44 protein-coding genes and 1 pseudogene (1 of these 45 running past the window's edge) are annotated in these 46,102 nt (G+C 66.5%); 32 read left to right on the top strand and 13 right to left on the bottom strand.

The window, feature by feature from the left end; all coding sequences use genetic code 11:
- A pseudogene (locus tag IEY31_RS11090) lies at positions 1-153 on the top strand (IS5/IS1182 family transposase); the annotation flags it as partial.
- Between the two features lie 92 nt (positions 154-245).
- Here the strand turns inward: IEY31_RS11090 and IEY31_RS11085 are convergent.
- Positions 246-1,229: an alpha/beta fold hydrolase gene (locus tag IEY31_RS11085; protein WP_188971894.1), complete on the bottom strand. Its 984-nt coding sequence runs from the start codon at positions 1,227-1,229 to the stop codon at positions 246-248.
- A gap of 114 nt (positions 1,230-1,343) precedes the next feature.
- Here IEY31_RS11085 and IEY31_RS11080 point away from each other — a divergent pair, with 114 nt between their 5' ends.
- From IEY31_RS11080 to paaD, 5 genes are all read left to right on the top strand, one after another.
- Entirely contained in the window at positions 1,344-2,333 is a 990-nt protein-coding gene (locus IEY31_RS11080; protein ID WP_188971892.1) for a polyprenyl synthetase family protein, read from the top strand.
- Positions 2,334-2,521: 188 nt separating this feature from the next.
- Entirely contained in the window at positions 2,522-3,487 is a 966-nt protein-coding gene (paaA, locus tag IEY31_RS11075; protein ID WP_188971890.1) for a 1,2-phenylacetyl-CoA epoxidase subunit PaaA, read from the top strand.
- Between the two features lie 137 nt (positions 3,488-3,624).
- The gene (locus IEY31_RS11070; protein ID WP_188971888.1) at positions 3,625-4,293 is read left to right on the top strand and encodes a phenylacetic acid degradation protein; all 669 of its coding nucleotides are present in this window, start codon (positions 3,625-3,627) and stop codon (positions 4,291-4,293) included.
- Positions 4,290-5,069, top strand: a complete 780-nt coding sequence (paaC, locus tag IEY31_RS11065; RefSeq protein ID WP_188971886.1) for a 1,2-phenylacetyl-CoA epoxidase subunit PaaC — start codon at positions 4,290-4,292, stop codon at positions 5,067-5,069. Before IEY31_RS11070 ends, paaC begins: the two co-directional genes overlap by 4 nt.
- Before the next feature lie 34 nt (positions 5,070-5,103).
- The gene (paaD, locus tag IEY31_RS11060; protein WP_188971884.1) at positions 5,104-5,604 is read left to right on the top strand and encodes a 1,2-phenylacetyl-CoA epoxidase subunit PaaD; all 501 of its coding nucleotides are present in this window, start codon (positions 5,104-5,106) and stop codon (positions 5,602-5,604) included.
- Positions 5,605-5,672: 68 nt separating this feature from the next.
- Here the strand turns inward: paaD and IEY31_RS11055 are convergent, their stop codons facing one another.
- On the bottom strand, positions 5,673-6,050 hold the full coding sequence (locus IEY31_RS11055) for an NADH-quinone oxidoreductase subunit 15 (protein ID WP_188971883.1): 378 nt from the start codon (positions 6,048-6,050) through the stop codon (positions 5,673-5,675).
- 100 nt (positions 6,051-6,150) lie between these two features.
- On the opposite strand from IEY31_RS11055, the gene IEY31_RS11050 reads away from it, so the two are divergent.
- A complete protein-coding gene (locus IEY31_RS11050; protein ID WP_188971881.1) occupies positions 6,151-6,702 on the top strand; it encodes a P-loop NTPase family protein in 552 nt (183 codons plus the stop codon).
- Here the strand turns inward: IEY31_RS11050 and IEY31_RS11045 are convergent.
- Positions 6,659-8,464, bottom strand: a complete 1,806-nt coding sequence (locus IEY31_RS11045; protein WP_188971878.1) for an alpha-amylase family glycosyl hydrolase — start codon at positions 8,462-8,464, stop codon at positions 6,659-6,661. The two genes, IEY31_RS11050 and IEY31_RS11045, sit on opposite strands and share 44 nt — an antisense overlap.
- A gap of 266 nt (positions 8,465-8,730) precedes the next feature.
- On the opposite strand from IEY31_RS11045, the gene IEY31_RS11040 reads away from it, so the two are divergent.
- From IEY31_RS11040 to IEY31_RS11000, 9 genes are all read left to right on the top strand, one after another.
- Positions 8,731-9,390 (top strand): GntR family transcriptional regulator, encoded by a 660-nt coding sequence (locus tag IEY31_RS11040; RefSeq protein ID WP_229723502.1) that lies wholly within the window; start codon positions 8,731-8,733, stop codon positions 9,388-9,390.
- Positions 9,391-9,444: 54 nt separating this feature from the next.
- A complete protein-coding gene (locus tag IEY31_RS11035; RefSeq protein ID WP_188971876.1) occupies positions 9,445-10,614 on the top strand; it encodes an ABC transporter substrate-binding protein in 1,170 nt (389 codons plus the stop codon).
- A 158-nt stretch (positions 10,615-10,772) separates the two neighbouring features.
- Positions 10,773-11,486 carry an ABC transporter substrate-binding protein gene (locus IEY31_RS11030; RefSeq protein WP_188971874.1) on the top strand — a complete coding sequence of 238 codons (714 nt, stop codon included), beginning with the start codon at positions 10,773-10,775 and terminating at the stop codon, positions 11,484-11,486.
- 76 nt (positions 11,487-11,562) lie between these two features.
- A complete protein-coding gene (locus tag IEY31_RS11025; protein WP_188971872.1) occupies positions 11,563-12,450 on the top strand; it encodes a branched-chain amino acid ABC transporter permease in 888 nt (295 codons plus the stop codon).
- Between the two features lie 37 nt (positions 12,451-12,487).
- Entirely contained in the window at positions 12,488-13,492 is a 1,005-nt protein-coding gene (locus IEY31_RS11020) for a branched-chain amino acid ABC transporter permease (protein ID WP_188971870.1), read from the top strand.
- Positions 13,489-14,262, top strand: a complete 774-nt coding sequence (locus IEY31_RS11015) for an ABC transporter ATP-binding protein (protein WP_188971868.1) — start codon at positions 13,489-13,491, stop codon at positions 14,260-14,262. Before IEY31_RS11020 ends, IEY31_RS11015 begins: the two co-directional genes overlap by 4 nt.
- Positions 14,263-14,295: 33 nt before the next feature.
- A complete protein-coding gene (locus IEY31_RS11010; protein WP_188971866.1) occupies positions 14,296-15,054 on the top strand; it encodes an ABC transporter ATP-binding protein in 759 nt (252 codons plus the stop codon).
- A 134-nt stretch (positions 15,055-15,188) separates the two neighbouring features.
- Positions 15,189-16,415: a flavodoxin-dependent (E)-4-hydroxy-3-methylbut-2-enyl-diphosphate synthase gene (gene ispG / locus IEY31_RS11005; RefSeq protein WP_188971864.1), complete on the top strand. Its 1,227-nt coding sequence runs from the start codon at positions 15,189-15,191 to the stop codon at positions 16,413-16,415.
- 164 nt (positions 16,416-16,579) lie between these two features.
- Positions 16,580-17,035 carry a DUF4259 domain-containing protein gene (locus tag IEY31_RS11000; RefSeq protein WP_456236830.1) on the top strand — a complete coding sequence of 152 codons (456 nt, stop codon included), beginning with the start codon at positions 16,580-16,582 and terminating at the stop codon, positions 17,033-17,035.
- On the opposite strand, the gene IEY31_RS10995 is transcribed toward IEY31_RS11000, so the two are convergent.
- Positions 17,032-18,678 (bottom strand): methylmalonyl-CoA mutase family protein, encoded by a 1,647-nt coding sequence (locus tag IEY31_RS10995; RefSeq protein ID WP_188971862.1) that lies wholly within the window; start codon positions 18,676-18,678, stop codon positions 17,032-17,034. The genes IEY31_RS11000 and IEY31_RS10995 overlap by 4 nt on opposite strands.
- Before the next feature lie 128 nt (positions 18,679-18,806).
- Here IEY31_RS10995 and IEY31_RS10990 point away from each other — a divergent pair, with 128 nt between their 5' ends.
- The 3 genes from IEY31_RS10990 to IEY31_RS10980 all read left to right on the top strand — a co-directional run bounded on the left by IEY31_RS10990 (position 18,807) and on the right by IEY31_RS10980 (position 21,613).
- Positions 18,807-19,739: a hypothetical protein gene (locus IEY31_RS10990; protein WP_229723499.1), complete on the top strand. Its 933-nt coding sequence runs from the start codon at positions 18,807-18,809 to the stop codon at positions 19,737-19,739.
- A 46-nt stretch (positions 19,740-19,785) separates the two neighbouring features.
- Entirely contained in the window at positions 19,786-20,703 is a 918-nt protein-coding gene (locus IEY31_RS10985) for an aldo/keto reductase (RefSeq protein ID WP_188971860.1), read from the top strand.
- 145 nt (positions 20,704-20,848) lie between these two features.
- Complete coding sequence (locus tag IEY31_RS10980; protein ID WP_188971858.1) at positions 20,849-21,613, top strand: SDR family NAD(P)-dependent oxidoreductase; 765 nt, start codon at positions 20,849-20,851, stop codon at positions 21,611-21,613.
- 3 nt (positions 21,614-21,616) lie between these two features.
- On the opposite strand, the gene crtI is transcribed toward IEY31_RS10980, so the two are convergent.
- Positions 21,617-23,350 (bottom strand): phytoene desaturase family protein, encoded by a 1,734-nt coding sequence (crtI, locus tag IEY31_RS10975; RefSeq protein ID WP_188971856.1) that lies wholly within the window; start codon positions 23,348-23,350, stop codon positions 21,617-21,619.
- A gap of 109 nt (positions 23,351-23,459) precedes the next feature.
- Positions 23,460-24,032 carry a flagellar hook assembly protein FlgD gene (locus tag IEY31_RS10970; protein WP_188971854.1) on the bottom strand — a complete coding sequence of 191 codons (573 nt, stop codon included), beginning with the start codon at positions 24,030-24,032 and terminating at the stop codon, positions 23,460-23,462.
- Positions 24,033-24,394: 362 nt separating this feature from the next.
- Here IEY31_RS10970 and leuS point away from each other — a divergent pair, with 362 nt between their 5' ends.
- Positions 24,395-26,887, top strand: a complete 2,493-nt coding sequence (gene leuS / locus IEY31_RS10965) for a leucine--tRNA ligase (RefSeq protein ID WP_188971852.1) — start codon at positions 24,395-24,397, stop codon at positions 26,885-26,887.
- An 83-nt stretch (positions 26,888-26,970) separates the two neighbouring features.
- On the opposite strand, the gene IEY31_RS10960 is transcribed toward leuS, so the two are convergent.
- Entirely contained in the window at positions 26,971-27,933 is a 963-nt protein-coding gene (locus tag IEY31_RS10960) for a TolB-like translocation protein (RefSeq protein WP_229723498.1), read from the bottom strand.
- Complete coding sequence (locus IEY31_RS10955; protein ID WP_188971850.1) at positions 27,930-28,685, bottom strand: M23 family metallopeptidase; 756 nt, start codon at positions 28,683-28,685, stop codon at positions 27,930-27,932. The genes IEY31_RS10960 and IEY31_RS10955 overlap by 4 nt, the downstream gene beginning before the upstream one ends.
- A 138-nt stretch (positions 28,686-28,823) precedes the next feature.
- On the opposite strand from IEY31_RS10955, the gene IEY31_RS10950 reads away from it, so the two are divergent.
- Entirely contained in the window at positions 28,824-29,993 is a 1,170-nt protein-coding gene (locus tag IEY31_RS10950; RefSeq protein ID WP_188971848.1) for an aminotransferase class V-fold PLP-dependent enzyme, read from the top strand.
- Between the two features lie 72 nt (positions 29,994-30,065).
- On the opposite strand, the gene IEY31_RS10945 is transcribed toward IEY31_RS10950, so the two are convergent.
- The gene (locus IEY31_RS10945) at positions 30,066-30,689 is read right to left on the bottom strand and encodes a CBS and ACT domain-containing protein (RefSeq protein ID WP_188971846.1); all 624 of its coding nucleotides are present in this window, start codon (positions 30,687-30,689) and stop codon (positions 30,066-30,068) included.
- A gap of 139 nt (positions 30,690-30,828) precedes the next feature.
- Between IEY31_RS10945 and IEY31_RS10940 the strand changes: the two genes are divergently transcribed.
- Together IEY31_RS10940 and IEY31_RS10935 are read left to right on the top strand one after the other, a co-directional pair.
- A complete protein-coding gene (locus tag IEY31_RS10940; protein WP_188971844.1) occupies positions 30,829-31,317 on the top strand; it encodes an OmpH family outer membrane protein in 489 nt (162 codons plus the stop codon).
- 124 nt (positions 31,318-31,441) lie between these two features.
- Positions 31,442-31,900: an OmpH family outer membrane protein gene (locus IEY31_RS10935; protein WP_229723497.1), complete on the top strand. Its 459-nt coding sequence runs from the start codon at positions 31,442-31,444 to the stop codon at positions 31,898-31,900.
- 97 nt (positions 31,901-31,997) lie between these two features.
- On the opposite strand, the gene IEY31_RS10930 is transcribed toward IEY31_RS10935, so the two are convergent.
- Positions 31,998-32,207 carry a hypothetical protein gene (locus IEY31_RS10930; RefSeq protein WP_188971840.1) on the bottom strand — a complete coding sequence of 70 codons (210 nt, stop codon included), beginning with the start codon at positions 32,205-32,207 and terminating at the stop codon, positions 31,998-32,000.
- A 115-nt stretch (positions 32,208-32,322) separates the two neighbouring features.
- Positions 32,323-33,063, bottom strand: a complete 741-nt coding sequence (locus tag IEY31_RS10925) for an alpha/beta hydrolase family protein (RefSeq protein ID WP_188971838.1) — start codon at positions 33,061-33,063, stop codon at positions 32,323-32,325.
- 122 nt (positions 33,064-33,185) lie between these two features.
- Here IEY31_RS10925 and IEY31_RS10920 point away from each other — a divergent pair, with 122 nt between their 5' ends.
- From IEY31_RS10920 to IEY31_RS10895, 6 genes are all read left to right on the top strand, one after another.
- The gene (locus IEY31_RS10920; RefSeq protein ID WP_188971836.1) at positions 33,186-34,346 is read left to right on the top strand and encodes an ABC transporter substrate-binding protein; all 1,161 of its coding nucleotides are present in this window, start codon (positions 33,186-33,188) and stop codon (positions 34,344-34,346) included.
- Positions 34,347-34,487: 141 nt separating this feature from the next.
- Positions 34,488-35,552, top strand: coding sequence for an alpha/beta fold hydrolase (locus tag IEY31_RS10915; protein WP_188971834.1), 1,065 nt, complete (start codon positions 34,488-34,490; stop codon positions 35,550-35,552).
- Between the two features lie 74 nt (positions 35,553-35,626).
- Positions 35,627-36,487, top strand: a complete 861-nt coding sequence (locus tag IEY31_RS10910) for a branched-chain amino acid ABC transporter permease (RefSeq protein WP_188971832.1) — start codon at positions 35,627-35,629, stop codon at positions 36,485-36,487.
- The gene (locus IEY31_RS10905) at positions 36,484-37,476 is read left to right on the top strand and encodes a branched-chain amino acid ABC transporter permease (protein ID WP_188971830.1); all 993 of its coding nucleotides are present in this window, start codon (positions 36,484-36,486) and stop codon (positions 37,474-37,476) included. Before IEY31_RS10910 ends, IEY31_RS10905 begins: the two co-directional genes overlap by 4 nt.
- Positions 37,473-38,222 (top strand): ABC transporter ATP-binding protein, encoded by a 750-nt coding sequence (locus IEY31_RS10900; protein WP_188971828.1) that lies wholly within the window; start codon positions 37,473-37,475, stop codon positions 38,220-38,222. The genes IEY31_RS10905 and IEY31_RS10900 overlap by 4 nt, the downstream gene beginning before the upstream one ends.
- 61 nt (positions 38,223-38,283) lie before the next feature.
- Complete coding sequence (locus tag IEY31_RS10895; RefSeq protein WP_188971826.1) at positions 38,284-39,012, top strand: ABC transporter ATP-binding protein; 729 nt, start codon at positions 38,284-38,286, stop codon at positions 39,010-39,012.
- Positions 39,013-39,237: 225 nt separating this feature from the next.
- Here the strand turns inward: IEY31_RS10895 and glgP are convergent, their stop codons facing one another.
- Positions 39,238-41,763 (bottom strand): alpha-glucan family phosphorylase, encoded by a 2,526-nt coding sequence (gene glgP / locus IEY31_RS10890; RefSeq protein ID WP_188971824.1) that lies wholly within the window; start codon positions 41,761-41,763, stop codon positions 39,238-39,240.
- A gap of 188 nt (positions 41,764-41,951) precedes the next feature.
- Between glgP and IEY31_RS10885 the strand changes: the two genes are divergently transcribed.
- The 3 genes from IEY31_RS10885 (at position 41,952) to IEY31_RS10875 (ending at position 45,685) form a co-directional block, all read left to right on the top strand.
- Positions 41,952-42,443 carry a hypothetical protein gene (locus tag IEY31_RS10885; RefSeq protein ID WP_229723495.1) on the top strand — a complete coding sequence of 164 codons (492 nt, stop codon included), beginning with the start codon at positions 41,952-41,954 and terminating at the stop codon, positions 42,441-42,443.
- 52 nt (positions 42,444-42,495) lie between these two features.
- Positions 42,496-45,279, top strand: coding sequence for a DNA polymerase I (polA, locus tag IEY31_RS10880; RefSeq protein WP_188971822.1), 2,784 nt, complete (start codon positions 42,496-42,498; stop codon positions 45,277-45,279).
- A 67-nt stretch (positions 45,280-45,346) separates the two neighbouring features.
- Positions 45,347-45,685 carry a hypothetical protein gene (locus IEY31_RS10875; RefSeq protein WP_188971820.1) on the top strand — a complete coding sequence of 113 codons (339 nt, stop codon included), beginning with the start codon at positions 45,347-45,349 and terminating at the stop codon, positions 45,683-45,685.
- 20 nt (positions 45,686-45,705) lie between these two features.
- Here IEY31_RS10875 and IEY31_RS10870 read toward each other — a convergent pair whose 3' ends face one another.
- Positions 45,706-46,102 carry the end of an Nramp family divalent metal transporter gene (locus IEY31_RS10870; protein WP_229723494.1) on the bottom strand. 926 nt of this gene lie beyond the right edge of the window, so the window shows 397 of its 1,323 coding nt (coding positions 927-1,323); the start codon falls outside the window, past its right edge; its stop codon occupies positions 45,706-45,708.

The following is a 46,102-nucleotide window of genomic DNA, read 5'->3' as shown; positions in this document are numbered from 1 at the left end:
AGGCGCTGGGTGGTCGAGCGTTCCCTGGCGTGGTTATCACGCTTTCGTCGCCTGGGACGAGATTTGGGACGCCTTTCTTCCACTCTTATCGGCTTTCATTTCGTCGCCGATTGCGTTCTCATGTTGGCGAAAATCAGGCCCTTTCTTGGGTAGGGTTCTTGGCAGCCTCTAGGCCTGTGCGAAAGACGGTGGCCTCCTCTCCCACGTTGAGGGGGAGAGGAGGCCAGCTTTTCAATGCCCTGGTGTTACTGCTGCCCAGCCCAGAAAGCGTCCAGCGTTGCCTTCACTTCCGGCATCTTCTCGAACTGGGGCAGGCCGTCCGTTCCCTCGATGCGCACCGCCTGCACGCCGCTCTGCTGGGTGAACTGTGGCAGGCGCTCAAAGCTGACGAAGCCGTCCTGGTCGTACAGAACAATCACGGGAATGGTCAGCTTGCTGTACAGCTCGGCGTAGGCGTCGTGGGTGAACAGCTGCCCGCTGATGAAGTACACCGGGGCGTACTTCGCGCCCGGCTGGCGGCTGGTCTCCATGCCGTAGTCCACCAGTCCGCTGTCCACCGGCCCCCGGAACGAGCGGCTCAGGAAGTACTCGATGCTGGGGCGGATGCGCAGGGCGGCGTACAGCGGGGTACTGACCGCGTTCAGGCGGTTATAGAGCTTCCTGCCGCCGTCTTCCGCGTTGGCCTCCTGCGTGCCGCCGCGCGGCGCTCCGAGGCCACTGGGGCTGATCAGCGCAAGGCTGCGGATACGCGGCTCGCCCAGGGCGGCGCGGGCGGTGAACTCGCTGCCCAGGCTCAGGCCCACCACGTCCACGTCCGTGCCGACCCGTTGCACCAGGGCGGTCAGGGAGCGGGTCATGAGTTCCCTGGTGTATTGCGTGTCCGGCCGCGCGCTGCTGCCAAAGCCGGGCCACTCCAGCGCGTAGACCGGGCGGGTGCCCACATAGGCGTCCCACACCGGCTTCATCTCGTAGGCGCTGGCGGCGGCGTTCACGCTGGGGGTCAGCACCAGTGGGCGGCCCTCGCCTCGCGTGTCCTCGTAGTACGCCACCTGGCCGAAGCCGGGCAGGTCAAGGTACTTGCGCTCCCCCCCCACGGCGGGCCGCAGATCGGTGGTGGCCTTCGCATCCGGCACGGGCACGGTGGTGGCGGTGGGGGCACAGGCGGCCAGACCCACGGCCAGGGCTCCGGCCAGCAGGATCAGGGCGACAGTCTTGCGCGAGACGTTCATCTCTCTATCGTGCCGCGTGCGGCCGGGTATTGGCTCTTGCTGGCGGTGCTGTTCTCTTCATGCTGGCCTCTTGAAGTTCGCCGCACGGGTCGGCGGCGGCTAAACTACGGCCCAATGCGTCCTGATCTGCTGTCCCGCGTGCTGTCGCTGCTGCCCGAATCCGGGACCCGCCCCGAATACCAGCAGTATTACGACATGCTGCGCGACTATCCCCGGCGCGGCGGCAAGGGCATTCGCAGCGAACTGCTGCTGGCCAGCGCCCGCGCCCACGGCGTGACCGTGGACACCCCGCAGTGGGAGGCGGCGCTGTGGCTGGCCGCCGCGCTGGAACTATTCCAGAACTGGGTGCTGATCCACGACGACATCGAGGACGACTCGGAGGAGCGGCGCGGCAAACCGGCCCTGCACCGCCTGCACGGCGTGCCACTGGCGATCAACGCGGGTGACGCCCTGCACGCCTACATGTGGGCTGCCGTCCACCGTGCGGCCGTGCCTAACACCATGCCCGAGTTCCTGAACATGATCCACCACACCGCACAGGGCCAGCACCTGGACCTGTGCTGGGTGGAGGACCGCCGCTGGGATCTGGTGGAGGAGGATTACCTGGAGATGGTTCGCCAGAAGACCGCGTACTACACGGTGGTCATTCCGCTGCGGCTGGGGGCGCTGGCGGCGGGCGTCACGCCCTCTGGGCAGTTCACCCCGGCGGGGCTGGCGCTGGGCGCGGCCTTTCAGATCCGCGACGACGTGCTGAATCTGGCGGGCGACGCGGTCAAGTACGGCAAGGAAATCGGCGGCGACCTGCTGGAGGGCAAGCGCACCCTGATCGTGCTGCACTGGCTCAGAACCGCGCCTGCGCCCCAGCGTCAGGCCTTCCTGACACAGATGGGCCTGAACCGTCCCGACAAGGACCCCCAGACGATTGCCGACATCCACCGCGGGCTGTTGGACAGCGGCAGCGTGACCTACGCCCAGGCCTACGCGCACGCCCAGGCTGAGGAGGGTCTGGCGCTGCTGTCGGAGGCGTTTCGCGACGCGCCGGACCAGCAGGCGGCGGGCGAGCTGCTGGCCGCCATGCGTGAACTGGCCACGCGCGAGGCCTGAAAGGTAGAAAGATAAAGGCGGGTGCCTGGAGGAGGCACGTCGAGGATACCGGAAATCGTGGGCTGCGACGGCAGTTCTGGCTGTTCCCAGGATGGGGCGGCAAGGGCCTGAACGTCCAGCATTCATGGACCTCACCACCAACCTAACGCTCGTTAGGTAGACTGGGGCCATCTCAGGAGGTTCTTCCCATGACCCAGCCCAACAGCCACATTGCGCCGAACGAAACTGCCGAGCAGCACGCCGCCTTCGAGGCCCGGATCGAGCGGGGTGAGAAGATCGAGGCCGGCGACTGGATGCCTGCCGAGTACCGCCGTCAGTTGATCCGCATGATCTCGCAGCACGCGCACAGTGAAGTGGTGGGCATGTTGCCCGAGGGCGAGTGGATTGCCAGCGCCCCCACCCTGAAGCGCAAGACCATTCTGATGGCCAAGGTGCAGGACGAGGCCGGGCATGGGCAGTACCTCTACCACGCCGCCGAGACGCTGGGCGCCACCCGCGAGGGCATGATCGACGCCCTGCTGACGCGCCGCGCCAAGTACAGCAGCATCTTCAACTACCCCACCATGAGCTGGGCCGATGTGGGCATGATCGGCTGGCTGGTGGACGGCGCGGCCATCAAGAACCAGACCATGCTGGCGGGCGCCAGTTATGGCCCTTACAGCCGCGCGATGGTGCGCATCTGCTCCGAGGAAACGTTCCACCACAAGCAGGGCAAGGAAATGATTGTCGCCTACGCCCAGGGCACCCCCGCCCAGCGCGAGATGGCGCAGGACGCCCTGAACCGCTGGTGGTGGCCCGCCCTGATGATGCTGGGGCCGCATGATGCCGACAGCCCCAACACCGGCATCATGAGCAAGTGGGGCGTGAAGCTCAAGACCAACGACGAGGTGCGCCAGGAGTTCATCAACGAGCACGCCCCCGAACTGCTGGAAGCCGGCCTGACCATTCCTGACCCCGATCTGCACCAGGACGAGAAGGGCAATTGGAAGCATGGCCCGATCAACTGGGACGAGTTCTGGTCCGTCATCAAGGGCGAACGCGGGCTGGGCCAGGAACGCCTCGCCACCCGTCAGGCGGCCCACGACGACGGCGCCTGGGTGCGTGAGGCGCTGCAGGCCTACACCGACCGTCAGCGTGCCGTCGCGGCCGACTGACCAGCCCAGGACTGAACGAGCTAGGTCCTGGCCCCCTGCTCTTTCCTTGAAGCGGCTGCGCGGCCGCTTTTCATGGAGAGCGGCCGCGAAAGATGCCGCCAACTTGCACGTTCCCCAGCCCCGCCACGAGGAATCCCATGACCCAACCCCCATCCGAGCCGTCCTCGCACGACACCCAGTGGCCCCGCTGGGAAGTCTTCAAGCAGGACTCTGAAAAACGTCCGTACCAGAGTGTAGGCAGCGTTCACGCGGGCGATCCGGGCCACGCGTTGTTGACCGCCCGCAACGTGTTTGTGCGCCGCCCCGCCGCCGTCAACCTGTGGGCCGTGCGCGAGGACGACCTCCTGATTGCCACCCCCGAGGAGATCGCTGCCCATCCGGAAGTACTGGAGACGCCCGGCGAGGCCGACCGCTACCACGTGGGCGTCAAGAAGTCCCACAAACGCAGCATGACCTTCGTGGATCTGGTGGGCACGGTGCAGGCCACCGGCCCCGGCGACGCGCTGCGGCAGGCCAGCGAGGCCCATGCCGACGCGCTGGCCTGGCTGGTCTTTGCCGAAACTGCCATTGCCCGCACCGACGACGACGCGGAAACGGTTGAGAGCTGGTTTGCGCCTGCCAGGGACAAGACCTACAAGCAGCAGCAGTACTACGGCGTGATTGGCAAGCACGTGGGAGAGCTGAAGCGCGAGGGCCGGATGCCCCGCCGCGCCACCGAGGAGCCGCACGTGGCGGACCACAAGGTGTATGACCACCCGCACGACGCCGCGCCCGAACAGCTCAAGACACACGAGGTTCAGAAATGACCGCTCCTGCCACCACCCTGACCGAAACTCAGCAGGCGGCCCTGATTCGCAAGCTGACCGCCCTGGCCGACGACGAGATCATCCTGGCCCAGCGCGGCGGCGAGTGGACCGGCCACGCCCCGATTCTGGAAGAGGACATTGCCCTGGCGAACATCGCACAGGACGAGCTGGGGCACGCCGGGCTGTATCTGGAGCTGCGCCGCGCCCTGGACGGCACTGATCCAGACGCGCTGGCCTTTACCCGCAGCGCCGACGAGTACACGTCCGCCCGCTTCGTGGAACGGCCCAAGGGCGACTGGGCCTTCACCATGTTGCGCCAGTACCTGTACGACGCCTACGAGGCGCTGTGGTTGGACGCCGCCCGCCACAGCAGCTACGCGCCGCTGGCCGAGGTGGCAAGCAAGGCCTTCCGCGAGGAGCGTTTTCACCTACAGCACACCGCCCTGTGGGTGGAGCGGCTGGCACTGGGTACCCCTGAAAGCCTGCGGCGCACCCAGGACGCCCTGAACGCCCTGTGGCCGGATGTCGGTCAGTTGTTTCAGGCGGAAGAGGGCGAGGCTGAACTGACGGCGGCGGGCATTCTGCCTGACCTGGGCGCTGTGAAAGCCCGGTGGGATGGTCTGGTGGTCCCGCATCTGACCGTGCAGTGCGGCCTGGGCCTGCCGCCCGCCGGGGCCGAACAGCCTGGACGGGGGCACCACACCGAACACCTGGCGCCGCTGCTGGACGAGATGCAGCGCGTGTACCGTGCCCACCCCGACGCGCAGCTGTGGTAAGGGTCACCTGATCCACCGCCCCAAAGGAGTTCACATGACCGTCACCCGATCCCCGCTCACCACCCAGGCCATCTGGGCCGCGCTGGCCACCGTGCCGGACCCCGAAATTCCGGTGGTGTCTGTGACCGACATGGGCATGGTGCGTGACGTTCAGATTGGCGAGACTGGGGCAGTGACGGTCACGTTCACGCCTACCTTCAGTGGTTGCCCGGCGCTGCACGTCATCCGCGACAGCATTGGTCAGGCGGTGCGTGATCTGGGGGCCGCCGAGGTGGAGGTGAAAAGCACCCTAACGCCGCCCTGGTCGACCGACTGGATCAGGGAAGACGCCCGCGAACGCCTGCGCGAGTACGGTATCGCTCCGCCCGCCCCGGCCGAGGACGGCCTGATCCAGCTTCAGGCCGACGCCACCCGCTGCCCGCGCTGCGCCAGCTTCGACGTGCGCATGACCGGCAGTTTCGGCCCGACGTTGTGCAAGCGGCTGTACGTCTGCGACGCCTGCAAGGAGCCGTTCGAGGGCTTCAAGAGCGTGTGATTGCCAGCAGGAAAAAAGTGAACGCCCCGCAGACAGGAACACGGGGCGTTCACTTTTTTCCTGCTGGGTCAGGCCACGCCCCGGACCGCTCCGTCCAGCAGCGCCGCAAGCCGCTCCTGCGTGAAGGGGCGCTTGCCGTCCACCAAGCCGTGCTGCCCGGCGTGCAGATGCCAGTGCTTGCTGCCGCCCATCACGCGCAGGCTCACGGCCTTCAGATCAACGTGCCGGGGGCTGACCGCCGCTGCCAGCAGGGCCTGACCAGCGACGCCCACGCTGACACTCATGATGGTGGTGGGCAGATCGTAGGGGCGTTCCATGCGGTAGATGTAATCGGGGAAGTCGGCCACCTTCTCGAAGGTCAGGCCGCGTGCCGTCGCCTCCGCTTCCAGCCAGCCGAGCAACTCTATCCACTGCGAGTACAGCGCCGAATCGGGTGCGTGTGACATGTACGGGGCAGCATAGCGCAGGGGCTGCGGGCTGCGGCACTTCCCGGTACGCCATTCGGCGGATGCCTGCAAGGCGGGGGGTGAGATCAACTGGCCCGTTATGCGGCGCGTTATTGTGATCGGCACCACCGGAAGCGGCAAGACCACCCTGGCGCGGGCCATTGCCGCGCGGCTGGAAGTTCCCCACGGCGAGCAGGACGCCTGGAACCACCTGCCCGGCTGGCAGGAGGCGCCGCTCGGGCAGTTCCGCGCAGCAGTGGACGCCTTTACCGCGCCGTCCGGCTGGGTCATGGACGGCAATTACACCAAGGCCAGGGACATCGGCTGGGCGCGGGCCGACACCCTGGTGTGGCTGGACTATGCCGCACAGGTGGTGTTCTGGCGGGTGCTGACGCGCATGCTGCGGCGGGTGGTCGGCCGGCAGGAATTGTGGAACGGCAACCGCGAAACCCTGCGCGGCGCGGTACAGGCCGATGCGCCGCTGCGCTGGCTGTTCAGGACGCACTGGCAGCGGCGGCGGGAAACGCCGGGTCTGGCCGCCGGATATCCGCACCTCACCCTGATCCGGTTGCGCTCTCCGCGCGAGGCGGAGGGGTGGCTGAGAAGCCTCAGCCCTGCCGCAGAATCCGCCCGCCTGCCGCGTCCAGGGTAAGCTCGCCGCCCTCAAACACCTCGCCGCTCAGGGCGTCCCGCCAATCGCCCGCTGGAAGGGTCAGACGGACCGGGTGCGCCTCGCCGCGCCGACTGGCAATGACGGCGGCCCGCTCGGTGCGGCCGTCCCCGTGGGTGTACTCCCGCAGAAAGGCCACGGCGTCCGCTTCGGCGTGTAGGAAACGTAGTGAACCTTCTTGCAGCACGCGGGTCTCGCGGCGCAGGTGAATCAACGCCCGCACCCGGTCACGCAGCTTCATATCCCACTTTGCCTCATCCCAGGGCATCGGCTCGCGGCACCAGGGCATGTTGCCGGGCCTGCTCTGGGTCACGCCGACCTCGGAGCCGTAATAGGTGCAGGGCACCCCCACGTAACCCATCAGCAGCGTGTAGGCCGCCAGAAATCTGGTGCGGTCATTCCCGACGCGGTACAGCGCCCGCCCGATGTCGTGGGACTCCAGCAGGTTGAACATGCTCAGGGCCACCTGCGGCGGCAGCGCGTGGTAGGCGTCCCACAGGATGTCGGTCAGTTCGGCTCCGTCCAGGCGGCTGGGTTCGCCGAAGTACGTCGCGCCCGCGATCCACTGCACCACTGGCAGGCCGAAGCCGTGGTAGTTCATGCTGGCGTCTTCGCCCGTGCCGTCCAGCGCGTGTTCGGGGTCGTAGAAGCGTTCGCCGAACACGTAGGCGTCGGGCCGTTCCTCGCGGGCCGCCCGCTTGAGGGTGCGGTGCAGCGGCAGATTGTCCTCGTCGGTGCCGCCCGCGCCGATCATGTGGGCGACGTCCAGCCGCCAGCCGGAGGCCCCGCGCCGCAGCCAGTGGCGCACCACGCTCTGCTCGCCGTCCAGAAACTCCTGGGCGGCAATGGCGTTGCGGTAATCGATCTTGGGCAGCGTCGGCACGTCCATGAACGCGTGGTACGGCGTTTTGCCTTCCTCGTCGCGCCACGTGAACAGCGACCGCTGCGGCGCGGCCTCATCCTCCAGCGCGGCCCGGAACAGCGCGTTCTCGTTGCCTACATGGTTGAACACGCCGTCCAGCACAATCCGGACCTCTGCGGCGTCCGCCGCCGCCGCCAGTGCGTCCCAGGCCGCGTCGCCGCCCAGGTGCGGGTCGACGTGGCGGTAGTCGGTGATGTCGTAGCGGTGGTTGCTGGGCGACACGAAGATAGGCGTCAGCCACAGCGCGTTGATCCCCAGATCAGTCAGGTACGGCAGCGCCTGGGTGATGCCGCCCAGATCGCCGCCGTAGTGGGCGTGGATGTCACCCCAGGCGTCCACCGGATGATCCCAGGGCACCTGCTCCACCTCGCGCCCCGCGTAGATGTACTCGCCGGTCTGCACGTCGTTGGCAGGGTCGCCGTTGCGAAAGCGGTCCGGAAAAATCTGATAGAAGACGCACTTCCAGGCCCAGGCGGGGGCCACGTACCCGGCCAGGTACTGGAACCAGTTGCGAAAGCCCCGCCGGGTATGGTGCAGACCCAGCGCGGTCAGGTTCAGGTGGTCGTCGGGCAGGTTCAGCTGCCACGCGTAGCGCACCCGCACGTCATGAACCGGCAGTTCGGCCTCGAACCAGCGCCCCTCGCCCGCCATGCCGGTGACTTCGCGCGCCTCGGCCAGCTCGATCTCGCCCACACGCACAAATCTCAGGTGCACGGACTCGGCTGGCAGGGTGGTACGGATCCTGACCCGGACGGTTTCGCCACGGGCCGCGCCCAGTCTGTCGGTGTAGGCGGGGGTATGGTCGTGCTGGGCTGTATGCATCTCGTGTCCTCCAGAATGGGGGGCCGCGCGGCACGACCTCTCCCAGATGGTGCGGGAAGAGGTCGTGCCGCGCGTGCGGTCAAGCGTTGCCTGTGGGTTTCTGAACCTTCTGCCCGACAGTCTGAGTGGAGCGGGACCCCAGGTCAAGCCCCGCGCCTGGCTTGCATTCCATCCGTCTACATGTAACACTCTGCCTGTTCTCAAAATCTTCACAGGGCAGTCGTGTCCAGGCCAGACCTGACGGCTGAAAGGAGGCCCACCCTCTGTTGCAACCGATTGCCAGCGCCCGCGTCGTCGATGTGGTGCGCGATCAGCTTCGTTCCGCCATTCTGGCCGGAGACCTTCCGCCCGGCTCCCGGCTCAGCGTGCCGGAACTGGCCCGTCAGCTGGGGGTGAGCCGGTCGCCGGTGCGCGAGGCCGTTCTCCTGCTGGTGGGTGAGGGGCTGGCGGTCGAGCAGTCCCGCCGGGGCGTGGAGGTCGCGCGGCTGGAACTGGGCGACGTGCTGGAACTGTACGAGCTGAGAATCAGCCTGGAAAGTCTGGCCGCCCGCAACGCGGCCGGACGCATGACCAGCACCGACCTGGCGGCGCTGCGCGGCGTGCTGGACGCCCAGGGTGCGGCGGCGGTGGGCGACGCCCGCAGCTTCCGTGAGCTGGACCTGCGCTTTCACGAGATCGTCTCGCAGACCTGCGGCAATGCCCGGCTGGCCCGTCACGCTGCCCTGCTGGCCCGCGAGATGCGGCTGGCCGGGCCGCTGATGGTCAATGAGCCGTGGCACCTGCGGCAAAGCCACGAGGAACACCGCAACATCGAACGTGCGCTGCGCCAGCGCGACGGCCCCGCCGCCGAACGCGCCATGCGCGATCACCTGAGCCGCGTGGCCCAGAGCGTGCGTCACTGGCACAGCACCGCCCCCATCCCCTGAACCCCACTGCGCTTGCCACTGCCGACACCGTTTCGGCTTCCAAAGGAGACCCACATGTTCAAACTCACGAAAAAGACCGCGCTGTTTACCCTCGCCCTCACCCTGGCCGCCTCTGCCAGCGCGCAGGACACCATCAAGGTGGGCGCGATCACCTCGGTCACCGGGCGCTTCGCCGAGTTCGGCAAGATGCAGCTGGCGGGTTTCAAGGTGGGCGTGGCCGAGGTCAACAAGAACGGCGGTGTGCTGGGCAAGAAGCTGGAACTGATTATCGAGGACAACGCCAGCGACGTGAACAAGGGACTGTCCGCCGCCGAGCGTCTGGTCAACGCGGGCGTGCCGATGGTGCTGAACGAATACTCGTCGAGTCTGGTCAAGGCGCAGGCGCAGTACCTGGCCCGCCAGAAGGTGCCGAACCTGGTGATCACTTCCAGCGGCGACGACATCACCAAGCCCGGCAGCGAGTACATCTTTCGCCTGAATCAGCCGGCCAGCGCCTACGCCCAGGTGATTCTGGACATCTTCAAGGCCAACAAGTTCAAGAACATGGCGATCATCGCCGGCACTGGGTCCTTCGAGAAGAGCGTGGCTGACGCCGCCAACCGCATTGCCAAGGAATTCGGCATCACGGTGCTGGAAGATCAGCGCTACGACAAGGGCCTGACCGATTTTCGCCCGGTGCTGAACCGCATTAAAGCCAAGAACCCGGACGGCATCCTGATGGTCAGCTACGCCGAGGACAGTGTGGCCCTGATGCGTCAGGCCCGCGAGGTGGGCGTCAAGCCTCGCCTGTTCGCCGGAGGCGCGGCCGGCTTCGCCTTGCCCGATTTTGTCAAAGACAGCGGCGCGGCAGCTGAGAACGTCGTGACCGCCACGGCCTGGGTGCCGCAGCTGCGCTACGCCGGTACGCAGAAGCTCAACGTCGATCTCAAGAAGGCGCTGGGCGGGGCTGACCCCAGCTACCACGCGGCCCAGGCCTACGCCGGTGTGCTGGCCGCCGCCGCCGCCATCAACAAGGCGGGCAGCACGGACCGCGAGAAGGTCAAGGTTGCGCTGGGTACGGTCAATATCCAGACCGCCTTCGGGCCGATCCAATTCAAGGACTACGACGGCTTCCAGAACCAGAACCCGCTGGAGATGGTGGCCCAGCAGGTGCAGAACGGCGCCTTTGTGCCGGTCTACCCCAAGTCGGTGGTCCCGCGCGCCCTGACCTTCGAGCGCAAGTAAGGTGCTGGGCGGCGGCAGGGGGTTTGAAATGACCCTCTGCTCCGCCCACACACAGACGCCCTCGCTCTCCGCTGGGGAATTCCCCCTGGACGCTGGAGAGCCGGGGCCGCCCCGCTTGATGGGGTCTATCCTCCATCTCCACCTTCAAACGAGGTCATATGCGCCTAGCCCACCCCCTGACTGCCCTCGCCCTCCTTTCCGTCTCCCTCGCTTCCGCCCAGAGCACCATCAGAATCGGGGCCGTGACCAGCCTGTCGGGGCGCTTCGCCACCTTCGGGGCCATGCAGCAGGCCGGATTCAGGGTCGCCGTTGACGAACTCAATGCCAGGGGCGGCGTGAACGGCCAGAAACTGGAACTGCTGCTGGAGGACGACGCCAGCGACACCAACAAGGCGCTGAACGCCGTCGAGAAACTGGTCAATCAGAAGGTGCCGGTGGTGATCGGTGCGTACAGCAGCGGCATCACCAAGCCGCTGTCGCAGTACATGGCGCGGGTCAAGGTTCCGCTGCTTGTGGCCACGGCCATTGACGAGACCATCACCCGGCCCGGCAACGCCTACACCTTCCGCGTCAACAACCAGAGCAGCGTCTACACCCGCAGCCTGCTCGACCAGCTGAAGAAGATAGGCGGGACGAAGACGGGGGTGCTGGCCGCCGCCATCCGGCGGGGCGGTACCGAGCCAGAGAAGGTGCGGGTGGCGCTGGAAAGCACCCCGCTCAACATCGCTTTCGGTCCGGTGACCTTCCGTGACTACGCGGGCTACCAGAACCAGAACAGCGTCGTGGGAGTAATCACGCAGGTGCAGAACGGCAAATTCGTCACCATCGGCCCGGCGAGCGCAGCAATGGGCAAGGTCAACCTCAAGACATAGGCGGGCTGGGGCAGGTGGGGCGTGAAGCCCGGCCGTCCCGCCCCTCTGCCGCCCACCAGTACACAAGGAGTTTTACATGGATGAAGTCGCCGTCACGGCGTTTTTTCAAACCCTGGTTCAAGGGCTGCTGACCGGGGGCCTCTACGCCCTGATCGGCACTGGCCTGAGCCTGATTTTCGGGGTGATGCGGGTTATCAACTTCGCTCACGGGGACTTTCTCGCCATCGGCATGTTCATCACGCTGGCGCTGTTTAAGGCGTTCAATCTGGACCCCTACCTCAGCCTGCTGGTGGCCGCGCCGCTGGGCTTTGGTCTGGGCTATTTCATCCAGCGCGTCGTGCTTTCAAAGCTGGGAGACCGGCTGGGTGAGGGCAGCATGCTCGCCACACTGGGGCTGGGACTGATCATCAGCAACACGCTGCTGCTGGGCTTCGGGGCGCAGCCGCAGAGCATCAACGTGCCGTACGCCATCAACACCTTCAAGTTTGCGGGCGTGCAGGTCAGCATCTCGCTGCTGATCGCCGGGTTAGGCACGGTGCTGGTGATCTCGGCCCTGAATCTGGTGCTGTACCGCACCGAACTGGGCCGCGCCATCCGCGCCACCGCGCAAAATCCGCTGGGCGCAGAGTTGCAGGGTGTTAAGACTTCCAACATCCAGGCTATCGTGTTCGGCATGGGCGTGTCGTTTGCCGCCATCGCGGGCGTGCTGCTGATGCCGCTGCTGTATACCTTTCCCACCGTGGGCGAGAACTACGTGACCAAGGCGTTTATCGTGACGGTGCTGGGCGGCCTGGGCAACCTGCCGGGGGCTGTGGTAGGTGGACTGGTGCTGGGCGTCATTGAGTCGCTGGGGGCCTTTTACGTCAGCAATAATTACCGCGATGCCTACGGCCTGATCGTGTTCCTGCTGGTGCTGCTGCTGCGGCCCGAGGGACTGTTCGGCAAGACGGTGAAACGGGTATGACCACCTCTCTCCTTTTGTTCACCCTTCAGAGGCACACATGACTGCAGTGGCCACCCCACCCGCCCGCCCCCGCGCGCTGACCTTCGGCAACGTGTGGCTCAGCGTCATCCTCGTTGCCATCATGTTCATCTACCCCTTCTTCTTCGGCAAGACGCTGAATTTCGGAATTTCCACGCTGCTGTTCGCGGGCTTTGCCATGAGCTGGAACATTCTGGGCGGCTGGGCCGGGCAGACCAGTCTGGGTCACGCCGCCCTGCTGGGTATCGGGGCCTACACCATGACGCTGCTGGCCACGCCCGAACGTCTGCCTCCCTTTCTGGCCTCGCCGCTGGCCCCGTGGTGGGGCGCGCTGGTGGGCATGGTGATTGCGGTGGCGGTGGCGGCAGTGTGGGGCTGGCTGACCTTCCGGCTGCAGGGCTCTTATTTTGCGCTGTCCACCATTGCAGTGGCGCTGGTGATCCGCCTGATCGCCATCAACAGTAACTGGACCGGCGGCGCCGAGGGGCTGTTCATGCCGGATCTGCCCAAACCCTTCGGTTTTGACCTGTTTGACCGGCAGGTGGAGTACTGGCTGGCCTTCGGCTTCGTGGTGCTGACGCTGGTGATCACGCATTTTATTCGCCGCTCGCGCATGGGTTACGCGCTTCAGGCGGTGCGCGAGGACGAGGACGGTGCGCGGGCGCTCGGCATCGATCCGGCCCGCATGAAGCTGCTGGCTTTCATGCTCAGCGCCGCGCTGATGGCCCTGGGCGGCAGCCTGTACGCGCTGTACCTGCAGGCCTTCGAGCCGCACACCATTCTGGAACTGCCGCTGAGCATTCAGATCGCGCTGTTGGCCATCATCGGCGGGCGCACCACCATTCAGGGACCGCTGATCGGGGCGCTGGTGCTGAGCATCTTCGGCGAGGTGTTCCGCAACGTGTTCAGCAACGCCAACCTGCTGATCTACGGCGTACTGATCCTGCTGGTCACGCTGTTTGCCCCCAACGGCATCATGGGCCTGTTCCAGCGGGCCAGCAGCAAGCTGGGGACGGCAAGATGACGCTGCCCTCGCTGACGGAACTTCCGGACCAGCCGGTTCACGCCCCCTCCGGCCCACCGATCCTGAGCGCCGAGAACATCACCGTGCGCTTCGGCGGCGTGGTGGCGGTCAAGGATATTTCTCTGGCGGTGCGCCCCGGCGAGATTCTGGGCCTGATCGGGCCGAACGGGGCGGGGAAGACCACCCTCTTCAACGCGCTGACCGGCTTCGTGAAGCCCAGCAGCGGCCGCGTGCTGTACGGCGGGCGCGACATCACCAGCCTGCAGCCGCAGGCCCGCGCCAAGCTGGGAATGGCCCGTACCTTTCAGGTCGAGCGCCCCTTTGAAGACCTGAGCGTGCTGGAAAACGTGCTGGTGGCCGCGTTCCTGCGCTACCGGGGAGCCAGGGCCGAGGACCATGCCTACGCCGTGCTGGAGCGCGTGGGGCTGGCGGACCGGGCCACGCAGCCCGCCTCGCAGCTGAACCTTGCGCGCCGCCGCCGCCTGGAACTGGCCAAGGTGCTGGCGCTGGAGCCGAAGGTGCTGTTTCTGGATGAAAGCATCGCGGGCCTGAACCCGCCGGGCCAGCAGGAGATGGTGGCGCTGATCCGCACCCTGGCAGAGTCGGGCCTGGCCATCGTCATGGTGGAGCACATCATGCACGTGATCATGAGCCTGTCGGACCACGTGATCTGCATGGCCTTCGGCGAGCTGCTGGCCGAGGGCGATCCGCACGCGGTGGCAGCGCACCCGGACGTGATCCGGGCGTATCTGGGAGACGACAATGATTAGCCTTTGCTTTGCGCCGCTGACTGGAGGCCGCGTATGACCAGCACCCAACCTCAACCGGCCCGCGTGGGCTACGTTCCCGGCGAGCGCGTGCTGGAGGCCACCGATCTGGACGTCGCCTACGGGCAGGTGCAGGTCGTATTCGGCGTGTCGCTGCATGTGGACAAGGGCGAACTGGTGGGACTGGTGGGCGGCAACGGCAGCGGCAAGAGCACCATCCTGCGGGTGCTGTCGGGGATGCTCAAGGCCAGGGGGGGAACGGCCACCTACCGGGGGCAGAACCTGAACGCCGTGCCGCCGCACCGCATCACCGACATGGGCGTGGCGCACGTGCCGATGGGCCGTCAGCTGTTCGGTCAGATGACGGTCGAGGAAAACCTGATCATGGGCGCGTACCTGCCGCGCACCAAGAAGAACCGCGCTGAGAACCTGCAGAAAGTCTACGACTTCTTTCCGCGCCTGACCGAGAAACGCCGCTCGCCCGCCGCCGCGCTGTCCGGCGGGGAACAGCAGATGGTAGCCATTGGCCGCGCCCTGATGAGCGAACCCGAGGTCCTGCTGATGGACGAGCCGTCGCTGGGGCTGGCCCCGCTGGTGGTCTCGGAAGTGATGCGCGTGATCGGGTCCCTGCGTGAACTGGGCCTGACCGTGCTGCTGGTGGAACAGAACGTGCGTCAGGTGCTCAAAGTAACCGACCGGACCTACGTGCTGGAACTGGGCAGTCTGGTCAAGGAAGGGCCGAGCCGGGAGCTGATGGGAGACCCGGAGATCATCAAGGCGTACCTGGGCGTCTAGCGAGAATAGGAGTGGGCCAGGACGGAGGGGCGCAACGGCCTCTCCGTCTTCTTTTGTGGGCCAACGGGCCGGAATCTGTCAGGCCGTAAGCCGTCTTCCTGAACCGCCCGCCCCGCCCCGCGTAGACTGGGTACATGATGCCCCGTCGCCAGACCGTCACCGCCAACGTGGGAGGCGTGTTGATCGGCAGCGCCCACCCCGTCGTCGTGCAGAGCATGACCAACACCGATACCGCCAACGCTGAGGCCACCGCCATTCAGGTGGCGCAGCTGGCCCGCGCGGGCAGCGAACTGGTGCGCGTGACCGTCAACACCCGTGAAGCTGCCGCCGCCGTGCCCGAGCTGATCGCCCGACTGGAGGAGGTGGGCCTGAGCGTGCCTATCGTGGGCGACTTCCACTACAACGGCCACATCCTGCTGCGCGAGTTCCCCGAAACGGCCCGCCTGCTGGCCAAGTACCGCATCAACCCTGGGAACGTGGGGGCCGGACAGCACCACGACGCCAATTTCGCCACCATGATCGAGGTGGCAAAAGAGTTTGATAAACCCGTTCGCATCGGCGTGAACTGGGGCAGCCTGGACCAGCAGGTGCTGGCGCGGCTGATGGATGCCAACGCGGCGAAGGGCAGCCCAAAATCCGGCACTGACGTGATGATTGACGCGATGGTGGTCTCGGCTCTGGAAAGTGCCGCCTACGCCGAGGAACTGGGCCTGGCCCACGACAAGATCCTGATCTCGGTGAAGGTGTCCAGTGCGCCCGAGTTGTGGCAGGTCTACCGCCAGCTGGCTGGGTTGTGCGACTACCCGCTGCATCTGGGCCTGACCGAGGCGGGCATGGGGATGAAGGGCATCGTGGCCTCGTCGGTGGCCCTCGCGCCGCTGCTGAACGAGGGGATTGGCGACACCATCCGCGTCAGCCTCACGCCCGAGCCCGGCGCCTCGCGCAAGCTGGAAGTGGAGGTGGCGCAGCAGATCCTGCAAAGCCTGGGCATCCGCCAGTTCCTGCCGCAGGTGACCAGTTGCCCCGGCTGCGGGCGCACCACCTCCGTTTTCTTTCAGGAACTGGCCCAGAAGATTCAGGACTACATCCGCGACACCATGCCCGACTGGAAGGCCAGGTATCCCGGCGTGGAGGAGATGCAGGTGGCCGTCATGGGCTGCATCGTCAACGGCCCCGGCGAGAGCAAGCACGCCAACATCGGCATCAGCCTGCCCGGCACGGGGGAAGACCCGCGCGCCCCGGTGTATCAGGACGGCAGGCTCCTCAAGACCCTCAAAGGCCCCCGCATTGCCGAGGAGTTTCAGGAACTGCTTGAGGCGTATGTGGAGCGGCGGTATGGGAATGCCGTTCCGTCAGCCTGAGAGCGCCTGCGCTTGCCGCTGTGCGTGGAGGGGGTGGGTGGGCCTGTTCCGTGCTGGATTCCGACTGGCAGGGCCACACGTCTCAATGCACTGGGCCTGAAGTTCTGTGTTTGTTCTCCCTTCACCCTGAGCACAGGGATGTCTACGCCCGTTAAGCTCTGGGCATGGACATTTGGGGCACGGGACCGTTTGAAAACGAGGCGGGGGCGGCTTTCGCCGATGAAGTGGTGCAGGACGGCGCGTTCGCCCTGGCCGAGGCTTTCGACGTGGCACTGGACCCCGACACGGATTTTCTGGCCGCCGAGGAAGGCTGGCGCACCCTGGCCGCCGCCGAGATTCTGGCCGCGGCCCTTGACGGCGACACCCTGAACCTTGTCAGCGCCCGGCTGCGGGTCTGGGTGCAGGAAGCGACCCGGCGGACCTCGCCCCGCTGCGCGACGTGGCGCGTGATGCCGTGGACCGCGTCGTGGGTCCGGACAGCGAGGTGCCGGACCTGTGGGCCGACAGCGCCGAGGCCGACGAATGGCTGGGCGCAGCACAGACCCTGCGGGCGCGGCTGGACGGTTGAAAAAATGAACCGTGGGAGCAGCCCCACGGTTCATTTCCAACTGAGTCCTTAAACGACCGCAGGTTCCACGTATTCGCCATACACGGTCTTGAGCACGTCCATCTGCTCGCCCAGCGTGACGTAGGCGTGGGCACATTCCAGGAAGGCAGGCATGGAGTTGGCCCCAGTGACGGCGGTGTCGCGCAGGTCGGCCAGCGCCTGTTCCACCCGCGCCGGGTCACGCTCGCGCCGGACCTGGGCCAGCCGCGCTTCCTGCACCCGCTCCACTTCGGGATCGATCAGCTGAATCGGCACTTCCACAGCGTCCTGCACGAAGTCGTTGACGCCCACGATGATGCGGTCCTTGGTTTCCACCTCGCGCTGGTAGCGGTAGGCGGCCTCAGCCATCTCCAGCTGGAAGAACCCGTTGTCAATGCCTTCCTCTACGCCGCCCATCATGCGAATCTGCTCGATGTAGCCCATCGCGGCCCGCTCGATGTCGTCGGTCAGCTTCTCGACGTAATAGCTGCCGGCCAGCGGGTCCACCACGCCGGCCACGCCCGTTTCGTAGGCGATGATCTGCTGGGTGCGCAGGGCGATGGTGGCCGCCTCCTCGGTGGGCAGGGCCAGCGCCTCGTCAAAGGCGTCGGTGTGCAGGCTCTGCGTGCCGCCCAGAACGGCGGCCAGCGCCTGAATCGCCACGCGCGCAATGTTGTTCAGGGGCTGCTGCGCGGGCAGGGAGACGCCGGCGGTCTGGGAGTGAGTCCGCAGCATCCACGACTTAGGGTTCTTCGCGCCGTAGCGGTCGCGCATCTGCCGCGCCCAGATTCGCCTCGCGGCCCGCAGCTTGGCAATTTCCTCGAAAAAGTCATTGTGGATGTCCCAGAAAAAGCTGATGCGCGGCGCGAACTCGTCGATGTCCAGTCCGCGCTCCAGCGCCTTTTCCACATAATGGAAGCCGTCGGCCAGGGTAAATGCCAATTCCTGCACGCCGGTCGCCCCGGCTTCGCGGATGTGGTAGCCGCTGACCGAGATGAAGTTCCACTTGGGCACAATGCGCGGCCCCCACTCGAAGGTGTCGATCACCAGTTTCACGCTGGGCGCGGGCGGGTAGATGAACTCCTTCTGGGCAATGAATTCCTTCAGGATGTCGTTCTGAATGGTCCCGCCGATCTTGTTCAGGTCCTTGCCCTGTTTCTGCGCGTTGGCGATGTACATGGCCCAGATGGCGTTGGCCGGGCTGTTGATGGTCATGGATGTGGTGACGGTTTCGGGATCGATGCCCTGAAACAGAATCTCCATGTCGGCCAGCGAACTCACCGCCACCCCGCACTTGCCCACCTCGCCGCGTGAAAAGTGGTGGTCCGAGTCGTAGCCCATCAGCGTGGGCAGATCGAAGGCGGTGGACAGGCCGGTCTGCCCGGCCCGCAGCAGCGCGTGAAAGCGCTCGTTGGTCTGCTCGGCGCTGCCAAAGCCCGCGAACATCCGCATGGTCCACAGCTTGCCGCGGTACACGCTGGGCTGCACGCCGCGGGTGTACGGAAACTCGCCGGGATAGCCCAGATCGCGCTCCGCGTCCCAGCCCTCCAGGTCATCTGCCGTGTAGATCGGCTCCGGGTCCATGTCGGACAGGTTGGTGAAGTTGTACTTGCGCTCGGGAAATTTCTGCGTGGCCGGTCCGTAGACGCTGCCCATCCACTCGTTTTTCGTCTTCATATCGTCCTCCGGAAGTTGATTCAACTCGGGAAACTAACGCTCGTTAGGTTGGCCTTCAGGGTAGCAGAAGCGCGTGTAAGCCATGCGGCCCATGCCTCCACGGATGCTTGTGATTTACGCTCGGGACAGTGATCTGTGAACATCTGCCGACTGCTGCCGATCTGGCCCGTTTTTCCCTGGCTGCCCAGCATCCGCCGACGCTGAAGTGGTGTTCCGAACCAGATCGACTGGCAAATCTGGCGGTGGAACATACCTTTGACCTTCGGCTCGCCACTGATCTGGAACTGGCGGGCCAGCGGGCCAAGTTCATCAACGTCGGCCTGCCCGCCGAGGCATACCTGAACCGCTGGGTCACGGTTGCACCCGGTCTGGAGGCCATGTTCAGCATTCGTTTCAAGGGGCTGGACGTGGGACAGCCGTTCGTGGACATCAGCGCGACCTCGCGGCCGGTGGTGGCGTCAGACTTCCCGGCGCTGATTGGGGCTGCAGTACTTGATTACGGCGACTTTCACCCGCCCCGAATCCGTGTCTGGAGTGCTGCCGAAACGTTCACTGGTCTGAAGCCCGATCTACGTGTGCTGGCCGCGCCTCTAGCCGAACTGGGTGGGGGAGGGCTTGCACCTGAATTGAGCTTGATCCAGACAACGGATCTCTCCCATTACGCCGATGCTCAGGCCGCCTATGCCGCTGTGGACGCTGCCCACCCAGAGCACCCCGGTCAGGCCCGCCTGCTGTCCGAGGAAGATCTGCAGGACACCATCGATGCCGGAACCATGTTCGACGTGATCTGGCGCGGGGCGTGGAGTGGGTACGTGGGAACCTTGCCCGAAACCCAGGTTGGGCTGCCCGCGCAAGTTGTTCGGGAAATGCTGCTGGCCCCCCACGCGCGCGGCTATGGCCTCGGGGCCTACCTCTCCACCCTGCTGGCCCGGTATCTGCCCGCCGATGGACGGGTGTTGAGCGGCACCATCCACGGCGAGAACCGGGGCGCACAGACGGCGGCGCGGCAGGCCGGGCGGCAGGATGTGGGCGGCTGGTGGTGGGTGCCGACGGTGCGTTAAGTGTTCTGCAGGCGTCCTCACGCTTTTTTGAAGCACAATACGGGCCATGAGAACAATCAAACTCGGAACGAGTGACCTGGACGTGCCGGTGGTTGCTGTGGGCATGATGCGGATTAACACCATCAGTCGGCCGGAAGTGGAGACGCTGATCGGAACGGCCATGGACCACGGTGCGAACTTCTTTGACCACGCCGACATCTACGGCAAGGGCGCGTGCGAGGAAATTTTCGCCGACGCCGTGGGCATGAACAGCAGCGTGCGCGAAGGAATGATCCTGCAATCCAAGTGCGGCATCCGGGACGGCATGTTCGACTTTTCCAGGGAGCACATCCTGGCCTCGGTGGACGGCATCCTGAAGCGTCTCAAGACCGAGTACCTGGATATTCTGCTGCTGCATCGCCCCGACGCCCTTGTAGAGCCAGATGAGGTGGCCGCCGCCTTCGATCAGCTGGAGCAGGAAGGCAAGGTGCGGTACTTCGGCGTGTCCAACCAGCAGCCGCGCCAGATTGAGCTGCTTAAAAAGTCCGTCCGGCAGCCTCTGCTCGCCAATCAGCTTCAGCTGAGTATCACCAACGCCAACATGATCACGCAGGGCTTCAACGTCAACATGGAAAACGACGAGGCCGTGAACCGTGACGGCGGCATTCTGGACTACTGCCGCCTACACGACATCACCATCCAGCCGTGGTCGCCGTTCCAGTTCGGGTTTTTTGAGGGCGTGTTTCTGGACAATCCCAAATTCCCTGAATTGAACGCGAAGGTCAATGAGATCGCGGCGAAATACGGGGTCAGCAACACCACCATTGCGATTGCCTGGATTCTGCGCCACCCGGCCAAGATGCAGCCAGTGACGGGGACCACCACTCCGCAGCGCCTGGCCGATTGCCTCAAGGCTGCAGACGTTCACCTGACCCGCGAGGAGTGGTACGCGATCCTGCTGGCGGCGGGGAATACCCTGCCCTGAGTGGAACTGCCTGGAAATCGCCGCCGGAGCTTTTGCTTCGGCGGCGTTTCTTTGTTCGGCTGAGGCGGGGCCAGACAGGCGTGGCCTGCGAAATCTGAAGTGATACTGAGGGCCCCGTTCCAGACCCCAGCCTATACTCGCCCGTATGTCCAATCGACTTGACGGCAGCGTGGCCCTGGTAACAGGCGCAAGCAGCGGCATCGGTGAGGCCACGGCGCTGGCTCTGGCCCATGAGGGCGCGGCGGTGGCGCTGGTGGCCCGCCGCAAGGACCGCCTGGAGAAACTGGCAGTCCAGATCAAGGCGGCGGGTGGCCGCGCCCTGGTGCTGGAGGCGGACGTGACCGTGCGCGAGCAGGCCGAGGACGCGGTGAAACGTACCGTGGCCGAGCTGGGCCGCCTGGACACCGTGATCAACAACGCGGGCGTGATGCTGCTGGGGCCTGCGCTGGACGCGCCCGTCGAGGAATGGGAGCGCATGGTGGACCTGAATGTGCAGGGGCTGCTGTACGTGACGCATGCGGCGCTGCCCCACCTGCTTCAGGCCGCAGAAAGTGGCGAGCGCCGGGTGGCCGATCTGATCAACGTTTCCTCGGTGGCGGGTCGGGTGGCGCGTTCGGGATCGGGGGTGTACAACCTGACCAAGTTTGGCGTGACGGCCTTTAGCGAATCGCTGCGCCAGGAGCTGACGCGGCGGCATGTGCGGGTGGCGAGTGTGGAGCCGGGGGCCGTGGAAACCGAACTGGCCGATCACCTGCGTCCGGAGATTAAAGAGCAGGCCATGAAGCGCTTCGCCGACATGGAGCGCCTGAAATCGGAAGACGTCGCCGACGCCGTGCTGTACATCGTGACCCGCCCACGCCACGTCGCCATCAACGAGCTGTTGATCCGCCCCACCGAGCAGGAGGGCTAGGGGTCAGTCTGTTGCACCCGCCACTTCCCTGACCGTCTCCTTGGCAGCTTCCGATACGCCATCCCGCACGTCCCTGTGAATCCCGAAGTCATCGGCGATCAGGCGGGCCGTCATCTTGGCCGACATCATCACGCTGGGGGTGCCGCCGCCGGGCTGTGCCCCCGCGCCCACCATGTACAGGTTGCCAATGTCCTCCGAGCGGTTGTGCGGGCGGAAATACGCGCTCTGGATCAGCACGGGTTCGGGGCCAAAGGCGTTGCCCAGATAGCTGTCCAGCGTGCCCTCGAAGTAGTCGGGCGTGATGAACTCGCTGTGGGTCAGGCGTTCGCGCAAGTTCGGGATGTAGCCGCGTTCTTCCAGAAAGGTGTAGATGCGCTCTACCAGCTGCGGCCCTTCCACCGCCCAGTCCAGGCCGCTGGCGTTGTGCGGCACAGGAACCAGGGTGTAGGCGGCGTGGTGCCCCGCCGGAGCGAGGCCGGGATCGGTCAGCGTCGGCACATGCAGGTACTGGCTGAAGTCCTGGCCCAGCACCTTCTGCCCAAAGATCTCGGTCAGCAGCTCCTCGTAGCGCGGCCCCAGGATGATGTTGTGGTGGCGCAGGTCCAGCGGATGGGCGGGATCGTCGCGGAAGCCGAAGTAGATGACCAGCAGGCTCATGCTCTGGCGGGCGGCCTTCACGCGCACGTCGCTGTTGACCAGCCGGGCGGCGGCGGGAATGCGTTTGAGATTGGTGTTGGCCCAGTCGCCGTTGCTGACCACGATGTCGGCGTGCAGTTCCTCGCTGCCCTCCAGCCGCACGCCGCGCGCCGTCCGCTTGCCGATGGGCCGCTTGACCGGCTGGCCGCGCCCGTTCGTGACCAGAATCTCGTCCACGCCCGCGTTCAGGCGAAGCGTACCGCCCAGTTCCTCGAATTTCTGCACGAAGGCCCGTACCAGCGCCCCGGTTCCGCCCATCGCGTAGTGGATGCCCCAGGTTTTTTCCACGAAATGGATCATGGCGTAGATGGCCGGAACGCTCAGCGGGTTACCGCCCACCAGCAGCGTCTCGAAGGAAAAGACCTGCCGCATCTTGGGATTCTGGAAATACTTGCTGGTAAACGAGAACAGCGTGCGAACAGCGTCCAGCCGCATCAGGTCCGGCACGACGCGCAGCATGGACGGCATATCGCCAAAGTGCGTGTAGCCCAGTTCCAGAAAGCCGCGCTCAAAGATGGCGCGAGCGTCGGCGTGGAAGCGCTCGTAGCCTGCCAGATCCTCCGGCGCGAGTTCGCTGATCTGGCGGCGGGTGCTTTCGGGATCGCCGTCGTAGTCGAAGAATGTGCCGTCGTCGAAATAAATCCGGTAGAAAGGCAGGATCGGGACCAGTTTCACATAGTCGCGGGTGCGCGGGCCGCCGCTCTCGCCGGCTTTGACGCGGGCGTCGTCGGTCAGCGTGTGGGGCGGGTAGTCCGGCTCGCCCAGCATGCCCTTGTCACGTTCCAGGGCGAACAGTTCCTCGATGAAATGCGGCACCGTGATTACCGTCGGCCCCATGTCGAACACGTAGCCGTCCTCGGTGCGCTTCTGGTAGGCGCGGCCCCCCGGCGCGTCCAGGCGCTCCAAGATGGTGGTGTCAAAGCCCAGACTTTGCAGCCGGATGCCCAGCGACAGCCCGCCGATGCCCGAGCCGATGATGAGGGCGGTTTTGCGCCTGCTGGCGGCTGCTTCAGTGTTGCCGGGAGGAGAGGAGGGAGTCATGCTGCGCCCACTACAGCACGTTCAGGCGTGCGGGTCTGTAGCAAGGGGTCAAAGGCAACAGAGAGCGGAGGCCGGTTGAAATGGCCTCCGCTCTCTGTCTGAACCTGAATCAGCGCACGGTGATGGTCAGGTCGGCTGGGCGGATCAGCACGCCGTCGCCGTTGAACACCGAGCGGATGGTGTAGGTTCCGGCGGGTACATTCTGGTTCTGATCGTTCCTGCCTTCCCAGCGGATTTTCTGCAACTCGCCGGTCTGACCAGGGGCCACCTCGGTCCCCACGATCTGCAGCGTGCAGATGGCGTCCTTTGGGGTAGTGCGGACGACCTGTCCCGCCGCGTTGACCACCTCAAAGCGCACGTCACACGCGCCGTGTTGCAGGCTGATGGCCCTGTCACCCGTGTTGGTCAGCAGGACGTTCCACAGGTTCGCCTGTCCCGCCTGCACGGTCTGCGGGCCTTCCAGCCGGGCGGTGTGGGGCTGCGCCAGCGGCGGGTTGACGGCGGGCAGGGTGGTCACGGTGGGCGGCGTCACCGGAGTGCCCTGGGCGGGGGCCGCAGCTGGAGTCGCGGCGGGGAGGGATGCGCCACCCTGGGGCAGGGCGGGAATGTCAGTGACGCTGACCTGCGCGTGGGCCAGCGTGCTGCCCAGCAGGGCCAGGGTCAGAAGAAGGGGTCTGCTCATGGCCCCAGCCTGACGCCACGTGCCTGACCGGGGGTGAGGCCAGCTAAAGAAGGGCCCACGCATTCATCAGGAAAGCTTCAGCTGCCCCCTTTCAGTGCAGCAGCTTCTTCCGTGCAGCAGCTTCGGCACGCCCGCTTACATCGCATCGCCACGAAGACCTGTTCATGCCTCGGCTTCCTTCCTGTCAGCCCATGCTCTAGAATGAAGGCATGATCCGCTCTGCGCTTCTTCCCAGGGGACCCCGCGACTAGCTCAGGCTAGAGCGCCCGTCCCCGGCTGTGTTGCGCCGGGGCTTTTTTTGGTTCTCGCCTCCCCAGAGATCCCTAGACTTATCGACCCTCAGACCTCCGCAGGAGCCCCCCATGACCCAGACCGACGAACACCCCATCGATATCAACGAATCCGGCATTCGGGAACCCCGCGCTGAGCGCTACAACCCGCACGCCATCGAGCAGAAGTGGCAGGACCGCTGGGCCGCCGACGGCCTGTACCGCTTCGACGAGAACGGCCCCGGCGAGAAGTTCTACGCCCTGACCATGTTCCCGTACCCCAGCGGGAATTTACACATCGGCCACTGGTACGCCAACGTCGCCCCGGATGCCCGCGCCCGCTGGATGCGGATGCGCGGCTACAACGTGCTGTTCCCGATGGGCTTCGACGCCTTCGGCCTGCCCGCCGAGAACGCGGCCATCAAGAACAATGTGGACCCGGCAAAATGGACCTACAGCAACATCGAGTCCATGACGGGGCAGTTTCAGCGCATGGGCACCATGATCGACTGGAGCCGCCAGTTCGCTACCTCTGATCCGGAATATTACCGCTGGAACCAGTGGTTCTTCACCCAATTTTTCAAGCGCGGCCTGGCGTACAAGAAGGGCGGACTGGTGAACTGGTGCCCCAAGGACCAGACCGTGCTGGCCAACGAGCAGGTGGTGAACGGCGCGTGCGACCGCTGCGGCACCCCCGTCGAGCGCCGCAACCTGAACCAGTGGTATCTGAAGATCACCGACTACGCCGACGAACTGCTGGACTTCTCTGAAACCGACATGCCTGAGCGCGTGCGGGCCATGCAGACCAACTGGATCGGCAAGTCGGTGGGCGCGGAGATCGTGTTCGACACCCCCGCCGGGCCGGAAACCGTATTTACCACGCGGCCTGACACCATCATGGGTGCCACCTTCCTGGTGCTGGCCCCCGAACACCCCAAGGTGGCTGCACTGACCACCGATGGGCAGCGGGCCGAGGTGGAGGCCTATGTCGCGGCGGCGGGCCGCAAGACCGACGTAGAGCGCCAGCAGGACGTGGGCGAGAAGACCGGGGTGTTCACCGGTTCTTTCGCCACGCATCCCATCGGCGGGCATCAGGTGCCGGTGTGGGTGGCGGATTATGTGCTGGTCACCTACGGAACCGGGTCCATCATGGCCGTGCCCGCCCACGACGAGCGCGATTTCGCCTTTGCTCGCAAGTTTGGCCTGGACATCACCGAGGTCATCCGCGCCGAGGGGGCCGAGCCGATGGGTGCGGACGCCACCGGGTCCTACAGCGGCCCCGGCGTGATCGTCAACAGCGGCGAATTTGACGGTCTGCCCGGCGGCAAGGCCAGCATTGACACCGTGATCGAGCGGCTGGCGGCGGCGGGCGTGGCACAGGCCAAAACCACCTACCGCCTGCGCGACTGGTTGCTGGCCCGCCAGCGCTACTGGGGCACCCCCGTGCCCATCGTGTACTGCCCGGAACACGGCGCGCAGCCTGTCCCTGAGGACCAGTTGCCCGTCAGGCTGCCTGAATTCAAGGGCTTCACGGCATCCGGCCAGAGTCCGCTGAAACTGGACCGCGAGTGGGTCCGGACCACCTGCCCGGTCTGCGGGGGGGAAGCCGAGCGCGACACCGACACCATGGACACCTTCGTGGACAGCAGCTGGTACATGTACCGCTTCCTGTCGCCGCGTGACGGTCAGCATCCGTTTGACCCGGCCAAGGCCAACCTGCTGCCGGTGGACCTGTATACCGGGGGCATCGAGCACGCCATCCTGCATCTGCTGTACAGCCGCTTCTGGACCAAGGTGATGCGCGACATGGGTCTGACCACCCAGAACGAGCCGTTTGCGTGGCTGCGCAACCAGGGCATGATTCTGGGCGAGGACGGCGAGAAGATGAGCAAATCGCGCGGCAACGTCGTCAACCCCGACGATCTGGTGCGCGAGTACGGTGCGGACACGGTGCGGACCTACCTGATGTTCATCGCGCCGTGGGAGGTGGGCGGCCCCTGGGACCCGCAGGGCATCAACGGCCCGGCCAAGTGGTTGAGTCGCGTGTGGACGCTGTTCTTCGGTGAGCGCACGGCGGGCCCGGACGAGGCCGTGACGCCCGCCGATCTGCGCTACGCGGTTCACAGCACGCTGAAAAAGGTCACCGGCGACTTTGACCGCCTGAGCTTCAACACCATAGTGGCTGCGCTGATGGAACTGACCAACACGCTGGTGCGTGCCCGCCGTTCGCCCTCTTACGGCACGCCCGAGTGGGACGAGGCGCTGGACATCTTCAACCGCATGCTGGCCCCGGTAGTCCCGCACATCGCCGAGGAAATCTGGCATGAACGCGGGCAGCAGGGCAGCGTGCATGTGCAGTCCTGGCCCGCCACCGACGAGGCCGCCGCCGTGCGTGACACCGTGACCATCGGCGTGCAGGTGGGCGGGAAGGTACGTGGGCAGGTCAGTATTTCCAAAACCGCCACCCAGGACGAGGCGCTGGCCGCCGCCCGTGCCCAGCCGGACGTGGCCCGCTTCCTGGAGGGCAAGGCAGTGGTCAAGGAGATCTACGTGCCGGGGCGGATCATCAACATTGTGGTGAAGTAAGCGGTGAGGACGCGGCGCTCTGGAATTTATGCCAGAGCGCCGCTTTCACCTCATGGTTCAGCGTCGATGCGGTTCTCCTTGCCTCATGGCAGGGCCAGCACCCGCACATTGCCGTCCCTTGCGCTCAGGAAGTTCAGCAGTTTGCCGTCCGGGCTGATGTTCCAGTCGCCCTGACGCACCTGATCACCCAGATCGCCCAGCGTGTTCCAGCGGTTCAGACTCACCGTGTACTGCCGCAACACATGTGCGCCGCTGTCCAGCGTGAGCGGGATCAGCAGGAAGCGTCCCGCGTCGCGCCAGCGGTAGGCCCCGTAATCGCCCATCTCGGTTGGCGTGCCGCCCGCCGTGCTTTGCAGCCACAGGCCATTGCGGGCGGCGCTGTCGAAGGAAATGGTGTACAGCACCCGCGTGCCGTCCGGGCTGAGGCTGACGCCCCGGAAGCCCAGCGCCGTCCGCAGGGTCTTTTTTGCCCCGCTGCGAATGTTCAGCGTGAACAGGTCCCGGTCCCGGTTGTCCGGCGCACTCTTGCCCGAAAGCAGCAACGTGTTGTCGTCCACCCAGCCGCTCACGCCGCCGCCGTACAGCGTGGCCACCTGGCGCGGCGGGCCGAAGGCGTCGGCCACGAACACCCGCGTGGCGCGGCGGTCATAGTTGCCAGTGGTGTCGCTGCGGGTGTAGGCCAGCCGCGTCTCGGCATCGTTCCAGACAACGTCGGCGCCGAAGGTGGGCAGCATGAAGCGTCGGCTGTCGGCCAGCCGCTCCAGCACTGTCGTTTCACCTGTACTGGGGCGCACGGCCCAGCGCAGTCTGGGCGAGAAATAGGCAATGCTGGAAAAGCGGCGCGTCACCGGGCCACCCGTCGCCGCCACCTCATAAAAGCCGGTGCTAGGGCGGGTGGGCGGCCCGTCCAGAAACAGCAGCGCCCCCGAATCCGGCGTCCAGACCGTGCCGGGGCAGCAACCGCCGCCCAGTACGGCGCGCGAGGGCAGGGTGGCGGCCAGGGCCGATGTGCCCGCGAGAACAGCCGTGAGCAGCAGCCGCCTCACCGCGCGCCTCCGGGGGCCGGGGGCCAGGGTCTGGCGAACTCGTTGAGCAACCGGCCCCCGCGCAGGGCCGCCGGCTGCGAGTCCGGCGTCTGCCATCGGCGTGGGGCGCTGAGGTCATACTCGTAGCCGCGCCCGAAGCTGCCCGCCAGCGCCAGCGTGTCCCAGTCGGCGGCGATGTACGGCAGCGGGTTAAAGAACCGCTGGTGCGCCCGGTCCCGCAGTTCCAGATGCAGATGCGGCGCGCTGACGCAGGTGCCCTGCGAGTCGCCGCTCTGCCCGATGACCTGTCCGCGGGTGACCCGCTGGCCAGGGCGCAGCGCCGAGCGCCCCAGCAGATGACCGTACAGGCTGCTCAGGTTGCCCGCGTGGTCGATCACCACGTTGTGCGGGGGGCTGCCGTGCGGGCCGTCCACCTCGGCCACCACGCCGTCGCCGATGGCCCGTACCGGGGTGCCGCACGGCGCGCTGAAGTCCAGCCCGGCGTGGATGCCCTGCAGGTTGCCGTAGGTGCTGCGCCGCTGGCGGTAAGCGCCGGTGGTGTTGCCATAACCCTGGCCCAGCAGCCAGGAGTCGGGGCCGGGCACCCCTGCAAACGGCAGTCCGAATTGACGCGTCGGCTGGGCAATGGCGCTCTGGGGCAGGGCGGGAGCGTAGTGGGCTGCGGCCAGGGAAGCCAGCCACAGGCCACACAGGGCAGAGGCGGCCCATGTGACGGGCAGGCCACGTCGCCGGATCAGGATGGAAGGGGGCATACGCGATGTTGCCGTACTTCGGCGGCCCAGGGCGTGCCTGTGGCTACGGTTTGAGACCACGATGTTGAGGCTGGTTGAGGCTGTGGCGGTTCAGACCTCTGTGCCGCGCCCTGCCGTGCCGGGTCTACTCTGGACCCCATGACCCAGACGGCCCCTCCGCCCCAGCCCGCCGCCCACGTCCCGCTGAACCGTGAACGCCTGATCGCGCCCGGCCCGGTGGAGGTGGACCCCCGCGTGCTGCTGGAACTGGCGCAGCCGCAGATGCACCACCGCAGCCGCGACGCGGCGGCCAAACTGATGGAGGCACGCCAGAAGTTGACCCGCCTGCTGGGCGACCCCTACGACGCCGTGATCACCACCAGCAGCGGCACCGGGGCCTTCGAGGGCGCGCTGGTCAGCACCACGCCTGCCGGGGCACGGGTGGTCAACGCGCAGGCCGGGAAGTTCAGCGAGCGCTGGGGCGACATGGCGGGGCGCTTTGGCTACGACGTTCAGATCGTGGCCCGGCCCTGGGGTGACCTGCTTGATCCGGAGGAGGTGGCCGCCGACAGCCGGGGCGCCCACACCCTGCTGATCACCCACAGCGAGACCAGCACCGGGGCGCTGCACGATCTGGAGGCGATTGCGCGGGCAGCCAGGGACGGAAATCCCGACCTCATCATCATTGCCGACTGCGTGACCTCCTACGGCGTGGCGGAATTGCGGCCCGCGGCCTGGGGCGTGGACGTGATCGTGTCGGGCAGCCAGAAGGGCACGGCCACCCCGCCGGGCCTGGGTTTCGTGCTGTTCAGTCCGGAGGTCCAGGAGCGCATGGTTCAGAACACCGCCCACGGCTACTACCTGGACCTGACCCGCGAACTCAGGGGCCAGAAGGCGGGCAACACCCCGCAGACCCCGGCCATCAACCTGATGTACGCGCTGTCTGCCGCGCTGGACCGCCCACTGGGCGTGCCGCTGGAAGTCCTGTGGGCTGAGCAGGAGCGCAAGACCGCCGCGCTGATCGCCGCCGGAACTGCGCTGGGCTGCCCCTCCTGGACCGCCCGGCCCAGCCCCGCCGTGGCCGTGTTGCAGGCCCCAGAGGGGCGAACGGGCCGCCAGATCGCCGCCGCCCTGACCGGACTGGGCCAGCGTGCCCTGGCGGGTCAGGCCCCCCACGAGGACGCCGTGTTCCGGGTCAGCACCATGGGGTACGCAGACCGTTACGACGCGCTGGGCGTGGCCGGAATGCTGGAAGACGCCTTCGCGGCCCTGGGCCAAAGGTTCGAGCGTGGAGTGGCGGTGTCGGCGGCCTGGGCGGCCTTGCAATAGAGGCGAGACCAGAAAGAACACCCATCTGTCAGCCACGCACGGCTGGCAGATGGGCGCTGCGGCGTTCGGCCTTCAGTCCAGGACGGTGATGCCCGAGTCCCGCACACGCTGCTTGACGGTGTCGCTGCCCTCGCCGCTGACGCGCATCACGAAGCGGCGGCGGTCACCCCGGCCATCGTAGGTGGCGACGCTGATGATGTTGCTGGGCGCAATGGCACGGGTGGCTTTTTCCAGGCTGCCGGGGGTGTCGGGCATCTCCAGGGTGATGCGGGGGCCGCCCTCACGCATGCCCAGGATCTCGGTGAAGGCGCGCAGCACGTCCATGGTGGTGATGATGCCACTCAGCTTGCCGCTGTCATCCAGCACCGGCAGGCCGCCCACATGGTGCTCCTGCATCCGCAGCGCCGCGTCTTCCATGTACTCGCCCTCGGCCGCCGTGATCACCGGACGGGCCATCATCTCGGCCACCGTCAGCTTGCTCAGCAGGTAGTTCAGTTCCCACACGCTCAGGGTGGTGGCCTTGCTGGGCATGGCGTCTTTCAGGTCCTTGCGGGTGGTGATGCCGATCAGCTTGCCGCCTTCCATCACCGGCAGGCGGCGGAAATTGCCCTCCTTGAGGGTCTTCAGGGCGTCCATCACTGGCGTGGTGGGGCTGACGGTCACGGGATCACGGGTCATCCAGTCGCGTACTAACATGTCAAAAGTCTACTGAATCACGCTTGGCCGGATGTCCCAGTGCAGCTCGGTCCCAGGTCTGACGCTCGCCTGACCTCGCATGTGAAGCGGCTGTGAAGGGCTTCATTCCGCTCAGAAAACAGCATGCTAGCTTCATTTTATGAAGATCACCGCCAAAACCCTGGCTCCCCTTGCCGTCGTCGCCGCCTTCGGCCTGGGGACCGTCGCCCCGCATGCCCAGACCCCCGCCCAGAAAATCGGGTTCGTGGATGTGGCCAAACTGCTGGCGGCCCACCCCAACGACAAGGACATCAAGGCCATTCAGGCCAAGGCCGACACCGAACTCAGCGCCCTCGACAAGCAGGTCAAGGCCATCGACGCCAAGGGCACTGCCGCCACCGCCGCCGAGAAGCAGCAGCGTGAGACGCTGGTCAAGACCATTCAGAGCAAGGCGGCCGACTACGACAAGCAGATCGAGCCCAAGATCACGGCCGTCGAGAAGTCGGTGGACACGGCGGTCAGCGCCGTCGCCAAGTCCAACGGCTACTCCGTGGTGATGGACAAGTCGGTGGCGGCCAACGGCCTGGTGATCTACGCCGATCCGGCCACCGAGATCACCGACGCGGCCCTCAAGGCCATCAAACCCTGACCCCCGTCTGAATTGCTCCCGCCTGAATGACGTGCCCCGCTTTTCTGACGGCGGGGCCTTTTGATGGTCCTGATGGCCGCATTGCTGACACCCAAGTCTGGAGGTTGTCCACTTGAATAGAATCATGCTTCTTCTGCCGCTGGCGCTGCTTGCCACGGTGCCCCACGCCCAGTCGGCCAGAAACCGGGTGGGCCTGGTCGACGTGCAGGCCGCCGTGAAGGCGTTGCCCGCCAGCAAGGCTTACCTGGATCTCTCGGCCCGTGTGGACGCCGATCTCGAGGGCAAACGCCAGAAAATCGATGCCCTCGCCGCCCGGGCCGCCGCCACGGCCAGCGCCGCCGACCGGAAGGCGCTGCTGGACGCGCAGCAGGCCTACAACAGTGCCCAGACCGGCTATCAGGGCCGCCTGACCACTGCCTTCCAGCCGGTGTCGGTCAAGCTCAATGCGGCGGTGGCCAAGGTGGCCCGGGCCAACGGTTACAGCGTGGTCATGGACCGGCAGGTGGCCGCCCAGACCCGGCTGATCGTTTACGCCAACTCCACCGCTGACCTGACCGCCGCAGTTATCAAAGCGCTGAAGTAATCCAGCCTGCCCAAACTGGTGGGCAGCAGCACGTAGGGGCTGTTGGGGGACAATTCCCGACAGCCCCTGCGTGCTGCTTTCGCGTCTGTCGCCGGACCTAACCGTCCTCGTTGTCGGGGATGATGCCGCCCGTCAATTCCTGCTGAAGTCGGGCGCTCCTGTCGGTGGGCGTCTCGTTGTGTGGGTCGCCCTCCGGCACGTCGATAACGTCGGGGTGCGCCTCCGGCACGGTGCTTTGCACGATCTCCCCGCGTTGATCGGCGCTGCTGGAATCCTTGCGGTCATCTGAGCGGTCATTGGAAGTCATGCGGCCCAGCGTACCTGGCTGCTGACCCAGCCGGATGCAGGTTCGGATAACGGGACTTTACCTGCGGTGCGTCGCAGGCGCGTTTTGTTGCTGGGCGGCGCCAGCGTCTGCCTGCTCAGCCGCCGCCCAGAAAACGCAGGGACTCCGCGTAGAGCATCTGGGTGGTCTCCAGACTGCCGAAATTGTGGGTGCCTCCAGGGATGGCCGCCGCGTCGCAGCCCAGCGCCTGGGCATAGCGCATGCCCCATTCAGGCGGACAGGTGGCATCGGCGTCGCCGTGGATCACGTGGGCCACGCCGCCCCACTCGGCTGCGGCCTGTAGCGGGCGCAGCCGGGGCAGCTCCTGCAAGAAGGCGCGGCCCAGCGGCCAGCCGTCCAGATCGGTGACGCCGGGGGGCAGGACCCCGCCGCGCAGCAGGGGCAGCCACAGCTCGGGCAGGGCCGGGGCCCACAGCAGCAGCCGGTGGGCGTCCACCGACCGCGCGGCCAGGGCCGCCACCATGCCGCCCATGCTGTAGCCCAGCAGCATCACCCGCTGGGGGTCGATGTCGGGCTGCTGCCGGAGGTAGGCGGCGGCGGCCTGCACGTCCTGCACCTCACGCGACACGGTCATCTCGCTGAAGTCACCCTGCGAGTCGCCGCTGCCCCGGCAATCGAAGCGCAGGCTGGCCATGCCCCGCTGCGCGAGCGCCCGCGACTGCAGCGTCAGCAGGCGGTGGTGGTCGGTCCGGTTGCCGGTAAAGCCGTGGACCATCAGCACCGAGGGCCATCCTCTGACGGGGGCCGGCGTATCGGGGGTGTGCAGCATGCCGTACAGGCGCTGCCCGTCTACCGCGAACTGCGCGAACTGTTCCATGCGGGCAATTGTGCCAGATGGCCTGGAGAATGTCTTCCGGTCCTGCACCTGCAGGGACTGCGCGGCCGGTCCCGCCCGGCTGTAACGCCCGCGTGACGCCGCGCCCTTAGACTGCCCACGTTATGAAAACTCTACTTCTGACGGGCGTGCTGCTCGCGGTTTCCGGTGCGGGTGCGGTGAAGGTGGGCGTCTTGCTTCCCCTCTCGGGGGCAGGCAGTGTGTCGGGCCAGGCCGCCAAGAACGGTTACGATCTGGCGCTCGACGAGATCAACAAGGCCGGGGGCGTGCTGGGCAAGCCCCTGGAAGTGGTCTACGGCGACGACGCCAGCGCCGCGGCCAAGGCGGTGCCGGAGTTCGTCAAGCTGGTCACGGTGGACAAGGTGGACTTCATGGCCGGCGGCGTGAGCAGCGCAGTCAGCGTGGCCCTGTCCGGCCCAGCCAAGCAGTACAACACCTTCATGGCCTGGATCGGCGCCGCCGCAGTTCCTGTCGAGGACGCGTTCGCGGACCACAAGTACTTCTTCCACTACCACCCGTGGTCCTACTACAACTTTGAGGCCATCCTGGGCTTCTTCAAGACCCTCAAGGTCAAGCAGGGCGCCAAGAACATCGCCATCGCCTATGAGGACGGTCCCTTCGGCAGCGCGGGCATCGACGCCACCGTGGACGCCTTCAAGAAGGCCGGCTTCAACGTCGTCCTGACCGAGAAGTTCAAGACCGGCAGCGGCAACTTCGGCCCGCTGGTCTCCAAGGCCAAGGCTGCCAAGCCTGACATCCTGTACTGGGTGGGCTACGACACCGACGCCCTGCCGCTGGCCACCGAGATCAAGCAGCAGAACCTCAAGCTGGGCCTGATCTACGGCACGCCGCCCAGCTGGCCGGTGGGCTTCGAGAAAAACCCCCTAGCCAACGACATCGCGGGTCTGAGCCTGTGGCTGCCCACCAGCCCTACCAAGGAAAGCCGCCTCTTCGTGAACGCCTACAAAGGCAAGTTCGGCAACGTCACCGAGGAGTACTTTGCACCGCTCGCCTACGTGAATCTCAAGTCGCTGGCCGCCGCCATTAACCGGGCAGGCAGTGCCGACAAGGACAAGGTGGCCGCCGAACTGGCCAAGACCAACATGCCCACGCCGTTCGGCCCGCTGACCTTCAGCAAGAGCCTCAAGACCCAGTACCAGGGGTTCAAGGCCGGCAACTGGCTGCACTTCCAGTTCCTGAGCGACACCCGCGTTCCGGTGTACCCGATCAAGTTCGCGCAGAAGCCGCTGGTGTGGCACAAATAGTGGACTGAGCCCCCGGCTGCGCCACTTCGCCCATCTGCCCCTCCAGGGCGGATGCGGCGGCAGGGCCGACTGGGGGTCTTGGGCTGTCTCAATTTCCAGCCGCGCGGAACGTCCGGGCCGGCCACACCACAGGAGACTGGCATGACACCGACGGGCAGAGCACCGACTTCACGAACAGTCCAGACCTCGCGCCTCCAGACCGCTGTGCTGGAGCGCCCTGCCGTGGGGGTGGCACGGCGTCGGCTGCTGCTGGTTCACGGCAACGTGTCCGACAGTGAGTTCTTCCGTGACCTGATGGGCTCTTTACCGGAGGACATCCACGTCGTTGCCCCTGATCTGCGCGGCTACGGCGACAGCGAGGCGAAGCCCATCGACGCCACGCGCGGTCTGAACGACTGGGCAGACGATCTGCTGGCGCTGCTGGACGCGCTGGAGTGGCAAGGCGCGCACCTGCTGGGCTGGAGCATGGGCGGCGGGGTGGTCATGCAGGTGGCGCTGAGCGCGCCGCAGCGGGTGAGGTCGCTGACGCTGGTGGCTCCGGTCAGTCCGTACGGCTTCGGCGGCACGCACGGCGCCGGCGGCACGCCCAACACACCGGATTTTGCAGGGTCCGGCGGCGGCACCGTGAACGCGGCCTTTGTTCCGTTGATTGCCGCCGGGGACCGCTCGGACGCGGCAGGCAGCCCCCGTGACGTGATGCGGAAGTTCTACTTCAACGCCGCGCAGTTTCAGCCGGACCCTGAGACGGAAGAGGCGTGGGTGACGTCCATGCTGAAGACCCGTACCGGCGACAGCTACTACCCCGGCGACATGACGCCCAGCGAGAACTGGCCGAATGTCGCGCCGGGGACGGCTGGCGTGGCGAACGCCTTCAGTTCCAGGTACATGAATCTGTCGGCCTTCGCGCAGCTGACGCCGCCCCCGCCCGTGCTGTGGGTGCGCGGGGACGCCGACGCCATCGTGGGGGACACCAGCCTGTTTGATCTGGCCCAGCTGGGTGCCCTGGGCGCGGTGCCCGGCTGGCCCGGCGCGGAGGCCTGCCCGCCCCAGCCGATGGTCACGCAGATGCGAACCGTGCTGGAACGCGGCGAGGCCAGCGGCGGTCAGTGGCGTGAGCTGGTGCTGCCCGGCGTGGGCCACTCACCCTTCATTGAGGCGCCGGACACGTTCAGGGCGGCGCTGCTGGAGCATCTGGATCGCACCTGAACATCTCGGTCACAAAAAAACCTACTGGGCCTAGAAAGCCGGGCCAATCGAACTGCCAACCCTACGGAGCCCCAATGGACCTGTTTCTACAAACCCTTCTCAATGGCCTGCTGCAAAGCGGGATCTACGCGCTGGTGGCCTCCGGGCTGGCGCTGGCGGTGGGCGTGGTGGGCATCGTCAACTTCGCGCACGGCGAGTTCCTGATGATCGGGGCCTTCATGGCCTGGGCAGCCAGCGCCTTTCTGGGCGTTGACCCGCTGCTGTCGTTGCCCATCGTGGCGGTGGCGGTGTTCGGCGTGGGCGCCCTGACCTACCGCGTCAGTATCCGGCATGTGCTGCTGGCCCCGGAACTTAACCAGATGCTGCTGACCTTCGGGCTGGGCATCCTGTTGCAGAACCTCGCGCTGATGCTGCTGGGCGGCAACACCCGCACCGTCACCACGCCGTACCAGGCCAGCAGCCTGAGCATCGGCGAGCTGAGCATCGGCGGCCCCAAGGCGATTGCCTTCGGACTGGCCGCCGCGCTGCTGGGGGCGCTGTACTTCACGCTGTACCGCACGGTGCTGGGCCGCCAGATGCGGGCCGTGGCGCAGAACCGCCGGGGCGCGCAACTGATCGGCATTCCGGTGGACCGGGTGTACCTGATCGCCTTCGGCGTGTCGTGCGGGCTGGCGGCGGTGGCGGGCGTGCTGGTCAGCGTGCTGCTGTTCGCTTCGCCCACCGTGGGGCTGGTCTTCGCGTTGAAGGCCTTTGCTATCATCGTGATGGCGGGGCTGGGCAACCTGACCGGCGTGTTGTGGGCCTCGGTGATTCTGGGCCTGTCGGAAGCGCTGGTGCAGACCTACGTGCCGGGCGGCGGCGGCTGGAGCGACGCCGTGTTCTTCCTGATGATCTTCGGGACGCTGGTGCTGCGCTCGTTCAGGAAGGCCGCATGAGGGCGGACCGCATCAAGACGCCCGCCTCCAAACGGCAGGCCGCCCGCAAGCCCGACATCACCGGCATGGCGCTGATTCCGCTGGCCATCTTCTTCGTGGTGGCGCTGGCCTTCCCCTTCCTGCCGCTGGGAGACCGAAGTGCGTTCCTGCTGCAGATCGGCTTCTTCACGCTGGTGGCCGGGATCATGGCGCTGTCGTGGGATATCCTGGCGCGCAGCGGGCAGGTCAGTCTGGCGCACGCGGCGTTTTACGGGCTGGGTGCCTACGGCTACGCGCTGCTGCTCAAAACCGGGCTGGCGTGGCCGCTGGCGATGCCCCTGGCGGCGCTGGGCGCGGGCGTGATCAGTCTGGTGCTGGGTGCGGTGACCATGCGCCTGAGCGGCATGTACTTTGCCATCGCCACCCTGGCCTTTACCGAGGTCGTGCGGACCGTGATCCAGAACCTGCCGGAGAGCGTGGCGGGCGGCGCGAACGGTCTGCTGGTGCCGGCGCTGCTGGGTGGCAACCCGCGCGGGCAGTACCTGCTGGCGCTGGCGCTGCTGGCGCTGACCGCCGGGGTCAGTCTGGCGGTGCGCACCGGCCGCCTGCACCACGCCTTTGCCGCCATACGGCAGGGCGAGGAAACCGCGCGGGTGCTGGGCGTGTCTACCGTGCGCTACAAGCTGGCCGCCTTTTTCATCTCCAGCGTGCTGGCGGCGCTGGCGGGGGTGCTGTACGCGGGCAAGACCTTTTTCATCAGCCCGCTGGACACCTTCAGCCTCGCCAACTCCATCGCGCCGCTGACCACCAGCATCTTCGGCGGGCTGTACACCACGCTGGGGCCGATCCTGGGTGCCACCGTGCTGCGGGTGGCCGAGGAAGCGCTGCATAACGTCGTCAAGAACGGGTATCTGGTGGTCTACGGGCTGGTGCTGATGCTCAGCATCCTGTGGTTGCCGCGCGGGCTGATGGGCCTGTTTCGGCGCGGACGGCATGGGGGTGACCTGTGAGCACTCCTCCCCAGATTGTCCTGCGGGCCGATGGCCTGAGCAAGCGTTTTGGTGGCCTCCAGGCGGTCCAGAACGTGACGTTCGATCATTACGACGGCGAGATCCTGGCGGTCATCGGGCCGAACGGGGCGGGCAAGACCACCCTGCTGAACCTGCTGTCGGGGGTGTACCGGCCCAGCACGGGGCGGCTGGAACTGCTGGGCCAGGACATCACGCACGCGCCGATGGAGCACCGCTGCCACGCCGGGCTGGGCCGCGCCTTCCAAGTGGTGCGCCCCTTCCCTGAGATGACCGTCCACGAGAACGTGACGGTGGGGGCACTGTTCGGGCAACCCGGCACCACGTTGCCGCAGGCCCGTGAACGTGCCTATGACCTGCTGGAACGCACCGGACTGGCCGATCAGGCCGCCCGCGCCGCCCACGAACTGACACTACTGCAGGACAAGCGCATGGAAATTGCCCGTGCCCTGGCCACCAATCCCCGCGTCCTGCTGCTGGACGAGGTAATGGCCGGCCTGCGCCCCGCCGAGGCCGCCGAGGCCGTGGAGCTGGTGCGGGGGGTGCGGGCTGACGGCGTCAGCGTGCTGTTTATCGAGCACATCATGCCAGTGGTGCGCGATCTGGCGGACCGTGTGGTGGTCATGGACCAGGGGCAGGTGATCGCGCAGGGCACCTACCGCGAGGTCACGGCCCACCCGCAGGTGGTGGCCGCGTACCTGGGCACGGAAGAGGGGCTGGGAGCATGACGGTAGAAAGTGAGCTGTTGGTCAGAAGGTCTGAACGGCTGGACTCTGCGGGGGTGGCCCCATGACCGCCTTTCGGGGCCAGGAACTGGTGATCGAGAACCTCGCCGCAGGCTACGGCAAGATTCAGGTGCTGTGGGACGTCAGCGTGCGCGTCGGGCCGGGCGAGTTCGTCGCCATGATCGGGGCAAACGGCGCTGGCAAGACCACCACCCTGCGGGCGGTCAGCGGAGTGGTGAAGGCCAGTGGCGGCAGCATTCGCCTGGGCGGCCACGACATCACCCGCGCCACGCCGTCGCAGATTGTGGGGCTCGGGCTGGGCCACGTACCGGAGGGCCGGGAGCTGTTCGGCCTGATGACCGTGCGCGAGAACCTGGAACTGGGCGCGGCCATGCGGCCTGAGGCCCGCGCCAGGCAGGCGCAGACGCTGGAGCACGTCTACTCGCTGTTTCCCCGGCTGGCCGAGCGGGCCGGGCAACTGGCCGGCACCCTGTCGGGCGGCGAGCAGCAGATGGTGGCGGTGGGCCGCGCCCTGATGGGCTGTCCCAGCGTGCTGGTGGTGGACGAGCCCAGCCTGGGGCTGTCGCCGCTGATGACCCAGACGGTGTTCGGGGCGCTGAAGGCGGTTCATGCCGAGGGCGTCAGCGTGCTGCTGGTGGAGCAGAACGTGGGCCTGAGCCTCAAGCTGGCGCAGCGGGCCTACGTGCTGGAAAACGGCGAGGTGGTCAAGGAGGGGACCGGCGCGGCCCTGCTGGCCGATCCGGGGGTGCGGGAAGCGTATCTGGCGCTGTAACGCTCAGAAGAGCTGACCGTCCGGATATGAACTTCCGGACGGTCAGCTTCTTTTGGCTGCCTCGCCTGCGTGGGCACAGGTCTGACCATTCCCATCCGGTGATGACGTTGACGCCACCCCAGCCGACTGCGGGGCGGCGTTGCTGGGCTCGGCTGGTGGGTGCGAAGCAGGATGGGGAAGACGGGCCACCTGTCCTGTCGCCCGCCCCCTGGCCTCAGCCCCGGCTCAGCGTGGCGTGGCCCACTTGATCAGTCCGGCTTCCAGTTCATTGCTCAGGCCGCCGATCTCGGGAATCATTCGCACGCCCACCGAGTACAGGCCGCTTTCTTCCAGCGGCACCTCGGCGCTGAAGGTGCCGTCGCCCCGGCTCTCGAGCGCAAAGCGCGTCAGGTGTCCGGCGCGGTTCAGCACCGCCTCCACGCGCAGTTCGTCCAGGCTGATGCCCGCCGGATTGACCTGGGCGCTGATGGGCGCGGTCTGGCCGGGGTGACAGGTGGCCGGCAGGTCGGCGTGGGCGCTGAGACTGGTGTAGGGCCACTGCTGGCGCACCCAGGTCTTCCACCCAGCGATGACGCGGGCCTGGGCACTGCCTTCGGCGGCCACCTCCTGACCCCGCACGCCCAGCGGCAGGTAGTACTGCTGCACGTAGTCAATGACCTGACGCTGCATGGAAAAGCGCGGGCTGACCGTCTCGATGGACTGGCGCACCGAGTAGGCCCATGAATCCGCTCCGGTGGCCCCGCCGTAGTAGCGCGGCGTGATCTCGTCTTCCAGCGTCTGGTACAGGCTGTAGGCGTCGGCGTCGTCCTGCACATTCAGGTCTGCGTACTCGCGTTCCTCGCCGATGGGCCAGCCGTTGGTGCCGTCGTAGCCCTCGCGCCACCAGCCGTCCAGCACGCTGAAATTGGGGCTGCCGTTGAAGCTGGCCTTCATGCCGCTGGTCCCCGACGCCTCCAGCGGGCGGCGTGGGTTGTTGAGCCAGATGTCCACGCCCTGCACCAGATGGCGGGCCACGTTCATGTCGTAGTTTTCCAGAATGACGATCTTTCCCCGGAATTCGGGTTCCTGCGACATCTTGTAGATTTCCTGAATAAAGGCCTTGCCGGGGTTGTCGGCGGGGTGCGCCTTGCCCGCGAAGACGAACTGCACCGGGCGGTCCGGATCGTTGACAATGCGGGCCAGCCGCTCGCGGTCCCGGAACAGCAGCGTGGCGCGCTTGTAGGTCGCAAATCGCCGTGCAAAGCCGATGGTCAGGGTGTTCTCGTCCATCAGCGTCTCGGTGCCGGCCACGTCGGCGGCACTCGCCCCGTTGCGCAGCATCTGCTCGCGCATCCGCAGGCGGATAAATGCGATCATCTCGCGCTTGGTTTCCAGCTGCACGTTGCTCAGCTGGGCGTCGCTGAGCTTCTCGACGGCCTTCCACATGGCCGCGTCCTCCAGCCGCTCGGTCCAGTCTTTCGGCAGCACCGACGACAGTAGGTCCCGCATGGCCTGACTGGTAAAGGTCAGGTTGTGCGCGCCGTTGGTGACGTGGCCGATCGGCACCTCCTCGGCCTCCGCGCCGGGGTACAGGAATTTCCACATGTCGCGGCTGACCTCGCCGTGCAGTTCCGAGACGCCGTTGGCCGCGCGGCTCATGCGCAGGGCGAACACAGTCATGGAGAACGCGGGCACCGTCTGGCCGTCCCAGTTCTGATCGTGGCGGGCCAGTTCGTACAGTTCGTGGCGGGCCACCGACAGCAGTTCCGGCCACTCGCCCAGATAGCGGTCCATCAGGTCATAGGTAAAGGCGTCGTTGCCGGCGGCAACCGGGGTGTGCGTGGTGAACAGGGTGGAGCTGGCCACCGTTTCCAGCGCGGTGCGGAAGTCCAGCCCCGCCTCCACGCACTCGCGGACACGCTCCAGGCCCAGCAGGGCGGCGTGGCCCTCGTTCATGTGATACACGGCGGCCGGGACCTCCAGCGCCCGCAGCGCTCGCACCCCGGCCACGCCCAGCAGCACGTACTGCTGCACCCGCAGTTCCTGGTTGCCGCCGTACAGCCGGGCCGTCAGCTTGCGGTCCTCCTCGCTGTTCTCAGGGACGTTGGTGTCCAGCAGCAGCACCCGGATGCGCCCGATGGTCAGGTTCCACACGCGCACCTGAATGTCGCGGTGGCCGATGCGCACCGACACCCGCGCTTCCTGGCCGTCCGGCGTGCGGGCCGGAGTGATGGGCAGGGTGGTCAGGTCCAGCTCGTCGTAGGCCTCGTTCTGCCAGCCGTCCCGGTCGAACAGTTGCCGGAAGTAGCCCTGATGGAACAGCATGCCCACGGCGGTAAACGGCAACCCCAGGTCAGAGGCACTCTTGCAGTGGTCCCCGGCCAGCACGCCCAGGCCGCCGCTGTAGATGGGCAGCGACTCGTGAAAGCCGTACTCCATGCTGAAGTAGGCCACCGGCTGCATGCCGGGCGCGTTCTGGCTGGCCCAGGTCTTTTTCTTGTTCATGTAGGCGTCGAAGTCGGCCATGACCCTCTTGTAGCGGGCGAGGTACCCCGTGTCAGCAGCCACCTTGTCCAGCCGGGCCTGCGGCACCTCCAGCAGGGTTCGCACCGGATTCTGCTGGAAGCGCTCCCATATCTGCGAATCCAGTTCCTGATACAGCGCCTGTGCGTGTGGGGTCCAGGACCAGTAGAGGTTGTAGGCCAGCTCCGAGAGCCGCGAGATGGAGGGCGGCAGCTGGGGCAGCACCGTGACTTTGCCAATGACGTTCATACAACCTGAGCTTATCCCACAGGCGCTACCGCAGACCACGCTGTGGACACTGTCAATTCTGGTTGTCCAGACAGAAGTTCGGAGACTGATGGCCGCGGCCCCAGCCGCAGTAGTGCCGGTGCAGGACGCCTGCCGCCTCACCGAGCAGTCTCCCGGCACAGTTCGGTCTGTGGCGCTACCCTCTGACCGTGAGTGGAGCAGACCCGCAGACAGACCCCAAGACCCAGGCCCTGATGGACGAGGGAGACCGGCTGGCCCGTCACCTGGCGCAGACGCTGGACGCTGGCCTGCATGATCAGCCGCGCCTGATTTTCCTGGGCCGCAGCCTGGCCTTGAATCTGGTGCGTGCCTTTTTGCCCACCGTGGAACACGTCACAGGCCGGGCCGGGACACCGCTACACGCTGTCCTTGACCTGGACGAGCGCGGGCGAGTGGTGGTCGAGACGGTCACGGCGCACGGTGAACGGCTGGGTACGCTGCCGGTGGACGATCTGCTGCGCGATCTGCTGTTCGTGCGCGGCGGCCTGAATCCGGTGGTGCGGACCCACCTGCAGGACGCGGTGGGCGGCGACGAGCATCACGCCACCCGCGCCCTGGTGGCCTGCCTGAAAAGCCGCCCGGTGCTGGACGCAATGGGCCGGCAGATTCGCGTGTGGATGAAGGAAGAAAAGCTGCGCTGAACCCTGGCGGCGCACCCTCCCGTGCCATTATGCCCAGAGTAGAATTGCCCCCATGACCTCTCCCGCCCCTGAAGGCACCGCGACGGGCCAGCCCGCACCCGGTGCGCCCACACCAGATACCCTGGTGCTGATCGACGGACACGCGCTGGCGTTCCGCTCGTATTTCGCGCTGCCGCCGCTGAGCAACTCCCGGGGCGAGGCCACCAACGCCATCGTCGGCTTTCTGCGCCTGACGCTGCGGCTGGCCCGGCAGCGCAGCAACCAGATCATCGTGGTGTTCGATCCGCCGGTCAAGACCTTCCGGCACGAGCAGTTCGACGGGTACAAGTCGGGCCGCGCCGAGATGCCCAGCGACCTGCCGGGCCAGATCAACCGCATCCGCGAGATCGTGGACGCGGTTGGCTTTCCGAGGCTGGAGGAACCCGGCTACGAGGCCGACGACGTGATCGCCTCGCTGACCCGCAAGGCCGAGGGCAACGGGATGCAGGTCCGGATTGTGACCAGTGACCGCGACGCGTACCAGCTGCTGGATGACCACGTGCGCGTCATCACCAACGATTTCCGCCTGATCGGCCCGGACGAGGTACTGGAAAAATACGGCGTGACTGTGCGCCAGTGGGTGGATTACCGCGCCCTGACGGGAGACGCCAGCGACAACATCCCCGGCGCCAAGGGTATCGGCCCCAAGACCGCCTCCAAGCTGCTGCAGGACTACGGCACGCTGGAAAAGATCTACGAGGCGGCCCACGCCGGAACGCTGGAGCCGAAAGGCACCCGTGAGAAGCTGCTGGCCAGCGAGGAGAATGTGGGTTTCAGCCACCGCCTGTCGTGCATGGTCACGGACCTGCCGCTGGACGTGGAATTTGGCACTGGCCGCCTGCCGGGCAACCCCGCACGGCTGGCCGAACTGGTGGACGAGTTGGAACTGCATGCCATCGGGCGCGACATTGCCGGGCTGGACGGAAAGGAACCAGTGATTCCCGACACCGACCTGCAGCCGGACGATGAGGCCGCCGAACCCGCCGCCGCGTTTGATCCTCCCCGCACCGAGGCGTGGCGCACCCCGAGGGAGGGCGTGGTCTGGGGCTACGTTCTGTCACGCGAGGATGACCTGACGGCGGCGCTGACCGGGGCCGCCACCTTCGAGCCCACGAAAGACGGGGCCGGCATCACCCGCGAGGCCCCCGCCCACGAGCCGGAGGAGTGGAAGAAGGCGGAGGCCGCCGAGCCCGCACCGAACCTGTTCGATGCCGCCGGACCCACCACCAAGAAGGAGCAGAAAGCCGCCGAGAAGGCGCTCAGAGACGCCGAGAAGGCCCTGGCCAAACTGCGCACCCAGCATCCCGCCACCGTGAACGACACCGAATTCGCGGGTCGGCAACGGGTCAACGCGGCGGGTGCCAAGGCCCTGGCGGCCCACCTGAGCGTGCGCGGCACGGTGGTGGAGCCCGGCGAGGACCCGCTGCTGATGGCGTACCTGCTGGACCCCGCCAACATGAACATGGCGCTGGTGACCAGGCGCTACCTGAACATGGCCTGGCCGGACGACGCCGCCGGACGCGCGGCCATCACGGCGCGGTTACTGACGGACCTGCCCCCGCAACTGGACGAGGCCCGCACCCGACTGTATGAGGAGATGGAAAAGCCCCTGGCCGCGGTCCTGACCCGCATGGAGGTGCGTGGCGTGCGGCTGGACTCCGCGTACCTGCGTGGGCTGGCCGCCTCCACAGCGGCCCGGTTGCAGACGCTGGAGGCCGAGATTCACACGCACGCCGGGCGCGAATTCTCGATCCGCAGCCCGCAGCAGCTGGAAACAGTGCTGTACGACGAACTGGGGCTGGCGAGCGGCAAGAAGACCAAGCTGACCGGCAAACGCAGCACGGCAGTCAGCGCCCTGGAACCGCTGCGGGGCGAGCACCCGGTGATCCCGTTGCTGCTGGAATACCGTGAGCTGGACAAGTTGCGCGGCACGTACCTCGATCCGCTGCCCAACCTGGTCAACCCGCACACGAACCGCCTGCACACCACCTTCGCGCAGACGGCGGTGGCCACCGGACGCCTGAGCAGCCTGAATCCCAACCTCCAGAACATCCCCATCCGCTCGCAGGTGGGGCGCGAGATTCGCAAGGGCTTTATCGCCGACTCGGGCTTTTGCCTGATCGCCGCCGACTACTCGCAGATCGAGCTGCGGCTGCTGGCCCACATCTCCGCCGATCCGCTGATGCAGCGGGCCTTTCAGGAGGGCGCGGACATTCACCGCCGCACCGCCGCGCAGGTGCTGGGGCTGGACGAGGGCGGCATCACCCCCGATCAGCGCCGCGCCGCCAAGACCGTTAACTTTGGCGTGCTGTACGGCATGAGTGCCCACCGTCTCAGCAATGACCTGGGGATTCCCTACGCGGAGGCGGCCTCGTTCATCGAGATCTACTTCAGCACCTATCCGGGCATTCGCAAATACATCGATGAGACGCTGGAGTTTGGCCGCACGCACGGCTACGTGGAAACCATGTATGGCCGCCGCCGCTACGTTCCCGAACTGACCGCCACGAACCGCAACGTGCGAGAGGCCGGCGAGCGGCTGGCCTACAACATGCCCATCCAGGGCACGGCATCGGACATCATCAAACTTGCGATGGTGAAGCTGGACAGGGAACTGGACGCGCTGGGCGCCCGTCTGCTGCTGCAGGTGCACGACGAACTGCTGATCGAGGCGCCCGAGGACCGCGCCGACGAGGTGGCGCAGGTCACCCGCCAGATCATGGAGGGCGCGGCGCAGCTGAGCGTGCCGCTGGCGGTGGAAGCCGGGGTGGGGCCGAACTGGTACGACACGAAGTAGGCGGCGGCCGCCTGGCCGGTGAACCTTTCCGTCTGCCCGCCCGTATTCCCACCATGAGAAACGGGCCGTGTTTCAGGCGCTGATCGGGTGGGTGTCCACGACCAGCGTGACCCTCAGTGAGATGTACGGGGTCAACCCGCTGGTGTTTGGCGTGCTGTACTTCGGAACCATGCCTCTGTTCGCGCTGTCGGTGGCGTGGTGGGTCCGGCGCTGGCGGCGCGGTGAGTCCACCCTTTTCCCGGCTGCCGTGACAGGCCTGCTGTTCATCGCTGCCTACCTGTACGTGCTGGTGACCGGACGCAACCTGCCGGTGTGGGTTTACCTGTTCATGGCTGCCATGCTGACCCTGGGCGGCGTCTCTACCTGGCGGCAGCTGAGGAGGGGCCGGGCGTCCGCGCCACCCTGACCCGGCTCCACGCCACTGCACTAGCGGCCGAAGAAGGTCTGCGCCAGCAAAAAGACGTTCAGGCTGATGATCAGTGCCGTGATGCCCCAGCCCACCCACTTCCAGAAGGTGTTGATCACGAATTCGCCCATCTTGACCGGGTCGCTGCTGAACATCATCAGCGGCACCACGGCGAACGACAGTTGCAGTGACAGGATCACCTGCGACAGGATCAGCAGTTGTCCGGTGCTGCCCTCGCCGTAGATCTGGATGACGATCACGGTGGGAATGACGGCCAGCAGCCGCGTGATCAGGCGGCGCAGCCACGGCTTCAGGCGAATGTTGACGAAGCCTTCCATGACGATCTGCCCGGTCAGGGTGCCGGTCAGGGTGCTGTTCTGGCCCGAGGCCAGCAGCGCCACGGCAAACAGGATGCTG

Source organism: Deinococcus aerolatus, assembly GCF_014647055.1.
Taxonomy (GTDB): Bacteria; Deinococcota; Deinococci; order Deinococcales; family Deinococcaceae; genus Deinococcus; species Deinococcus aerolatus.
This window is presented reverse-complemented; position numbering and strand designations above follow the sequence as displayed.

Bases quoted from the DNA above. Each gene is read 5' to 3' on its own strand.
- IEY31_RS11055 (WP_188971883.1), bottom strand. From the start codon at position 6,050: ATGTCACACGCACCCGATTCGGCGCTGTACTCGCAGTGGATAGAGTTG.
- IEY31_RS11045 (WP_188971878.1), bottom strand. From the start codon at position 8,464: ATGCATACAGCCCAGCACGACCATACCCCCGCCTACACCGACAGACTG.
- IEY31_RS11030 (WP_188971874.1), top strand. From the start codon at position 10,773: ATGCGCCTAGCCCACCCCCTGACTGCCCTCGCCCTCCTTTCCGTCTCC.
- IEY31_RS10980 (WP_188971858.1), top strand. From the start codon at position 20,849: ATGTCCAATCGACTTGACGGCAGCGTGGCCCTGGTAACAGGCGCAAGC.
- IEY31_RS11035 (WP_188971876.1), top strand. From the start codon at position 9,445: ATGTTCAAACTCACGAAAAAGACCGCGCTGTTTACCCTCGCCCTCACC.
- IEY31_RS10935 (WP_229723497.1), top strand. From the start codon at position 31,442: ATGCTTCTTCTGCCGCTGGCGCTGCTTGCCACGGTGCCCCACGCCCAG.
- IEY31_RS10905 (WP_188971830.1), top strand. From the start codon at position 36,484: ATGAGGGCGGACCGCATCAAGACGCCCGCCTCCAAACGGCAGGCCGCC.
- IEY31_RS10940 (WP_188971844.1), top strand. From the start codon at position 30,829: ATGAAGATCACCGCCAAAACCCTGGCTCCCCTTGCCGTCGTCGCCGCC.
- IEY31_RS11080 (WP_188971892.1), top strand. From the start codon at position 1,344: ATGCGTCCTGATCTGCTGTCCCGCGTGCTGTCGCTGCTGCCCGAATCC.
- paaC (WP_188971886.1), top strand. From the start codon at position 4,290: ATGACCGCTCCTGCCACCACCCTGACCGAAACTCAGCAGGCGGCCCTG.
- IEY31_RS10930 (WP_188971840.1), bottom strand. From the start codon at position 32,207: ATGACTTCCAATGACCGCTCAGATGACCGCAAGGATTCCAGCAGCGCC.
- crtI (WP_188971856.1), bottom strand. From the start codon at position 23,350: ATGACTCCCTCCTCTCCTCCCGGCAACACTGAAGCAGCCGCCAGCAGG.
- IEY31_RS11015 (WP_188971868.1), top strand. From the start codon at position 13,489: ATGACGCTGCCCTCGCTGACGGAACTTCCGGACCAGCCGGTTCACGCC.
- leuS (WP_188971852.1), top strand. From the start codon at position 24,395: ATGACCCAGACCGACGAACACCCCATCGATATCAACGAATCCGGCATT.
- IEY31_RS10950 (WP_188971848.1), top strand. From the start codon at position 28,824: ATGACCCAGACGGCCCCTCCGCCCCAGCCCGCCGCCCACGTCCCGCTG.
- IEY31_RS10985 (WP_188971860.1), top strand. From the start codon at position 19,786: ATGAGAACAATCAAACTCGGAACGAGTGACCTGGACGTGCCGGTGGTT.
- IEY31_RS10995 (WP_188971862.1), bottom strand. From the start codon at position 18,678: ATGAAGACGAAAAACGAGTGGATGGGCAGCGTCTACGGACCGGCCACG.
- IEY31_RS10895 (WP_188971826.1), top strand. From the start codon at position 38,284: ATGACCGCCTTTCGGGGCCAGGAACTGGTGATCGAGAACCTCGCCGCA.
- IEY31_RS11025 (WP_188971872.1), top strand. From the start codon at position 11,563: ATGGATGAAGTCGCCGTCACGGCGTTTTTTCAAACCCTGGTTCAAGGG.
- IEY31_RS10945 (WP_188971846.1), bottom strand. From the start codon at position 30,689: ATGTTAGTACGCGACTGGATGACCCGTGATCCCGTGACCGTCAGCCCC.
- IEY31_RS11000 (WP_456236830.1), top strand. From the start codon at position 16,580: ATGGACATTTGGGGCACGGGACCGTTTGAAAACGAGGCGGGGGCGGCT.
- IEY31_RS11070 (WP_188971888.1), top strand. From the start codon at position 3,625: ATGACCCAACCCCCATCCGAGCCGTCCTCGCACGACACCCAGTGGCCC.
- IEY31_RS11020 (WP_188971870.1), top strand. From the start codon at position 12,488: ATGACTGCAGTGGCCACCCCACCCGCCCGCCCCCGCGCGCTGACCTTC.
- IEY31_RS10955 (WP_188971850.1), bottom strand. From the start codon at position 28,685: ATGCCCCCTTCCATCCTGATCCGGCGACGTGGCCTGCCCGTCACATGG.
- ispG (WP_188971864.1), top strand. From the start codon at position 15,189: ATGATGCCCCGTCGCCAGACCGTCACCGCCAACGTGGGAGGCGTGTTG.
- IEY31_RS11085 (WP_188971894.1), bottom strand. From the start codon at position 1,229: ATGAACGTCTCGCGCAAGACTGTCGCCCTGATCCTGCTGGCCGGAGCC.
- glgP (WP_188971824.1), bottom strand. From the start codon at position 41,763: ATGAACGTCATTGGCAAAGTCACGGTGCTGCCCCAGCTGCCGCCCTCC.
- IEY31_RS10970 (WP_188971854.1), bottom strand. From the start codon at position 24,032: ATGAGCAGACCCCTTCTTCTGACCCTGGCCCTGCTGGGCAGCACGCTG.
- paaD (WP_188971884.1), top strand. From the start codon at position 5,104: ATGACCGTCACCCGATCCCCGCTCACCACCCAGGCCATCTGGGCCGCG.
- IEY31_RS10925 (WP_188971838.1), bottom strand. From the start codon at position 33,063: ATGGAACAGTTCGCGCAGTTCGCGGTAGACGGGCAGCGCCTGTACGGC.
- IEY31_RS10920 (WP_188971836.1), top strand. From the start codon at position 33,186: ATGAAAACTCTACTTCTGACGGGCGTGCTGCTCGCGGTTTCCGGTGCG.
- IEY31_RS11050 (WP_188971881.1), top strand. From the start codon at position 6,151: ATGCGGCGCGTTATTGTGATCGGCACCACCGGAAGCGGCAAGACCACC.
- IEY31_RS11010 (WP_188971866.1), top strand. From the start codon at position 14,296: ATGACCAGCACCCAACCTCAACCGGCCCGCGTGGGCTACGTTCCCGGC.
- paaA (WP_188971890.1), top strand. From the start codon at position 2,522: ATGACCCAGCCCAACAGCCACATTGCGCCGAACGAAACTGCCGAGCAG.
- polA (WP_188971822.1), top strand. From the start codon at position 42,496: ATGACCTCTCCCGCCCCTGAAGGCACCGCGACGGGCCAGCCCGCACCC.
- IEY31_RS10915 (WP_188971834.1), top strand. From the start codon at position 34,488: ATGACACCGACGGGCAGAGCACCGACTTCACGAACAGTCCAGACCTCG.
- IEY31_RS10910 (WP_188971832.1), top strand. From the start codon at position 35,627: ATGGACCTGTTTCTACAAACCCTTCTCAATGGCCTGCTGCAAAGCGGG.